Below are 56,922 nucleotides of genomic sequence, written 5' to 3' on the forward strand. Positions count from 1 at the left end.
CCTGAGTTTGACAGTTCATGGATACACGAAAAGGCTGTATCTATTGATAATAAAGCTTTTGCGGACATCGCCCAAAATCAGGCGTGAGTACTAGAGCTATACTTCTCGTTTGACCAGCTCTTTGAATTACTTAGATCTCGCGGAAAATTTAAACTCGTAGGCCTGAGGAAGGGGTACCCCTAACTTCTTGAAAATCCCTTTGCCCCGGGGTTCTATCTCCGTCCACCTGTAGACCTTCTCCTTTTGGTCTTCTCTCGTGTACTCAAGCTCCACCACGCAAATCCGCCCGAGCTTCCGCCTAATCCGCGAAAAACTCTCCCCAACCTTAAGCTCCACTAGCCTTCCCATAAGCAGCGCCAACCAGCAAAGCATCACGTGCCCCCTGATCCTCTCCTCTAATCGATGATACATCGGCCTTATATCAAAACGGTGCTTAAGCTCCCGAAAAGCTCTCTCCACCTCCTGCAGGTTCCGGTAACTAAGGGCCACTTCCTCCGCCGAAAGATCTTCCTCCGTAGTCGAAAGAAGATATTTCCCGTCAAGACGCTCCTCTCGCTTTACCTTCTCCCGCTCTATCTTCAAAGAATCCGCCGCCAAAAATCTCCTCAAGACCGGACTTCTCCTCAGCCGGCATTCCGCCCTCTGCCTCCGTAAACCTGAAAGCCCCTTGATCCTTTCAATCTCTTGCTCAAGAGCCTTTAAAATCTCTTCTCTTATGGCTTTGTCCCTTGCTGCCCGTTCAGGATTGTAAACCAGTACATACCTGCGCTCCTTGGTCCCGCGCTTCACACGAACCTCTTTCACCCAAAGATTGTCCCTGACCTCACGGTAGCGTCCTCCCGTAGCCAAAACCTCCTCTACCATCTCTGAGCCGCTTCGAAGACGCTCCCCTAAAATGTAGCCCCCTCCTGCCCTCTGAAACACCACCCTCGTCTCCTCGCTTACCATCCCTCGGTCGCAAACCCATATGATCCGCCCTACCGAAAATGATCTCAGCTCCTCCTGCACCCGAAAGGCCGCCTTCACATCCGGCGTGTCCCCTGGAAATACCCACGCCTTTACCGGTATCCCCTCTCGCGTCACCGCCAGCCCAACTACCACCTGCGGTAAATCAGGCCTCCTGTCCCGTGAATACCCTCGCTTCCTTAAGCTATCTTCTACTTCCGTCTCAAAATACACACTTGTGGTGTCAAAAAAGATCAAATCCACCCTCAGGTTAAATAAATTGGCCACTCGCTTGAAAATCTCCTTCTCAAGCCCTTCTCCCACCTCTACTAGAAAATCCATGGCCCGGTAAAAATGATGAAGCTCAAGCCCTTGCCCCTCAGTAAAGTAAACCTCCTCCTTGATCCACTGGTAGGTGGAAAGCTTTGAGTCTGGCGCAAGCGCCCTTCCGGCTACCATCGCAAAGATGGCCACCTCCACCGGTATCTCAAAACGCCTCTCTTTAAGCTTCTTCTCGAAAAATTCCTTAAGCCCGAAGGAGTTCCAGAGCTTGCGAAGAAAATAAATTCCACCTGCAGACTTGGCCCAATTGACCTTAAAGGGAAGACCTGAGGCCTCAATCATAGCTGTTATTTCTGCGGCTTCATTGGCAGGAAGAAGTTTTGAAAGCGCCCGGATCATGTCACGGATACGATCAAGATCCAGGCGGTCTTTGCGGCCGAGGTTGGCAATGACCTTGGGGCGAGGGCGTTTTTTTACAGGGTCCCAGTAGTTATGGGCGAGTTGTAGGTATTCGACGCGGGAGCCATCTTTGTTTTTTCTGGCGGTGGTGCGGATGTACATGATGCTATCATCATCGGCACAGAAAATTATATTTGTCAAGAGTTTTTTCTAAATCGTGTATCTATGTATTTTTAGAAAATAAACACCCTCCATCCTCTGAAACCCTTGAAAATAAAGGGAAGTTCTTTTCGAGAAGGGCAAATTTTACCTATTAACTGTCAAACTCGGGCTTAAAAACTTTGCAAAATTACCGGGATTAGCGTTGCACACAACCCTAAGAGATCTCTCTTTTTTTCCAGAACGAAAATGTGAACGGATTTCAGAACTGACCTTAAGGAAAGGAGCTTTCCAAAGATCTCATTTTATCACTAAGAGCGTAAAACAGGCGACACTTGAACAGTATCATTGCGAGCGAAGCGAAGCAATCCCATGATCTTGCCACGGCCACTACGTCGTCTCGCGATGACACCCTGTCGGATAAAGCATGCTCCCGTTAATCAGTACTCATTTAATTCTAAGGATGATGTCTTGCTATTTTACAAAAATTTTTGTTGATATAGTTGCAAAAAAATTAAAAAAATGCTACAAAACTCGCTTAATTTTAAAAGGGAGGTGAAAAGTAGGGAGTGGCCTAAGGAATTTTTGGGAACATTAGTTTTCCTGTTTTAAATAATAAGTCCGAAAAGGAGGGGGGAACATGAGTTTTGGTAAGCTAAGGTCTGTTTTATGTTTGTTAATCTTTTTTGTTTTATCTGGTTTTGCTGTGGTTTTTGCAGAAAGTGGTGATGATTCTTCTTCGGTAGATTTAGGAGATATCCTTGTTAAAGGAGAAGCTATTTCAACGCAATCTATCCCTGGAACAGTAAATGTTATTAAAGAAGGCGATATTGAAAAGCAGATTATACAACGTACTGATGAACTATTAGAACAAGTGCCGGGAATCGAGATTATAAACTATAATCAGGGTGGTGTTGCCAATGCTATAATGATGCGAGGCTTTAGAAGTGGTGCTCATGGTGGAGATATTGCTATATATGTTGATGGTATTCCTTTAAATGAAGGTGAATCTCATGCCGATGGTTATGCAGATATGAACGTTATTATTCCCTTAGAGTTAGAGAAAGTTGAAGTTTATAAGGGACCTATTTCTCCTCTTTTTGGTAATTTTGCCAGAGCTGGTGCCATTTCATTTATAACTAAGAAGGGGGGAGAATATAAAAAAATTAAGGCAAATTATGGTTCTTTTGATACTTTAGACGTAGAGTCTGCTTTAGGTTTTAAAATTCTTGACTCAATACAGACTAATATGGCTTTTCAGTTTTATAAAACTGATGGTTATCAGGATAATTCAGAATGGATTAAAGGTAATTTTGTCTCTCGATTTGGTTATAAATTTAGTGATAAGCTAGATGCTGGTTTAAGTTTAAGATTTCATGCTTCTGACTGGAATGCTCCTGGTTATCTTCCAGAATATCAGTTTCTTGATCGTGAAGCCTCTAAACATCAGGCTGTTAATGCTGAAAATGACGGAGGCAATAAAGAATTCTATTCACAGCGTATAGACTTAGGCTACAATCTAAAAGATAATGTTCGCCTTCTTTACTGGGTTTATGCCACCCAGCAAGATTTTACTCGTTTTGCCAAATTTGGTTATGATCCAGGAGGGCAAACAGAAAGAAATTACTTTCGGCATGTTTACGGAACCGGTGGAAGCCTAAACTTTGAGTCTCTTCTTAAGTCATATCCTGTGACCGGCGTTATAGGTTCTGAGTTTTATTATGAAAATACTGATTGGAAGCGCTGGGATACTTCTAATCGTGTAAGAATTACTCAAACCCAAGATAGGACTTTTATAATAAAAACCTTTTCTGTTTTTGCGCAGGCTAACTTGAAAATTTCGCGTTATTTTAGACCAGAACTCGGAATACGTTACGATACTTTTGGTGGCGAGTATGAAAACCGAGACCCAGGTACTTCGGGATTTCGTCATGATATGAATGACTTTGATGTCTTTAGCCCTAAAATAGGTTTTCGTTCACAGATTCTTGATCCTTTAGATTTTAGAGCAAGTTATTCTCAAGGTTTTGCCTTGCCCAAAGGGGAGGCTAAGTACGATCCCAATATCAATGTTGATCCGGTAAAAGTAGAACAGTATGAAATAGGATTTACTTTTACTCCTAATAAACATTTATTTTTCGATCTAGCTCTCTACATATTAGATACTACCAATGAAATACAAGAAAATCCTCCTGGGTCTGGCATTTATCAAAACGTTGGTAAAACCAGACGCAAAGGTCTGGAGGCAACTTTAGAGTTATATCCTTTAGAGTCACTAGAAATTTATGGAAACCTATCTTTAATTGATACTGAAATTTTAGATAATCCCGATCCTAATCTTGAAGGCAAAAAAGTGCCACGTGTGCCAAGTCCTATTTTTACTATAGGAGTGAAGTACCAATTTATACAGAACTTGGCTTCTGAGATTAAGTGGCGTCACGTTGGTAAATATTATATGGATAATTATAATCTTTATACTTATGATGGCTATGATGTTGTTGACTTTTATACCTCATATAATTGGAAATATGACAAAAATAAAAGTACAGAGATATTCTTTAGTATAAAGAATTTATTTGACGAACATTATGCCCAGAGTGCCTCTTATTTTCGTGACTCTAAAAACTATGCTGTTGCCTGGCCCAGGACTTTTTGGGTTGGTTTCTTGATTAATTACTAATATCCAGGGAGGTTTTTATGAAAAGGTTATTACTCTTTTGTTCTTGTTTTGTTTTCGCAATTCTTTTTGCCGGAGTATGTAGGGCTCATTTCCTATGGTTAGATGTAGATAATTACTCTCCCAAAAAGGGAGACACTGTGACCATTTCTATTGGTTGGGGGCATTCTTTTCCTCATTCTATTCAGGCTCAAGAGGCAGTACTAGAAAGCATAAAAGTATTTATGATTTCCCCAACAGGCAAAAAGACCGCGTTACCTTTTGAGGTTAAAGACGGAAAACCCTTGCCCATAAAATTTAGAGTCAAAGATAATGGCGTTTATGTGGTGGTAGCAATTGCCAAAAATTTTGGCGCCAAAACTACAGAGGGCTGGTTTTACAAGACAAGAGAGGAACTTAAAGGGAAGGAAATTCTTTATGCCAAATGGATATGTAATACCGCTATGGCCCTTATTAGTGTGGGGGGAAAGCAAGATCTCCCAGAGATTTTGATCCCTGAATCAAACTTTTATTTTGTGCCGCTTGCTAATCCTTCCCTCCTTAAAGAGGGGGATCTTTTTAAAGTGAAACTCCTTTTTAAGGGTAAGCCTTTGCGCAACTGGGTTTATGCCACCTATGCCGGGTTTAGCGATCTGAAAGAGACTTTCGCCTGGGCCACCAGGACAGACAAAGAAGGGGTTGCTCAGATAAAAATTTTAAAAAGAAAAGGCCCATGGCTTGTAAAAAGTGAGTACCAGACCCATTATCCTGATCCGAAAAAGGCGGACTATGCCAGCTATAAATGCACGCTAACCTTTGGATTTTAATTTTATGAAGTTTTGGCCTGAGATCGCTTTTGGCTGCCTCTTCCATATACGAGGCGATCTCAGGCTTTTTTGAAATTCTAGATATCTCTAAAGACTATGAAAATATTTTTGTGGTTAACGGGCATTATTTTTTGGTTTCCTGCTATGGCTTTTGCTCACGGGATGGAGGGTTCGGTTTCTTACCATAACGGCGTAGGGGTTGTTTCGGTTGCTTATGATGACGGAGAACCCGCCAGTTACGTGAAAGTAGTGATTCGCGCCTCAGGGAGTAAGTTTTCCTTTCAAAGGGGGCGCACCGATCGAAACGGACGCTTTGCCTTTTTGCCAGACGTCCCTGGCCTATGGGAAATTGTTGTCTCGGATAATATGGGACACAGGACCGAGCTAAAGCTTAATATAGAAAATATAGCAAATGAAACCCAATCTTCCATGTCAAAACCTCAAACAGGATTTATAGTGCCTCGCGAAGTTGCAGCTTTTATTGGTGTACTGATTATTTTGGGCATATTTGGCTGGATCCGGGAAATTTTAAGTTTCGCATCAAGGCGTAAATAATGAAGTTTGTCAATCATCACCAGGAGAGTTCAATGAATATCGCAAAAAGCTATTATTTTGTAGAGACTTTCAAAACACTTAAGCTCTGTTTTAAGATCCGTTCCCATTTTTTCGTTCCGAAAAATAGGAACGGATCTCTCGTCATTATGCTTCAACTCTGATCCTGGCAATTTTGTCTCTTTGTAATTTTAGGAGCAAAGATAAAACAATGCTGTGGTGAACTAGTTCTTAATCCCGAAATAGTAAAGCCTAAAATGGCTGCCGGGCTTCAAGGGCCCTTTTTAAGGTTAATTTATCCGCATATTTGACATCCATTCCCATAGGGACCCCGCACGCAAGACGCGTAATCTTTATGGGAAATTCCTTAAGCGCCTGAACCAGATAAGAAGCCGTGGCTTCGCCTGCCACGGTAGGAGATAAGGCGATGAGGATTTCGCTTATGTTTTCCTGCTCAATGCGCGAGAATAAAGCAGGAAGGCGCAATTCTTTAGGGCCTATACCATCTCTTGGGGAAAGTACCCCATGGAGCACGTGGTAAAGGCCCTGATAAACCCCTGCCTTTTCTATGGCAGACAAAGAAGCCGGATCTTCCACTACACAGAGAATAGAGCTATCCCTTTCTGGATCCTGACAAATAGGGCAGAGATCTTCTGCGGCAAAGTTAAAACATCGCCTACAGAGCCGCACCTTCTGGCTCATCTCTAAAAGGCTAAAGGCAAGTTCTTTTATTTCATCTCGAGGGCGGCTCAAAAGATAGAGTGCAAGCCTGGTGGCTGACTTTTCCCCAAGACCAGGTAATGCTGCTAGGTTTTTAATGACCCTTTTTAAAGGATCAGGAAACGCCATGGATTAAAAAAGCCCCGGGATTTTAAGCCCGCCTGTAATTTTAGCCATTTCCTGTTCAACCATTTCCTGAGAACGCCTAATGCCCTCGTTTACCGCAGCGACGATCAGGTCTTGAAGCATATCAATGTCTTCTGGATTAACTACTTCGGGGTCTATCTTGATGGCTACAAGCTCCTGGCGACCATTTACCACTGCGGTCACCATACCTCCTCCAGCAGAGGCTTCAACAGTCTTTTTGGCAAGCTCTTCTTGGAGTTCAGCTATCTTTTTTTGCATTTTCTGGACCTGGCGCATCAAGCTTTGCATGTTCTGCATGGTTTACTCCTTTTCATAGATTTTTACTTTGGCAATGCGTCCCCCAAAAATTTTAAGGGTGTCTTGAACAATTGGCTTTTCTACCAACTTTTGTCGCTTTGAGGAAGACTCTTCTTCGTGGTGTACCTGAATTTCAAGGGGCCTTTTCAACAATTCAAAGGCAAGTTCTTTTACACGTAAAAGGGCGTCTTTGTCCTCTAATAGAGGATGTTCTGGAGCCACTAAAACCAGTTTGTTCCCGTCCTGACTCGGCGGCGAAAGGGTTTCAAAAAGGGCCCCCAGGGTAGGTTTTTCTTCCTTAAGCTTGGTAACAAATTCTTCCCAAGAAACATCTTGAGCTTTTGTTTTTTGCGCTGAGGGTTCAGCCTTTTCAGACGAAATCTCTGAAGAAGGAACGAAGGCTTTGATCTCTGCTATTTTTTCAAAGAGTTTATCAAGGGCGACTACTTGTCCTATTTCACAGGCCTTAGCTAGCATCAGCTCAAGGGATAGTTTAGGAACAGGGCTTCTTCTAAGAGCCTCAAAACCAGCAAGGAGAGTCTGGAAAAGGATAAGAAGCTCCTGGGGTTCTACCTCCAGGGAGAGTTCTCTTAAAAGGGAAAGCTCACTTTCTGGAATATCGAGCACCACACGTCCAGAAGAGCTTCTTAACGCAAGGAGATTGCGAAAAAATTCAACTAAATCCTGGGCTAGAAAAGTCAAATCAAGACCTTGCTCATAGGCTTGATTTACAAGGCTAAAACAAGAAGCTAAATCCCGCGCAATTATAGCCCGAGCCAATTGCTCAAGAAGAAAATTATCTGCCAGTCCAAAGAGTTCGCGGGCATCTTCTGCCGTACGCACTCCTGAAGAAATTGCCTGGTCAAGTAGAGAAAGGGCATCTCGCACACTACCCTCGGCTTCACGGGCTATTATTTCCAAAGCGTTTTCTTCTATGGATACGTTTTCTTTATCACAAACTTGAGCAAGAAAAGAAACAAGCTTGGCAAAGGAGAGCCTGCGAAAATCATAGCGCTGACAGCGGGAGAGAATTGTTACTGGAATCTTATGAGGCTCTGTAGTGGCGAGGACAAATTTTACGTGAGGAGGTGGTTCTTCTAGGGTCTTAAGTAGGGCGTTAAAGGCCTCGCGGGTAAGCATGTGGGCTTCGTCGATAATATAAACCTTGGTGCGCAGGCGAGAAGGCGGAAACTTTACGTTTTCGCGGAGTTCGCGGATTTCGTCTATGCCACGGTTAGAAGCGGCGTCGATCTCCTGAACATCTACTGCGCGGCCTTCGGTTATTTCGCGACAGGCGCTACATTCATTGCAGGGTTCCTCAGCAGGCCCTTTATCGCAATTAAGGGCCTTGGCAAGAATGCGAGCTATGGTAGTCTTACCTACACCGCGGATGCCCGAAAAAAGCAGGGCATGCGCCACGCGGTTTTGGGATATGGCGTTTTTAAGGGTGCGCACGACATGTTCTTGGCCAACGACCTCGGCAAAAGTCTGGGGCCGATATTTCCGTGCTAAAACAAGATATCCCATAGCAGCCCTGATTTTAATGCAGGAAGAAGGTCTTTCCTAGTCTCCATGCCCCGCATTTTATTTGTGAAGAAAAAATTCCGCTTTCACGGCGGAGCAGAACAATATCTCAAAAGATTGTTAAACGCCTTAACAAAAGAGAATAGTTTTGATATTCATCTCTTATCTCAAACCTGGGATGAAAAAGTTACTCCAAATGTAGTAATTCACACGCTACCTAAAATTAAGGCCCCCTTATCAGACTTAGTTTTTGCTCTTCAAGTAAAGGGTTTTTTAAAAAAATATAAATTTGATTTGGTTTTTAGTTTTGACAGAATCCTTTCTGATTGTGTATATAGAGCGTCAGATGGTTGTCATCTTAAGTGGTTGGCACAAAAAGCAAAGTTTTCATCAAAAATAAAAGGGTTAGATATAAAATATAATATAAAACACAAGTCAATAGCTTGGTTAGAGAAACAGTGCCTTAAGAAGGCAAGAAAAATAATTGCTAACTCCCGGATGGTAAAAAATGACTTTAAAACCGTTTATAATAGAGAGATAGCTAAAAATATCGTAGTTATATACAACGGAATTGATGTTAACTACTTTGATCCGAATAAAATTGCTTTGTCTAAATGTGATATTAAAAGAAAAGATGAGATAATTCTTGGTTTTATAGGAAGCGATTTCTTTCGCAAGGGACTTGGGCTTCTTTTAAAGGCTTTATCAAATATGTCTTTAAAGGCCAGACTTGTTGTTATAGGAAGAGACAAGAAACAGAAACATTATCAGCGTTTAGTCAAAAAGCTCGGGTTGCAGGAAAGAATTCTTTTTCTAGGAGCACAAAAAGATATAAGGCCATATCTGAAAAATATTGATGTATTTGTTTTACCAACGCTTTATGATCCTTTTGCAAATACTTGTCTTGAATCGTTATCTTTTAATGTTCCCGTTGTAACTAGCACTTTTAACGGAGCTCACGAAATTATTGATGAAGGTGCAGATGGGATGATTGCTAGTTTAGATGTAAATGATCTGTCAAGAAAAATAGAGAAAGCTTGTAAAATAAAAAGTTTTTCTAGAGAAAAAATAATAAATCATTTTAAAATAGAAGATAAAACTAAAGAGATTGTAAAGTTAATAAAAGAAAATACTAGTTATGTTTCCTAAGAAAGTCACAAGTTTTTTTGTTCGTAGATATATTTCCGTTTTTAATAAAAAAAGAGTCATTCCTTTGGATGAGTTCCAAGGAGATATATACAGGATTTTAGTGATTTCTAATACAGCACTTGGTGATACTATTATGTCAACACCAGCTGTTAAAAGTATTAAAATGTCCTTTCCAAGGGCAAAAATCGTTTGTCTAATACATAGAAATTATGTGGATTTGTTTTCAAATATGTCTATTATAGACAAGATAATTCCTTATTATGGCGGATATAAGAGATTTTTTTCTACTATAACCCATATAAAAGAGGAAAAATATGATGCCTGCTTGATATTGCATGGAAACTCTCCTCAAGATATAGAAATTGCTTTACTAAGTGGAGCTAAGATAATTTTAAAAAGTAAGCCGAATAGAGATTCTATGGCATATTTGTCTTACGTTCAAAAAGAACTCCCCATACATGCTATAAGGAAAAGGCTTCTATTAGTAAAGTTAATGGGGGGGGAGAAATTTACAGAAAAAATGGAAATTGGAGAGCTGAATAATAAAACTTTTTTAAAAAGGGCAGAAAGATCTATCTCTAATAGAGAAGGGATTATTATAGGATTTCAGTTAGGAGCTTCTCATTGGAGCCGAGCATGGCCGCCAGAATATTTTAGTAATTTGGCAGAACTAATATCACAAAACTTTGAAAAGTTTAAAATTGTTTTGTTTGGGAACAAAAATGAACAAAAATTAGCCGATCTTTTTTTTAAACATGTCAAGAAATATTTTTGTGAAAAAATTATCGACTTAACAGGGAAGTTATCTATTGCAGAACTGCCATATTATCTCAAGCGATTAGATTTATTAGTTACTCCGGATACAGGTCCTCTTCATCTTGCCATTGCGTTAAAAGTGCCTACGGTATCTCTTTTCGCCTTAAGTAAGCCAGAAGATACAGGTCCCATTCAGGATCTTGAAATTCACAAGGTAATTTTTAAACCTGAAGGTCTAAAATATTTGAAAAAGAAAAGAAAGGACAACACTAATGAAGCCATGAAACTTATAACTCCTAAAGAAGTGATGTATGCAATAGAGGAAATAATACAACGAAGGGTGTCATGCGTATAGGAATTTATAACGTAACTACGGCAAATAAAACTGGTGGAATTGAAACATTTTGTTGGGAAGTTGCAAACGAACTAAATAGACAGAAAGTATATGCTGAAATAATCACTGGAATAGGGGAACATGTCAAATATCCCGAGCTCCCGATTAAAATGTTTTCTTATATTTCAAGAGAGAAAATACCAAACTTGGGAAATCGGTTCAAAAAATTTGGGGAAAGGCTAAGTTTTTTCTTGTTAGGAGGAAGAAAACATTTAGCCAATTTTGATTGTTTAATATTACTAAAACCTTTTGATTTTTTTGTGGCCTCTTATGTAAAGCGATTAAATCCTAATATAATTACTTTTTTTATTTCTGGTGGAGAGGATTTCTATTTTTTTGATCGTAGATTTTCCTCTAAAGTAGATATAATGGCTGCTGTTAGTAACGCTAATGCAGAGATAATTTCAAGTAGATACAAAAGAAAAGTTCATGTAGTTTATAATGGGGTTAATATAAACCAATTTAGATTCAATCTTAAGCATAGAGAACTATTGAGAAAAAAATATAATTTTAACCAAAAGAAGGTTCTTCTGAGCGTTGGTAGGATCGTAGGCTGGAAAGGCTATCAATTAGTTATAAAAGCACTCCCTAAGCTTAATGAGTACGTTTATGTTTTAATTGGGAAAGGGCCTTATTTGTCTGAATTACAAAAACTTTGTCAAGACGTTGGGGTTTCAGAGCAGGTATTTTTTCTCGGGGAACGGGAGCATAAAGATTTGCCAGCCTTTTATTCCATGGCCGATATCTTTGTCCAGCCCAGTATCGGTCATGAGGCATTTGGAATAACCGTAGTTGAAGCTATGAGCTGCGGGATACCGGTAGTCGGAAGTAACAACGGAGGAATTCGCGAGATCATCCGCGATGGCTATAATGGCTACCTTTTTAGGCCGAAGGATGTAAATGATCTAGTTGCTAAAATTGAAATGGCTGAAAAAAATTGGGAAAATCTCTCAAAAAATTGTGTAAAACATGTATCAGAAAATTTCACCTGGTCTAAAACTGCACAAAAAATTATAGAGCTTATAAGAGGACATATGAGATATGGTAATTAAATCTAAAGTTAATTTAGATTATATTTTAGCATTTTTTCTTTTCGCTGGCATATGGTCGAGTTTTAGTGAACATTTAACGACTATAAAAACTATTTCTGCTATCGCTGGATATGTTTTCATAGTTTATTTTCTAGCGGTTAAAAAGTATTTCCCTAGGTTTGATAAATCTATTTTTTTGTTAGTCCTAGCATTTTTTGTATCGCTTACTATTTCAGCCTTATTCTCTGCTGACCCTCTATATTCGTTTAAGTGGATAAAGAAGACTTATTGGGTTCCCCTGTCATTGGTAGGTATTTTCCTGTTCATTAGAGATAAAAACCTTAAAATCAAAACGGTTTTATTAGCTTTTATTTTTACTTTTTTTATAAATAATTTTTATTTTTTTTATAAAACTATTCAGGTGTCCCATACTGTTAATATTTTTTCTCCAAAGTTTATTCCAGATCGTAACTATTCTTTTTATGTCCCTATATTTTTGCCTTTTGCCCTGGCAGGGATTATTTATTTTTCAAATATGCTATTAAGAATAGTAATTCTAGTCGAAATTACTTTTGGTCTTATATTATTAGTGCTAACTGGGGCAAGAGGAGCTTACTTATCTTGTATGCTAGAAATAATTTTATTTATTTTATTTGTAGTTCACTTTCTTTATAAGAGATATTTTCTTAAATATGAGAGGCAAACAATTATCAAGTTGATAGCCATTCCTCTTCTTGTTATGTTGATTGGATTTGCTGCGTTGCTTAATCATCCTAAAGTCAAAGCCGCCTTTCATAGAGGATTGTCTCCCAACGGAAGAGACCAAATTATTGCCGACAGATTTCCTGTAATTTTCAAACATCATCCCATACTAGGACTTGGTTATGGAAGGCAGCTTTATTTTCGTTTTTTAGAAGAGCACAACGTTCCTAAAAGATTTGGTCATTACGATAAAAAAGAAGGACGCTATGTATATCATTCTGACGAGGGGATATATTTACAAACTATAATACGTCAGGGGCTTTTGGGATTTTTTGTTTTTATACCACTTTTTGTTTTAAGCCTAAAAAGATCTTTTGTTTTATCATTTAGAAAAAGCTATGATCTAAATATAAAGGTATTTTATTTTTCTTTATTTTTAGTTATGTTTTGTCATTATTTTCTTAGGGGATTTATTGAAACTTTAGATTTAGGAGGTTTTATCCTTTTTACGCTTTTTATTTCCGAGAAAATTTGGGACCATGGCTAAAAAAAGGTTAAAAGTAGCACTGATATATCCTGAACCTCTTCCTTCTCAAAAAGCAAGAAGTGTTTCTTTTGTCTATACTGCTGCCAGTCTTGCGAAAATGGACTTAGATGTAGATCTCTTTATCGAAAAAAGTGGCACCAGAGAAGAGATAGAAAAAATTTATAACGTAGATTTGTCTGGTGTGTGTATTAATCACATTTATCGTCGAATGCTTTGTTTTAAATCTAATGCTATATTCAATTTTTTTATAAAGCGTAAGATTGTATGCTATGATATATTATATTTAAGACATCTGAAAACAGCATATGCGGTAATAAAAAATAGAAAAAGGCGACAAAATTATAAAATTATTTACGAATGTCATGAGCTTTTTTCTGAAACAGTAAGGAGTCCTAAGTCGAAAGAAAGATTGCTAAATTATGAAAAATTTGTTTTAGAAAATGCAGATGTAGTTGCATTTGTTAATAACACTATTGCTAATAGTTGTTCTAAACAATTTAATATCAAAAATAAACATACCGTTTATAACGCTTCTCGATTTGATTTTGATTTTATGCCTAAGGACTTTTCGGAAATTTCTAGTGTTTATTATATTGGTAGTTTATATGACTGGAAAGGAATTGGAGAATTAGTCACGGCAATATATGCTATCAATAATAGATATGACCTTAAATTTCATATTATAGGCGGACCAGAAGAAAACCTTTTAAAAATGAAACAGGACTTAATTGTTAACAGACTAAATAAAAATATAAAATTAGTGTCGTTTAAAAATTTTACTGAAATAAAGGAAATACTAAAAAGACAAAAAGTATTTATAATTCCTAATAATCCAAATTATATAGAAAATAAATTTTCATTGCCTATAAAATTATTTGAGTACTTATCCTCGTCTAGTTTGGTAATTTGTTCTGCGACTCCCCCCATTAAGGAAATTGTCACGCATGGCTACAATGGTTTTCTATACGACCCTCGTGAGCCGGAATCTCTAATAAAGGTTTTCGAAGAAATATTTGCTATGAGCCCTGAAGAGAGGCAAAAAATCGCCTTTAATGCCTGGAAAAGTTCTCGAACTTTTGATGACAGAGCAAAGGAACTATACGAACTTTTCCATAATGTTGTAGAAAAAAATGCATAGGCAGCTAAAAATTTTACATACAGAAGCGTCATTAGGGTGGGGGGGGCAAGAGATCAGAGTTTTAAAGGAACTCGTTGCTTTTCAGGAAAGGGGTTATTCGGTTGCTTTGGCCGCGCCAGAAGAATCAAAAATAGCAAAAAAAGCTAAAAAACATAACATCAAAGTCTTTGAGATCCCTATACATCAAAGATCTCTCAAGATCACCTTAAATTTGAGGAATATCGTTCAAAAGCATAATATCGATATTATTCATACACATAGTAGTCGAGACAGTTGGCACGGTCTTTTCGTAAAGAAATTGACTAATAAAATATTGGTTAGGACTCGACATCTATCAACTCCTGTAAAAAGAAATTTCTTTAGTAAGATCCTTTATTCTTCAGCCGATTATTTAATTACCACAGGCCGACATATTAAAGAATATTTTATAACCGTTTTTCCAGAAATTTCTTCAAGGATAGAGTCCATTCCAACCGGTATTGATATCGAAAAATTCTGTCCTAATAGTGATCTTCCGTTTTTTAAAAAAGGGGAAGTAGTTTTAGGTTGTGTGTCTGTTTTGCGTAGCTGGAAAGGACATCGGTATCTAATTCCGGCCTTTAAAGAACTCGTTCAAAAAGTTTCAGATATAAAATTAATAATAGTTGGGGATGGTCCCCAAAGGAATAACTTAATTAATATGGTTAAGGAACTTGGATTGACGGAAAAAGTTGAATTTTTGGGGTATCAAGAAGATATTCCGGATATCTTGGCCGTAATTGACATTTTTATTCATCCTTCAACAGGACATGAAGGGGTCCCTCAAGCAGTCCTTCAGGCATTAGCAATGAAAAGGCCTGTAATAGCTACTAATGTAGGGGCAATTCCTGAAGTTATAATCCATAAACAAACCGGGATTTTAATTCCTCCAGCTAATCCAGGAGAGATAAAAAATGCTATTTTTTGGATGATGAAAAATCCTGATTTAGCTAAAAAACTTGGGGAAAACGGTCGCAAACTAGTAGAAGAAAAATATTCTCTTGATAAGATGGTTGATAAAATAGAAAAAATCTATCAAGAGCTAATTAGGTCTTAACATACTTCCAGAAAGTATATTGACTATAAAGTTTGGCAATTAGGTATCCGTGCCAGCCGTCTAAGAAGCCTCGCTGTAAGATGAATTTCTGAAAAAAAGTCCATTTGGGTGAAAAAATAGCCTTTAAGCGATTAGGTTTTCTGGCCAAACTTGAGTAGCGGTTTTGTTTTTCTATGAATTCATCTACACTTTCGTAAGCAAAATGAATCAAATAATTTTTAAATTTTCCTAAAGGGCCATCGTATAAAACTTTCTCATGAACCGCATCATCGCTAAATCTTGCAAATTTGCGATTAAACAGGCGGATAGTATAGTCAGGATAAAGGCCACAAGTTTTGATGGGTTTGCCAAAGAAATAATTTAGACGCGGGACCTTATAGGCCTTAAATTGTGGTTCAACTAAAACATCTAATATTTCGTGCTGTAATTCTTCAGGGATAATTTCATCGCTATCAAGCACAAAAACCCAGTCATTTCGGGCTTGCTCTACGGCAAATTGTTTCTGCCTACCAAAGCCAAGCCATTCATGGGGAATAAACCGCGCGCCAAATTCTCTCGCGATTTTTTCTGTGTTATCTGTGGAGCCGGAATCAACAATCACTATCTCCTGGGCAAATATACAGGACTTTAAAACTTTTGAAAGATAACGTTCGCTATTAAAAGTTATAAGCACTATCGAAAGATTTTTTTTCATTATTCTTGGAAACTGCTGTATAGTCTCTGGTAAAGCTCACTTTTTTGCAAAAGTTCATCGTGTTTGCCGGTAGCCACAATATTTCCTTTATCCATCACGGCTATTATATCGGCTTTGGTTATAGTAGAAAGCCGATGGGCAATGATGATGGTCGTCCTTCCCTGCATTAGCTTTTCCAGGGCCTCGTGTACCAATCGCTCAGAAACAGTATCAAGATGGCTGGTAGCCTCATCAAGAATAAGTACAGGGGGATCTTTTAAAATGGCCCGTGCTATGGCTATGCGCTGTTTCTGACCCCCAGAGAGATCAACGCCTTTTTCCCCCAGAATGGTATCGTATCCCTGGGGTAGCTCCTGGATAAACTCATGGGCGTGGGCCATCTTGGCCGCTCTGATAATTTCCTCTCTGGTAGCCCCGGGCTTGCCAAAGGCAATGTTTTCCGCCACGGAGACGTTAAACAGGATGATGTCCTGGGATACTATACCTATTAAACGCCTGAGAGAAGAAAGCTTAAGCTCGCGAAGGTCGGTGTCGTCAAGTGTAACACGACCAGAAGTTGGGTCATAAAAGCGGGGGAGGAGGGAAACAAGCGAAGTCTTCCCTGCACCACTAGGGCCTACCAGGGCCACGATCTTCCCTGCAGGAATAAAAAAGTTGACCCCGCGCAGGGCTGGCTCTTCGGTGTTGGGATAACAAAATGTTACCTTTTCATAGCGAAAGCCCTTTTTAACAGCATTAACTTCTTTTTGACCTTCTTTTTCTTGGGGAAGCTTTAATACTTCTTCGAGCCTTTCCACTGCGGCCAGGGCGTCATGGGCCTTGTTGTAGGCCGAAGAGAGTTTTTTTATGGGATTAAAAATCATAAGGATTGCGGTAAGTACCGAGAAAAAGTCTCCTGGGGTGATAACTTTGATAATAATGAGATGGCCGCCATAGGCAAAGACAAGCCCCCCTCCCACCCCGGCCAGGAGATTTACCACGAATTTTGTCCCTTCATTGTATTTAGTAAGCTTTAGCGAGAAACGATAAAAGGCCTCCACTGCTTGGTTGAAGCGTCTTTTCATATAATTTTCTTGTTGAAAAATTTTTACGTCTTTAAGCCCGGAGAGCCCCTCGGCCAGACAATTAGTGACGTTTGCCATTTCCTGTTGAGCCAGGTGCCGCACGCGGTGGGTCTTTTGGGCCAGCTTGCGCGAAGCAATGGCCACTAGAGGAAAGACCGTAAAGGCAAACAGGGTAAGATCCCACCTGCGCCAGAAAGCCACTCCCACCAGGATCAAAACCGTAAGGCCTTCGAGAAAGAAAGTGCGGAAGATGTCAGTTAGGGCCCCTTCAAGCAAAGAAGTATCATTTATTACGCGTGAGATAAGGCGCCCGGAAGTCTCTCTGGTGGCAAGTCCTACAGGCAAGTTTAGAATCTTCTCGTATATTTTTTGCCTGAGGTCATTTACAAGCCTCAGGGCAGCTATACGCATAAAATAGGCCTGTAGAAAGACTGCAAGCCCGCGCAAAAAATAGATTCCCACTATCCCCAGGGGGATGAGTTTGAGGTAAATATAATTTTTTTCAAGGAAAATGCGGTCAAGAACAGGCTTTACCAACCAGGCTATAGAGCCCGAAAAAATAGAAGCGATACTGCTAAAGAGAATGGAGACAAAAATGAGAGGCCAGTAAGGCCTTATTAAAAACCATAATTTTAAAATAGTTTTTTTCATTTTCCCATATTTAATGCAAAATTTTAAATTTTAGAAAAAGTATTTTATTATACAGGCCAAAATTAGAAAAGATGTTGAAAAAAACTTGATTCGTTTTAAAAGTTAAACTTGATTCAAGTTATGATAAATTCTGTAAGAGATGAAGTTTTTTTGTGTCTAAAGAGGTAGGGTTGTTCTATGCCTTTGTTTACAAAACAACTATCCAGAATAATTAAAAAGATTGATCAAGAGTTGCCTTATCCTTTATTTTATCCATTTTTGATGAAAAGGAAAGAGAAGTTGCTTTTTGATAAGCTTATAAAAGCTTCAAAACACTACTTGGAGTTTGGGCTCGGGGGTAGCACATTGCGAGCGCTCGCAAAGTCGAGATCAATTATATATACAGTTGAATCAAGTATGGAATGGATAGAATATATGAGGAAATATAGGATTGTTAAAAAGTTTGAAAATGAAAGATTGTTTATTTATTATGTAAATATCGGGCCAACTAAAGAAATGGGATTTCCAGTGTCGGATGCGTATAAAAATGTTTTTGAAAAATATTCTTCAAACATTTTTCATTTTATCAATCCTCAAAAGATAGATTTAGTACTTATTGACGGTAGATTTAGAGTAGCATGTGCTTTAAAGACTATCTTGAAATGTTACGGAAATGAAAATATAAAAATACTTATTCATGATTTTTGGAATCGGAATCAATATCACATTGTACTTAAATATTTAGAAGTCTTAGATAAAGTAGAAAAGCTGGGTCTTTTCTCAATTAAGAGAAATATAGATTTAAACTTGGTGAAAAAAGATTATGAAACTTATAAGACAGATCCGAGATAGACAAAATGGAAATAGAAAAATCTCCCTGTCTTCTTTAAAAGTCTTTTCCCGTGGTATAATTGACATTGAATCTCATTAAGATTAGCTTGTTGTTAAGAGCATTTTTAAGAAAAATGTCTCGGGATCCGTTCCCATTTTTCGTTCCGATAAAAATGGGGACGAATCCCTACAGTTTTTGTGCTCACAACACTGATATCGACATTTCGGAAAAGAGCTTATGGAAGAATATCGGGAATTTAAGTGTTTTGTGTGTGGACATGTTTGGCGAGTTCCTTTTGGGACTGGAAGGGTCCTCTGCTGTCCAAAATGTGGTAGCCTGAAAATCAGGCGCACTAATCCTGGCCCTCCCAAAAGAGGCGGTTGGCGTTGGCGACTAAGACGCAACAGATAAAAACCGAAGGGCAGGTTCTTGCCCGGGTAGCTGCCTTTGCAGCAATTTTTAATCTTTGCTTAGCAGCAAGCAAATATCTCCTGAGTAAATTTTCAGGAAGTCTTTCCCTGCAAGCAGATGCCATTCATTCTTTAACTGACGTTATTGGCTCGATATCTGTATTCCTTGGATTAAAATTTGCCGATCGCAAAAGCAAAGACTTTCCCTACGGCCTTTATAAATTGGAAAATCTCGCGTCACTGGTTACCTCCTTTTTTATTTTTGCCGCGGCATTTGAAATAATTCATTCGGTTATAAGCGAAGAAAGTGTGCTAGAGGCCCAGAGAGTTCCTGTTGCTGCCGGGGGGCTTTTGGCCATAACTATTGCACTTTGGCTTTTCTCGCGCTGGGAACTAAAGATCGCCAAAAAATCAGGCTCACCAAGCCTGGCTGCTGACGCGGAACACATGAAAACAGATCTTTTTAGCTCGGCTATTATACTGATTGGTCTCATTGGTGGAGCTATTGGGTTCCCCTGGTTAGATCATATAGCTGCGATAATTATTTCAATTTTCATTATTCACACCGGCTGGGAGATTATGATTGATTCTCTAAAAGTACTTCTGGATGCTGGTATTGAGCCTGAAGTTGCCGCTCGTATCGCCGAAATAATTAGGTCATTTCCGGAAGTTAAAGAAATTAAACGGCTAACAGGTAGGCGCTCGGGTAGATTTAGTTTTGTAGAAGCTGAAATAATACTTGACGTGCGCACCTTGGATGAAGCCCACGAAATCGTAACTATCATGGAAGAAGAAATCTATGACCAGTTTCCAGAAATAGACCGGGTAGTCATCCATTTTGAGCCCCCCAAAATAGAAAAACTGGTAATTGCTATCCCCCTTGACGAAAAAAAGAATTTTTCTGGGCATCTTGCCTGTGCGCCAGCTTTTCTTATCCTTGAAATCGATTGTTCTCAAAAACCTGGAGAAGTAAAAGGAGAATATGTGCTTGAAAATCCTTACTTCAAGGAAGACCGGCACCGGGGTGCCCTTGTAGCAGAATGGTTGAAAGAAAAAGGGGTAAATACATTTATTGTCCCTGTGAAGGAGCCGTCTTGTAAAGGGCTCCTTTATGCCCTTGATTCCCTTGGGATAAAAATTTATTTCAAACCAGAGATCTCATTAGAACAGCTAAAAAAAGATCCTCCTTGCCCAGAAACGTCACACTAATTTAAAAAAAGTTTTGTCTTTTAAGTATGATTATTTAAAAATTTTTGTTACACTTTTTAAAGATTGATTGCTTAAATCTCTGGTCGCGAGGGGAATCATGAATAAGCTAGCAAAAATTTTGGCTGCGGTTTTAGTTGTATTTTTGGTTGTTATTGTCGGGATTTATTTTGTTGCCAGTCGTTATCTCACTCCCGAACGAATAGAAGCCCTTATTGTGCCGCCCTTAGAAAAGGCCACCGGCCTTCAAGTCTCCATAGGAGAGATTAAACGCTCAGGGTTTTTCGGCATTAAAGTTAGTAAAATAGACTTTAAAGATCCCAAAACACATCAAAATATAATTGCTGCCGATGAATTGCGCCTGGCCCTTAAGCTTTCCCCCTTACTTCAGGGAAAGCTTGTTGTCTCTGAAGTAGCCTTTATCAGGCCCAGGGTATTAATCGTGCGCGAAAAAGACGGGACTATCAATCTGGTGAGATACTTTGGCCCCAAAGAAGCAGCAAAACCCGCCAAAGAAGTGCCGCCAAAAGAGGCGCCGCCTAAAGAACTAGCTCTAGTTTTCCAAAACCTCAAGATAGAAAAGGCCCTCATAGAATTCGTTGACCTTAAGAAAGAACTTCCCCCTGCCAAAGCAACCTTTTCTTTAGCCGGGGGCTTGAAAGTAAAAGGAACAAGCCTTGTTTTTAGTGGTGACGGAAGCTTTGATCTCCTGATGAATAATTATGCGCTGGTAAAAGGCTTGAGTTTTAAAGCACAGGCCACCGGACGCGAGACCAAATTTGTACTCAACGGAGGAAAAATCCTTTCAGGAACCATGAAAGGGGAAATCCTTCTTAGCGGGCAAAAGATAAAAGGAAATATCTCCTTGAATAAAGCAAGTTTCAAAGAGGCAGAAGAGCTTGCTAAGGCACTGAAACCCTATCTTTTTCCAGAGGCTGAACTTCCCAGGTTAGATGGTAATTTTGACGTGGAAATTGCTTTGGCGGGAACCACCCAAAACCCTCTTTATGCGCTAACCTTTTATCCCAAACCCCTTCTTCTTGAACAAAAACCCTACACCCTTCAGGCAGAAGGCCTAATCAGAGTTAATCCTGAAGAAGTGTCTCCCAAGCTCAAGGTGGCTGTAAACGGCGAAAAAATGGACATTTCAGGAAAAATATCTTTAAAGGGAACTCCACCCTACGCTAATCTCCTTATCACCGCCGAAAAATTCAATTTGAAATCCCTTTTACCTGAAGAGGAAAAGGCTAACCAAGAAGAGATCCCGTCAAACAAAGAACCGCAGAAGAACAAACCCCTTGTGCTCCCCATTGCAGGAAATATTCAATTTAAGGCTGGGGAAGTTTGTTATACTCTTTGTGCTGAAGACGTAAAAGCAAACATCAAGCTTGCCCAAGACCGCATTGACCTTAAAAACTTAAATTTTCTTTTTGCAGGGGCTATATCGCAAGTAAATGGAAATGTTTCTGAGCTTTCTAAAACACCCAAGCTCAAGTTTGCCTATTCCGTAGCAGGGGCGGATCTTCCCACCTTAGGCGAAAGTTTTTTCCCGGAGAGTAACTACTTTGTAAGTGGTAAGGTCTGGTCTGAGGGAGCTTTTTCTGCGCTGGGGCTAGGGTCCGATGCCATAAAAAAGACCCTCTCTGGCCAGGGAAACGCCAAGTTCTTGCAGGTTGGCCTAAAGGAAAATGCGATAACTACTCTTGCCGCACAACTCCTTCACGTGGACGAACTAAAAAACCTGATGTTCGAAAATGGTTCCCTGGGATATACCGTTAAAGATGGTCTCGTGAACTTAAAAGGGCATTTTGCGAAAGAGGGGCTTGCCCTTGATCTCTTAGGGCAAGTGGGCCTTGATGGGCGCTTAAACTTAAGTCCCAAACTTAAATTGTCTGGGAAGCTGGCCAAGGTTTTTGCCAAAAAATTTCCCGGAGCTTCCCTTTTTAAAACCAAAACTGGTTATGAAATCCCGCTTACCATTAAAGGCACCGTGGAAAAACCCAAGGTCTCTTTGGTAGGGGTCGAAGAAAAAGTAAAAGAAAAAATAGAAGAAAAGGCCGTTGAACAGATATTTAAGTTCTTGGGCAATTAGTCTTCTTTGCGGCGTTCCACGGTGATTACTGTGTGAACATTGCCGCGGGGATGAAAATCCCCAACTACCTTGAGATAACGCGGAGCCAAAGTTTGCCACAGGGCGTCAAATATTTCGTTGGTAGCAGCTTCGTGGGAAATATAGCGATTGCGAAATTTGTTAAGCCAGAGCTTTAAAGAACGCAGTTCGATTATCTGCTTGTCAGGGATATACTCTATCTTGATGATGGCAAAATCCGGATACCCTGAACGCGGGCACAAACATGTAAACTCTGGAAAAGTTATTTCGATAAGATAGTCCCTATCAGGATAAGGATTCGGCCAGGGTTCTAATTCAGCTTCAAGGATAGCTTTTTCGCCGTATTTCAATTCTTCTGACATGTTTGGTCTCCTACACGAGCCAAAGATAAAGCAAAGTAATGGACCATATCAACAACAAGATAGCAAAAAAATTCTTCTTAGGCACAAGGCCTTCAAACTCTTTACTATAAAAAACCCAGGATACATACGTGGCGCCTATGCCTCCCACAACCAAAACAAATTTTAAAAGAAAAACTATCAGCCATTCAGGGACAACAAAACCCCAGGAAGCAAAAGTTTGAATATGAAACTGCCGGCTCAAAATCGGAAAAAAGTTTCCCACTTCTTTTAAGAAATAGTCCAGACGATACACCAGCTCCCCGGTAAAAGCCATGGGGACCAGCACCGGAACCATAGGAGAAAATTTTCCAAAAAGTTCATCTTCATAAAAAGTAAATAGATGGGCACCCAAACGGATAATTCCCAGAAAAAGAACAAAACAAGCCGCCAAAACCAAACTATAGGAGATTATTTCAAGCCCGCCAAAAAATTCTTTAAACGATTGGTACCAGTAAGTTCTTTCCTGAATAAACCTTGATATCTGAGAAGCCATAAGAAAGGGGATAATGTAAGCACAGGTTAAGTAGCGGCCTTTGTTAAGGATGAGCTCTTTTAAAGGGTGACGCAAGAAAAGCCTTGGGGAATCCCTATCACAAAGAGGCACACAATGACCACACACCAAACAAATAAGATTGTTTTTTACGGCGTAAGCTCCCAAATAAACAGGACACCCGGGGATGCCATCTTTCCCTCTTTTGCACGCAAAAGTCTTGCATCCTCTGCATTTATCTAACAAGGGCCGGAATTCCAGAATAGACATCGTGGCCGCTGAGCCGATGATTTTTCCCATAGGGCAAAAATGGCGACACCAGGCCTGTCCTTTGTATAGGGCCGCAAAAATAGTTGCTCCCAACAGGATGGAAAGCAGCAAAAGCGCGGTGAGAAAAGGCGAATTTTTCATGTGGGTTACGGCCTCTACCCATAGAATAAGAGCAAGGAGCCCTGTTGCTCCGTAAGCACACCATTTTGCAAAGGTCTGAAGAGGCAGTTTTTTCCGGTAAAGCCCAAGGGCTTGAAGAATGCGACCCACCCCTGGGAAAGGACAAACACCGCACCACATGCGTCCTACAAAAAACCAGGAAAGAACAATGCTTGTCCACCATACACCCCAGGAAATAAAAAGCATGATATTAGAAGAGGGGTCTTGGGGGCCAAAAAGTCCCATCAGGATGAGGCAAGTAAAAATGATATCGCCAAACGTGCGCAAAATAGCAAAATTGCGCCTATTGGCGAAAAAACTTTTCAAGCGCGGAAAATGGGTAAAGAGGTCAAGGCGGGCCTCTGGGTCATAAACAAAAAGAACACGTAGTATTTCTTTTAGGAGTTTAAGGTTCAAATAATAATTTGCCTGTCATTTCCTTTGGGATTTCAAGCCCCATAAGATAAAGCCCTGTGGGCGCAATATCTGCCAGGATGCCTGGCGAAAGTCTTTTCCCAATAAATCTATCATCAATAAGATAAAATGGAACCGGATTACCGGTATGTGCGGTAAAAGGTCCACCAGTTTCAGGGTCAATCATCATCTCGCAATTGCCGTGGTCAGCGGTAACAATGGCCGGTGCGTTATTAGTGGCATCCCTCCAGGCGGCAAGGACTTTACCCACACATTCATCTACCACTTTCACCGCTTTTATGGCCGCTTCAAGCACCCCTGTGTGCCCTACCATATCCCCATTAGCATAATTCATCACAATAAAGTGATATTTCCTTGTTTTGATGCGACGGATTACTTCTTCGGTTACATCGTAAGCACTCATCTCAGGCTTTTTATCATAAGTGGGAATATCCCGTGGCGAAGGGATGAGTTTTCTCTCTTCTTTAGGGAAAGGTTTTTCTTCGCCGCCGTTAAAAAAGTAAGTAACGTGGGCATATTTTTCGGTCTCAGCAGTTCTGAATTGCCAAAGTCCGACTTTACTCACCACCTCGCCCCAGATGTTGACCAAATGCTCAGGAGGAAACGCCACTGGCAAATCAAAAGTTTCGTCGTAAAGGGTCATGCACACGTAGTAGGCAAGTTTGGGAAATTTTTTGCGGTCAAATTCCTTGAAATTTGGGTCTGTTAGGGCCCGGGTAAGTTCTCTGGCACGATCCGCACGAAAATTAAAAAATATTACTACGTCGCCATCTTCTATGAGAGCTACAGGGTGCCCCTGCTTAACAATTACAGTAGGCTTAATGAATTCGTCAGTCTCACCGCGTGCATAGGCTTTCTCTATTGCTTCTAAGGGATCTTCGGCGTAAATGCCTTCGCCAAGCACTAAGGCATAATAGGCTTTGGCTACTCTTTCCCAACGCTTATCCCGGTCCATGGCGTAGTACCGCCCAGAAAGAGAAGCTACTGCACCGCAGGAAAGTTCTTCTATTTTCTTTTGGACAGCGGCAAGGTAGGTTTTGGCACTTTGAGGCGGAGTGTCTCGGCCGTCAGTAAAAGCATGCACGTAAACTCTCTCGCATAGGCCTTCTTTTTTGGCAAACTCAAGCAGGGCAAAAAGGTGCTCAAGGCTGCTGTGCACCCCTCCATCTGATACAAGGCCCAGCAAATGTACCTTGCCACCGGTTTGTTTGGCTCGGGAAAAAGCTTCCTTGAGCACGGGATTTTCAAAAAAACTCCCGTTTTTTATTGCTAAATTAATGCGGGTAAGGTCTTGATAGACAATGCGGCCGGCTCCAATGTTCAAATGGCCCACTTCGGAGTTTCCCATCTGGCCAGGCGGGAGCCCTACCGCTTCCCCTGAACATTTAAGTAAAGTGAAAGGGTATCTTTTTTGTAAGGCATCAAGGTTAGGGGTTCCCGCCAGACGAATGGCGTTTCCTTCGGTTTCTTCACGAAAGCCCCAGCCATCAAGAATGATGAGCAAAAGTCTATTGATGTTCATTTTCTTCGGTAGGTTCTGGAAGGATAAGGCCCCAGTCTTCTGGCGCAATGCGTGGGGCATCCATCCAAAGGCCTTCTATGTCATAGAATTCTCTAACAGGCTCAAAGAAAAGATGAAAAACTACATCACCATAGTCCATCAGCACCCATTGACCTTCTGTTTTGCCCTCTGTACCCAAGGGGAAAATCCTTTCGCGGTAAAGCTCATCTTCAATATTATCAGCAATTCCCTGGACATGGCGTGCGGAACGTGCACTGGCCACAATAATAAAGTCTGCATAAGATGAACGGCCTCTTACATCGATGATAACCAAATCGTAGGCTTTTTTATCCAGGGCAAGTTGGGCCATACGGCGGGCGAGTTCTTCTGGGGAAAGTCTTGTCTTCTTTTCAGCTGCTGCTTCTTTTTTCACCCGGCTGTCCTTACCTCCTGTGTTTTTTAAAAACTATAACGCAGCAAGCTTAAGTATTAAACCGTTTTATTGGGGTAAATAGTCACGAAAAATGGTCTTTTTTAGGAAATTTAACCCCAAACGCAGAAGTTTTTCGTCATCCTTAAGGGCTGCAGCTATTTCATCCTGAGAAAAGCCTTCAAGGGATATGGCTTGAGAGGAAACGTATTCTTTAAATTTTTCCAGGCCATAGCAGGCTAGATAGATTAAGTCGAGTTCTTCTGCGGTGAGTGGGCGATCCATGTGCTGACGGGCAAAAACTATTTCGCCAAAAAGGTCATTGAATTCGTAATAAGGTTCAAGTCCCTGTTCTTTAATCCAGTCTCGCACAGAGATAGGCCGTTTTTCAAAATGGCCTTTGCAATGAGTCTCACGAATAATACGATAGATTTCAAAGGGCTTTCCTTCTTCATCGCGGCCCACAAAGCGCGCCAAAGGATAAGTGCGACAAGAGGCCGGCCTATCAGGATAAACAGAGCAGCCTTCTTCGCGTAGAAACGGGCATGAAAAATCATGGCTCTGCATCTTTACCGAAACCACCGGGAGCTGGGTAACGTCGCCGATATAAAAGTCGCAAAACCGATCGATAAATTCCCGGGAAGAAAGCCCTAAGTTTTTGCGTAAGCGTAAAAAATCATAAGGGCCCAGCACTAAAGTCACGTCAAAACAGCAGATATTAAAACAGGAAATTCCAGGATAACAAGCAAACTCAAAGACATCATCAAGGCCTAATTTGCGATGGTCAAAAACCGGTTGTTCCATTTGAGAACCTCCCCTTCTTTATTTCCAGAGCAAAGATAAGTAATGCTCGCCATTTTTGTAACGAATGCAAAATTGTTGAGATAATTGTTGCAAGCACATCCGTAATGGATCTGTTCCCTTTTTGTTCCGAAAATGGGGACGGATCCTAGCTTAACTCATACCAGTTTTGAGGGATACCTGCTAGTTAAAAGAAAGATCCGTTACGAAGGAATAGAATTTTCTTTTAGGTATTTTAAAACTTCATCGGAAAAAAAATCTTTTATTTGCTGCCACTCTTCAGGAGCAAGCTTACGTTCATCTAAAAAATAGACCTCTCCCTTTTCGGCGTCATAAAAATAAGAAAACCCTTTCAAAAGGAAGGCTATATTTTCTTGTTTTAAGTTAAACTTCTGGCGACAGAGATTTAAGATGTCTCGAAGATTCCAATTGTATTTGCGCATCAGGAAATATAGGTCAAAAAAATCCTTTTTACTGCCCCTTTGAGCAATAGCAATTGCCTTAGAAGCGACAATATCTTTGTCAGAAGCAATCAAAATTTCACCAGAGGAAAGATCCAATTTGTCAGGCTTTTCTAAAAGCGGATAAGGATAAGAAAAAAAAGACACCAGGATATTTTCAATTCGTAAATGTACAGTTTCCTTCTCTAATTCAATAATTTCAAAGTTTTTGTTTTTAAAAGTAAAAGAAGAAAACCTTTGCAAGGGGAAATTTTTTCCAGACGATTCAGGAAACGAAAAAAAGTCTAGGTCTTCGGAAAAACGATGGCCATATTTCAAGGCAAGTGCAGTCCCCCCTGTAAGATAAAAACCTTCAGTGAGGCCAGATTGAAAGAGTTTCTCTAAAACTTTTTTCTGTTGCTTGAGCAATTTCTTCATCAGAGACCCCTAGGGCAAGCTTCCAAAATGAGCGATTTTTCCTGCGAAATAGGTGAATATTTTTCAAAAATATTTTTTTCAATTCTTCTTTGGGGTGTTTCTTTAATATTGACACAGGATCACCATATAACATTTCCCGTATAAGAAGCAATTCTGGATCATCGCACCTATCCCAATTAAAGGGGTGTTGTTTATCAAGAAGTTTCTCCATTAAAATACCCCGCGCTTGCCAGGAGGTTGATCACTTCGTCTCGACTTAAGTCATACCAATTTTGATAGGCGTCTGCCACTGCAAAGAAGGCCCCGCTGCGAAGATTGGCTACGTAAAGCTCATCTACCAAAGGGGCTACTTTTTGCACTGCGCGTTCTGAAGCAGTGGGCACGGCCACTACTGTTTTAGCGGGATTTTTCCCTGTAACACTTTTTATCGCTGCCATCATGGTGTATCCCGAAGCAAGGCCGTCATCTACCAAAATGACTTTTTTGCCCTTGACTTCAGGAAAGGGCTTGCCTTTTCTGAAAATTCTTTCTCTTTCTTGAATGTCTCTTTTTTCTTTGGTGATTTGTGCGGCAATATCTTCTTCTGTAAGTCCGGCATAAGCTACGAGTTCTTCATTAAGGAGAATTTCGCCTGTTGAGGTAATAGCCCCAAAGCCTGCCTCAGGGTTATCAGGGAAATGGATCTTTCTCACTATGAGCAAATCAAAGGGTAGGCCCAGCTCTTTTGCAATGACCAAGCCTACCGGCACCCCTCCTGCAGGAATGGCAAGAACAAGCGTATCTTCTGACTTAGCGTAGGCAGGCCTTAACATTTCGGCAAGTACGTAACCTGCCTCAACTCTATCTCTGAAAACATAGACTTTGTTGGTTAATAAGGGATTGATCACAACTTTTCCCATGTCTTTCACCCCCTTCTTATAAGTTAGGTTTTTTCGAAGTTTTTATCGAGACCTTTGCAAAATCCAGGATCCGTTCCTATTTCTCGGAACGAAAAACGGGAACGGATCCTGAAGTCGATCTGTAATTGTTGAGGCTGTAAATGTTTTAGAGGCAAGGGGGATTAGTTTGGTGTGGGATGTAATTGCAAGGGCTGCGGGTTCGAAGCAAGCCCATGAGATCGCGCAGGCGGCGTTCTCTCCGCGTGACGAATGAGGCTACTTTATAAGCTCTTTTATTTTGGTAGCATGGACTCATGCGCATAAAAGTAAGGCCAGAAGATTTCGTGGTTTATGAAGTAGCTGACATCAAACCCGAGGGCAAAGGCGACTTTTCCCTTTATCGTCTCCAAAAACGCGGGGCTACCACCTGGGACGTGTTGGGAGACATCGCCCGTCGTCTGCGTTTTAGGACTTCTCGTATCCAGTACGGTGGCCTTAAAGACCGCCATGCCGTTTCTTATCAATATCTCACCATCCGCCACGGCCCTAAAAAAGACCTCCGCGGCAAAAATTACCTGCTGGAATACCTTGGGCAAACCTCAAAACCCATGTCCAAAGCAAGGCTTAAGGGTAATTTTTTCCGAATCCTGGTGCGAGATGTTTCAACCAAGGGCCTCGAAGAGGAGATAGAACTTATTTCGCGCTACGGGGTGGTGAATTATTTTGACGAACAGCGCTTTGGTTCAGTGCGCCACGGCAAAGGCTTTGCCATTAGAGAACTCATCCTGGGGAATTATGAACGTGCCCTTTACCTCATGCTGGCTGAGGGAAGCCAATATGAAATGAAGCGCACCGAAAATTTCCGTAAGTGCCTAAAAAAGTACTGGCCTGATGTCTCACGTTGCCTTGATTTAGCTCCAAGCCCCTGGGAGCGCTCCTTGCTTGAATTTCTAGCGAGTCACAGGCCCTCTAAACGCACGTTTAAAAGGGCCTTTGCCCTGATTGACCGCGAGTATCTCCTAATGCTTTGTCACGCTTATCAAGCCCATATATGGAACGAAACCGTAAAGCTTTACCTGAAAAAGCTTGGGCTAAGACTTTATCCTGTCCCTTACCTCTTGGGAGAGCTTCTTTTTTATCGGGATTTCCCTGAAGTTTTAAGGCCAGCTATTTTAGAGAAGAAAATTCCTCTTCCAAGCCCGCGTCTTAAGCTTGATAGCGAACTAAAGGCCATTATGGAAGAAGTGATTGAAAAAGAAGGCATCCCAGGCCTTGAAAAGTTCAGGACCCTTGCTAAAGGGGCTACTTTCAAAACATATCCCAGAGAAGTAGCCATCATTCCAGAAAAGATCAAATACGAAGAAGCAGGAGAAGACGCGGTGTGGGTCGAGTTTTTTCTCCCCAAAGGATCTTACGCCACTATCGTGCTAAAGCGTCTTTTTCTCCTGCCTAAAGAAAGCTAGCTTGCCAACACCTTTTCTTTTGGTTTGGCTCCTGGGCGTCCACAGCATTTTTTATATTTTTTGCCGCTGCCGCAAGGGCAGGGGTCGTTGCGGCCAATCTTTTTGCCACGCCTTATGGGCTGCTTTTTAGGTTTTTCTTCTTCCTGAGTCTCTTCACCACGGCTATAAACCAGACGCAGCCTTTGGCTTCTTTTTTCTTCTTCCATGCGTTCAACTTCTTCTTCTCTTGTTACCTGTACCCGATAAAGCAATGATAGCGTTTGCTCCTTGATGCGTTCGATGAGGTCGGAGAACATGGCAAAGGCTTCGCGCTTGTATTCCTGGAGCGGATTTTGCTGGGCATAGCCTCTCAGGCCGATTCCCTCACGCAAATGATCCATGGCCAGGAGGTGCTCTTTCCAGAGGCTGTCAATGGTGTGAAGGAGGAACATGCGCTCAAGGTGGCGCATAAGTTCTTCGCCAACTTCTCCTTCCTTGGCTTCATAGGCTTTTTGGGCTTCTTGAGTCAAAAATTCGCTAAGTTCTTTGGCGTTTAAAAGGTCATCCGGGATCTCTGGGCGGAACCCAAAGATTCCAAAGAAGCGTTCTTTTAAGGCTTCAAGATCCCATTCCTGAGGGGAGCCTTTTTCTTCACGGAATTCTTCTACAATCCCCTCACACACATCGCGGATCATGTCATCAATCCAGTCGCGGATGTTTTCACTGGCAAGAACTTCTTTGCGCTGCGAATAGATGACTTCGCGCTGTTTGTTCATTACGTCGTCATATTCCAGAAGGTGCTTACGAATTTCAAAGTGATGCGCTTCAACTTTCTTCTGGGCCTGTTCAATGGCTTTGGAAACAAAGGGATGTTCAATGGGCTCGCCTTCTTCTATGCCCAAGCGATCCATAATTCCTCGGAGTTTGTCTGAACCAAAGAGTCGAAGTAGTTCGTCTTCAAGGGAGAGGTAAAACCGCGAAGACCCTGGGTCTCCCTGGCGTCCGGCACGGCCTCGCAACTGGTTGTCAATGCGGCGAGACTCATGGCGTTCTGTGCCAATAATGTGGAGCCCCCCAAGGGCCTTAACACGTTCGTAATCTTCTTTACATTCTTTTACCTTCTCGTATAAAATTTCAGCCCACCGCTCAGGGTATTTCTTGGTAGGGTCTTCCCCTTGGCGGGCCATTTGCAAAGCTTCATTCCAGGCTGCCTGGTCAATGCTTTCTAGGTCAAAGCCTTCTTCCTGAAGGGCTTCTTTAGCAAGGCCCTCAGGGTTTCCACCAAGCAAGATATCAACTCCGCGGCCTGCCATGTTGGTGGCAATGGTTACCGCGCCGGAACGGCCTGCCTGAGCAATAATAGCGGCTTCTTTTTCGTGGTATTTGGCGTTCAAAACCTGATGCGGGATCTTTTTCTTGGTAAGAAGGCGCGAGAGGGTTTCGCTTTTTTCAATGCTTGTGGTGCCAACCAGGACCGGACGTCCCTGTTTGTGAAGCTCTACGATTTCTTCCACTACAGCGTTGAACTTTTCACGCTCAGTGCGGTAAACCACATCAGGGTGATCAACCCTTATCATGGGTTTGTGGGTGGGGATGACTACCACGTCGAGATTGTAAATTTCTTTGAACTCTGTGGCTTCAGTTTCAGCGGTTCCTGTCATGCCGGCGAGTTTTTCATACATGCGGAAGTAGTTCTGAAAAGTGATAGTGGCAAGGGTCTGGTTTTCTTTTTCTATTTTTACGCCTTCTTTGGCCTCAATGGCCTGGTGCAGACCATCACTCCAGCGCCTGCCAGGCATAAGCCTTCCGGTGAATTCATCGACGATAATGACCTTGCCGTCTTTTACGATGTAGTCCACATCACGGTGGAATAAGTGGTGCGCGCGCAAAGCCTGATTTATGTGGTGTACCAGGCTTATATGGCGCGGATCATAAAGATTATCCACCCCAAGGAGCCGCTCCATCTCCGCCACTCCTTCTTCGGTGAGCATGGCGGACTTGGTCTTCTCATCCAGGGTGAAGTGCACGTCTTTTTTGAGATGCCTTACAAGTTTGTCGATGTGATAGTACATTTCTGTTGATTCTTCTGAGGGACCCGAGATGATAAGAGGGGTTCGCGCTTCGTCAATCAAGATAGAGTCCACTTCGTCCACAATGGCGTAGTGGTGTTCTCGCTGGACCATGTCTTCTAGTGAAAACTTCATGTTATCCCTGAGATAATCAAAGCCAAACTCGTTATTTGTTCCGTAGGTAATGTCACAGGCATAGGCCTTTTTGCGCTCTTGTTCATCCATGCCAGAGACAATCACGCCTACCGAAAGGCCGAGAAAATTGTAAAGGGTTCCCATCCATTTAGCGTCGCGCTTGGCAAGATAGTCGTTAACTGTAACGATATGAACGCCTTTTCCCGTAAGGGCATTAAGATATGCTGGAAGGGTTGCCACCAAAGTTTTTCCTTCACCTGTTTTCATTTCTGCGATTTTCCCCTCATGGAGCACAATGCCGCCCATGAGCTGCACGTCAAAATGGCGCATCCCTAGCACCCGGCGGCTTGCCTCCCTCACCACGGCAAAGGCCTCTGGCAGAAGGGAGTCAAGGGTTTCGCCCCTTTCCAGACGTTCTTTAAACTCTTGAGTCTTGGCCTTAAGTTCGGCATCAGAGAGTTTTTTGACTTGTGGTTCAAGATCATTTATGCGAGCCACAATGGGCTTCAGGCGCTTTAGCTCGCGTTCGTTCTTGGTCCCAACGATTTTGGCTAAAATTTTGGTAAACATAAAAACCTCGCTAAAAATAATTCTTTTCTTATTGTTTCGTCTTCATTTAACTTCTTAATAAGCCCCCTTGCAAGGATTAAGCCAGAAAGTCACTGTTTCCTGACATTTTCAATCTTTTGGCTCGTTATGTTAAGAGCTGTCTTAAGAGTTCGCTTCGTTAGTTCTGCGGGCCTCTTCGCGTGACTGGTGAGGCCGAATGCCATGGCAATTATATTGCCTCGAGATGACCAGGTGGCCGTTTGGCTTGTCCGTTTATGCGTGAGCATTAAAATTCGCCTTGCGGTATAATCTGTTTAGTTCTGGAAGTCTCTTTTGGTCGACATTGCTTTCGGGATACGTTCCCTTTTTCATCCAGAATAGGGAACGGGTCTTTTTAGATGAGGAAATTTTTATGGAAAGAGATAGAAAATTCAGGAGGAGCAAGACAACTTCAGGTAAGTGTGAGGTGTGCGGGAGGGATATGCCCCTTTGTTACAGGTGCCAAAAATGTGGCTATTTGATCTGTCAGGAATGTATGGCTCAAGGCCCGAAAAGATTTTCATGTAATACCGTGACCTGGGTGTGCCCAAACTGCCTTAACTGGGAGACTCTCTAACCAGGATAAGGGTGCGTGGTTCTTTTGTGATTGGTAGTCTTAGCTCTTTTACTTCACACGTGATTTCTGGATGTTTTTCTTTTAATTTTGGAATTTCTTCGGGACCCTTGGGCCCTTTCATGGCCAAAAGTATTCCCTTCTCTGCCAAAAGCGGCCTCCCAAGTTCCCATAGGGAGGTAAGTTCTGTTACCGCTCGAGAAGTTACACAGGAAAAGTATTTACGGGGGAGCTTATCGTTTTTACCCACCGTGGCTTTAACGATTTTAATGTTTTTCAGGCCTAAAATTCCTACTACATAGGTTAAAAACGAAATTGGCCTTTTGCGGGAATCAACAAGCCAGACTTCTTTCTCAGGTCTTGCAATTTTTACCACCATACCGGGGAATCCTGCGCCTGTCCCCAAATCGAGAAGAGGCCCTTCTGGCAGGTGAGGCAAAATCGTCAAACTATCCAAAAAATGTTTTACGGCTATTTCTTTAGGATCTTTTAAAGCCGTAAGCCCAAGGGGTTCAGAGAATTCTTTGAGCAACGAAAAGTATCGTAAAAGTCCTGTAATGGCCTCGGCCTCTAGCCTTAAGCCGAGTTCTTTAAGTCCTTTGAGTAGTGTTTCCTTAAAAGTTAATTGCGACGCATTCATATGAAAGTTGAAATTTTTTTAGCAAAACTAAAAAAATATAGCTTTTTTCCGAAAAATTTCGAAGTTTTTTAGTTTTTTGAGAAAAATTGAATTTGTCAAGGAAAAAAATGACTTAAACAGATATAACAAACAAATACTTAGATTGGAACTTTCAGTTTTTTTTATAATTTGTCTTTCAGGAATTATGGATTCCTATATGGCAGTTTGACAAGCCAAAAAAATCTAAAAGGAGGGGGTTGTATGTTCAAAAGATTTCAAGTGTTTTTGGTAATTTGTTTTCTGATTTTGTGTGGCAGTGCTTTTGCCAGTGGTCATGGGTCAAGTGGTGATCCTTCTTCGGCTATGGAAAAATTGGCCGTAGGAAACAATCAGTTTGTTGTGTCCCATGATGCTAGCTATTTTGCCCCGTATCAAAAGTCCCAACATCCCTTTGCTACGGTTATAACCTGTTCCGATGCCCGTGTTCACATGAATGTTCTTTTGAATGATCCTATAGATAAGCTCTTTGTTATTAGAAACATTGGAAACCAGCTTATAGTAGCTAAAGGTTCTATTGACTATGGAATTCTACATCTCCATACCCCTGTTCTCCTCATTCTGGGGCATACTGGTTGTGGTGCCGTAAAAGCAGCTATGTCTGATTACAGCAAAGAGACCGAAGGCATTATACGCGAGTTGGATCATCTCCATATTCCACTGAGCAAGGATGACGGCCATGGTTCCTTCGCGGAAAGATGGCTCAAAAACGTAGAGCGCAATGTTGATTGGCAAGTAGCTCAGGCCTTGGAGTTTTATCCTGACTTAGTAAAAAGCGGCAAACTTGTTGTAGTAGGTGCGGTATATGATTTTATGAATGCTTACGGAAAGGGATACGGGAGAATGGTAGTTATTAATGTTAACGGTGAAACTTCCCCAGTCAAAATTAAAAAACATCCTGTTATGGAAAAACTTTCTGCCAATCTCTTAAATGTGGTCGTAGGTAGCCACCATTAAAAAACTTAGAGGAGAGCCTCTTGGCTCTCCTCTAAGCCTCCAAAAATCAAACTCCCCAAAAATAGGTCGGTCCGCTCACTTACAAGGGAATTTACAAAGATCCTGAAATAGGTGACGCTTCAAGAAGTCATTTCCAAGTGAAGCACAAACGATCGAAGAATTCCTATGGGTCCGTTCCTGTTTCCATTTTGGAAAAATAGGAACGGATCCTCGATGTCAGGTGTATCCTTTGAGTCCAAAGGATTCCATCCTTATATGAACAGCCAATAATTAACCGGCTTTTTATCAAAAAAACCTATTTGACTTATTGTTATCCTTTGAATAAAGATTTTTTCATTCCATTTTGGAGGGGGTTTTTATGAGGCGGAATATTTTCGCTGAGACCTATGGGATTGTCGCCGTAGGAGTTTTGATTGGGATTTTGGCGCCACTTCTTCAAAAACTTGGCAATCCAGGGAACATGGGGATCTGTGTAGCCTGTTTTTTAAGGGATATCGCGGGATCTCTGGGGCTTCACAGGGCAGCGGTGGTTCAGTATCTGAGGCCAGAGATTTTGTGTTTTGTATTGGGCTCTTCTCTTGCGGCTTTTCTTTTTGGGGAATTTAAGCCAAGAGGGGGGCTCAGCTCCTTTAATTCGTTTCTTCTTGGGCTTTTTCGCCATGATAGGGGCGCTTGTGTTTCTGGGGTGCCCCTGGCGGACCATTTTGCGCCTGGCCGGTGGCGATGCCAATGCTATCTTCGGTTTTTTAGGCCTTATTTGTGGCATAAGCATAGGCATATTTTTTATGAAACAGGGGTTTAGCTTAGGTCGAGTCCAGCGCCTTCCCTTTAGTGCCGGCTTAGTTTTTCCGGTGGTAATGGCATTTTTGCTCTTTTTACGCGTGGTTTTGCCACCTATTCCGGGAGAACCAAAACACGATGTGCTTTTTTTACAGCATCAAAGGTCCAGGTGCTATGCATGCACCTTTGTTTGTTTCCGTGGGGGTGGGTATTCTGGTCGGTTTTTTGGCCCAGCGCAGTCGATTTTGTACCATGGGAGCCTTTAGAGATCTAATCCTTTTTCGTCAGGGGCATCTTTTCTATGGCGTTTTTGCCTTTCTGGTCACAGCCCTGATAGTAAACGTGCTTTTGGGGCAAATTCACCCTGGTTTTAAAGGTCAGCCTGCGGCACACACCTTAGAGCTCTGGAATTTTCTAGGCATGGTTCTTGCCGGGCTTGCCTTTGCTTTGGCAGGAGGTTGCCCTGGGCGGCAGCTTTTTATGTCAGGCGAAGGGGACACCGACGCGGCGGTTTTTGTGCTCGGGATGCTCATAGGGGCTGCTTTTGCACACAACTTTGGCATGGGTGCCAGTCCCAAAGGCCTTGGCCCCCATAGCATCGAAGGGGTAATCATCGGTTTGATTTTCTGTGTGGTGGTTGGTCTTACCATGCGTCGCAAAACCGCTTAAGGAGGCTTGCTATGAAAACCATAGATGCAAGGGGGCTTTCCTGCCCTCAGCCTGTGCTTTTAACACTTGAGGCCATCAAAGAGGGAAGTGCTGATGAAATGGTTGTGCTGGTAGATAACGAAACAGCCAAAGAAAACGTGACGCGAGCGGTGACTTCTCAGGGATGGCAGGTGGCTGAAATCATTGAAGAAGGCGATGAATACAAAATAGTCATACGCAAATAGCATGTTTAATAGACTTTTCTCCCGTAAGAAAAAACAAAAAGAATTCGAGGCCATAGAAAGAGGTTTTTTGCTTTTCGACAACACCGGCGAAGTTATTCAGGCTGAGTCGCTTCTAAAAAACAAGGGCTTTCAGGTTGCGGTGAAAGCTCCGCCTACGGAGGTGCGCAAAGGTTGCGATATGGTAATTGAGTTTCCCCTGATGAATAAGCTTGAGATTTTACGGGTGCTTGAAGAAGCAGGCCTTCCTCCCCTTGATGTTGTGCCGGTTAGCAATCCTTTGCTTGAGCCTACGGATATGGTGCGCAAAAAGGATTTCGGTGATTACCTGATGATTCAAGTGGCCAATATGAAACTTACGGTAGATAAAAAAAGCCTTTGCATTGTAAATGTTTCCGGAGGAGGGTGCCCTGATGTTCCTTATCTTGCGGCCATACTTGTTGGTAAGCGCTTAGACGAAGCCAAGGAGCCACGTTCTTTGGGACACACCCTTTGTGGTTATACTCTTCAACTGGCCTTTGAGGAGGCGAAAAAGTGCTTGCTATAGTGGGAACAGTCCCAGCGCCTGATTTTCCGCTGGTAGCTGCAAAGGCCGTTCTTAAAAATGATCGTCTCGAAGTCGATACCCGTGAGATTCAGATAGTACGAGGGACTCCCGCGTTAATAGCAGCGGCCCTTTTGGTGTTAAAGCATTTTGATAAAGAGCCTCCTTTTGTTTATTTGGTGGGTGATACCGGAGAAGGCAAAGGTAGTAAGACACTCTACGATTTTCTGTGTTCGGATCTTCCAAAGCAAAAATTCAAAACCCTTGTTTTTCATTATCTTTTCCCTGATGTTGATGCGCAGGGAAAGGTCTTTATGGCCACCGAAAGGATGCCCAAGAGGCCTTTTTTAATAGCAGATGCAGGCTATATGTACGCAGCTAAGGCTGCTGGGCTTGCTCCTTCGTATGATATCTTTACTCCAGACCCGGGAGAACTTGCCTTTTTGGCGGATGAAGAGGCCCCTCATCCCCTTTATACACGCGGTTTTCTCTTTCCTGATGAGGGAAAAGTAAAAGAACTAATAGAGCGGGCTTATCGTCATGGTAACGCCGCCAAAATTTTGCTAGTCAAGGGCAGGGTAGATTTCGTTGTTAAAGACGGAAAGATTCTGGCCACAATAGATGATCCAGTAGTTGAAGCCCTTGAGCCAATCGGTGGCACAGGAGACGTCATTACTGGTGTTTTAGCTGCGCTGGTAACCGTAGGTTTTCCTCCTGAAGAAGCCGCTTATTTGGCGGCAAAGCTCAATCGCATAGGAGGAAAACTAGCGAATCCAACCCCTGCTACTCAGGTGCGAGAGATTATCGCCAAAATTCCGGAGGCTATTTCATGTCTCTTAAACCAGAAATGACAGTGCTTGAAGTGATTCAGCGCTACCCCTCAGCGCAAAAGTTTTTTCGTCGCCTAGGCGCTGAGGTGGGTGCCTGTATCTTGTGCCAAGATCTTTTCCTTTCCTTAGGAGAGTTGGCCGAAAAATATAAAATTTCCTGGGAAAATTTGAAGGAAACTTTAGAAATCTACTGTTCCGTTAATGAAGAAAAGTAGTTTTTTACTTTTACTTTTCAAAATTACTTTCTCCCCTGTTTACGTAAAGCCATTTAGCTTGAAATTTCAAAGCGTCGTCTTTGTGGTGAGTAATAAGACATAAAGTAGCTTTTGTTTTGCTTTGCCAGTCTTTGAGATAAGAAATGGCCAGCTCTTTGTTCTTTTCGTCAAGGGCAGAAAAGGGTTCGTCTAGTAAAAGCAAGCAGGGTTTCCTTGCCAGGGCCTGGCAAAAGGCTGCCCTTTGGCGTTCTCCCCCTGACACCTCAAATGGTTTTCTCTTTCTAAGCTCCCAGAGACCAAGCTTTTTCAAGCAATCTAAGCCAAGTGATTTTTCCTTAGCGGTAAAAGTGATGTTTTTTTCCAAACTAAAATGCGGGAAAAGTATTCCTTCTTGGAATACATAACCTAATTGCCGTTTGCGGGGAGGCAAAAAAATATTTTTGGCGGTGTCAACAAAAATTTCCTTATGGTAAGAAATGTAACCTTTGTCAGGTTTTTCAAGCCCTGCAAGCAGACGCAAAAGCGTTGTTTTTCCGGATCCTGAAGGCCCCCAAAGTATTAATATTTCGCCATTTTTTAAAGAAAAGTGTGCTCTAAGTGTAAAGCCTGGAAGTTTCTTTTCCACATTTACTAGAAGGCACATTTTTTCTGCCTCCTTTCTAAAACCATGGCAACACAAAGCACCACGTAGCTTAGCGCCAGTAAAATAAGCGAAAGCTGGGCCGCCTTATTGTACTCAAGGGCTTCTACATAGGTATAAATCGCAATAGAAGCCACCAATGTCTCTCCAGGAATACCACCGCCCACCATAAGAACCACGCCGAATTCTCCTAAAGTATGGGCAAAAACAAGTATCGCGGCCGCAAGGATCCCAGGCCAGATGTTTGGCAAAACTATTTGAAAAAAACTGCGCGTTGGGGAGATGCCACTGACTTCTGCTAGTTCCAGGATGCGTACGTCAAGTTTGGTCAAAGCTGCTTTTAGAGGTTGGATGGCAAAGGGTAGGCCGTGGATTAAACATGCGATAACCAAGCCAGAGAAATGAAAGGCAGGGGTATAACCAAAAATGCGTGCAAAACATTTTCCTAGGCTGCCATCTGGGCCTAATAAAACTAAAAGGGCAAACCCCAAAACCGTGGGGGGCAAAACCAAGGGTAGCAAAATTAGGCTTTCTGCAAAAATTTTCCCTTTGAAATTTTTAAAGGTAAGCCAGTAAGAAAGAGGGCAGGCTATGGCCACCAAGAGTACGGTGACCACAGCCGCCAATTTAAAAGATAAAAAAAGCGGAGAAAAAGTACCCATGTTTATTTTCTCCTTAAGGGTAAATATCCGTATTCAGAAAGTATTTCCTGCCCAGGTTTTGATAAGACAAACTGTAAAAATTTCTGTGCTTCTTCAACTTTTCCACGTTTTACAACGCAGGCTTTTTGTTTAATTGGGGGGGCTCCTGGGACTTTGAAAAAACAGCCCTTTTGCCCGCGAGGGGACATTGCCAGTGAAAGACTAACCAGGGCGCCGCAGGCGTTTCCGCTTTCTGCCCATTGAAAGGCCTGTGAAACGGTCATCGCTTTTCTTATTTTGTTTTTGAGGGAGTCCTTAAAGGAAGTTTTTGAAAGGGCAAAGACTGCGGCTTCACCATAAGGAGCAAGTTTGGGATCCGCGATCGCAAGAGAGTTTATCTTTTTGAGTACTTCTGGCCAGCCAGCCTTGCAAAGCTCTTTTTTCTTGCTCCAAAAGGCAAGTACTCCGTAAGTATAAACTTTCGGGGGCAGGCAAATGTCTTTTTGGGCAAGATATTCTGGACGTTTGGCGTCTGCAGAAAAGAAAATATCAAAGGGGGCCCCTTTGCTTATCAAGGCGGTTAGTTTTCCTGACGAGCTGAAGACTAAGTCTATTTTTGTCCCTGTTTGTTTTTCGTAAGTTTTGGCAATTTTTTGCATGGGAAAAAGCAGATTGGCCGCTGCGGCAACTTTTAAAACATCTTGGGCCTTGACGGAAAAAGGCAACAACAAACATGTCAAAAAAGCGATGAAAGATAACACTTTTCTCATGGCAATCCTCCTTTTTTAAGGTTTAGTCAAGGAACTGTTCCTTTTTCGGAACGAAAAATAGCAACATTTTCCTCACGAAAAGAGCAAAATATAGGCCAAAAATTAATGGGCGTTTTCTAGCCGCTCAAAGTCTTTTACATTACTGAGAGCATTAAAAACCCTGACATCGTTAAGGACCCGTTCCCATTTTTCAAAACGAAAAAACGAACAGATCCCAAGAGGCTATGTAGAATAAAATGCTCCCAACAATAGTCTGTGGCCCAATGAGTCTTATAAAGTTTACTTGACTTTTTCTTTATTGCGACGCAAGTTTAAGAAAAAATCATAGCAGGAGGTGTGGCCATGGCCAAGGTTTTAATTGTTGCTTGTGGGGCTTATGCTGATAGTTCTTATGATTGTCCTTCCGACTGGAAATGCATGACCGCTGCCGCCGAAAAGAGAGGACCTTTTGCAGAATACGATGAGGTCCAAGTAATCGGCTTTTTAAAATGTAAGTGCCCAGGGCGCGCGTTGATAAGCAATATTGCTGCTACCAAGAAGAAAGTAGATTTTGACGCCGTGCATCTTTCAAATTGTATGGTAAAAGCTGTGCCCATGTGTAAAAATCATGATATGGAAAATCTTCCCAAGCTTATCGAAGAAAAAGTTGGTGTGAAAGTTATCGCTGGAACCCATGACTTCGGCTAAACATGTTTAGCATTGCTACCTGGAATGTAAATTCAGTGCGCATGCGGCTTGAGCATCTTTTGCGCTGGCTCAAGCTGCGTGCGCCAGATATCCTTTGCCTTCAAGAAACCAAAGCAACTGATGCCGAATTCCCATTCAAAGAAATAAAAGAAGCGGGGTATTACGCGGTCCATGCCGGTGGTAAAGGGCGAAACGGAGTTGCTATTCTCAGCCGTGAGGAACCAAAAGACGTACTTATTGGTTTCCCTGAAGTTGATGACTCTCAAGCAAGAGAACGCCTTATAGCTGCAACTGTTCGCGGGGTGCGCGTGCATTCGGTCTATATCCCTAATGGTGGGAGTGTGGGTTCTGATTATTTCCTCTATAAGCTTGAATTTATTTACCGGCTGCGCGAGTATTTTGAAAATTTTTTTCATCCAGAAAACGATTTAGTAGCGCTCTGTGGCGATTTTAACGTGGCCCCTGAGGAAATAGACGTTTATGATCCTGAGCTTATGGCAGGGCAGATTTGTTTTCACGAACGAGAACGCACTGCTATTAAAATCCTCATGGAATGGGGCTTTGTGGATGCGTACCGTGCTTTGCATCCCAAAGAAAAAGGGGCCTATACCTGGTGGGATTATCAATTTGGTGCTTTTAAAGCAAACCGTGGCATGCGTCTTGATCATATTTGGGTATCAAAGGCACTTGTCCAAAAATTAAAAAAGGCCGAGATAGACCGCGAGCCGCGCTCATGGAAAAGACCTTCTGATCATGCTCCGGTGCTAGCTTACTTTGACCTATGAATTACGAACTTTTACAAAAATTGTGTGAAGCTCCGGGGGTTCCAGGGGCAGAGGCCCCGGTGAAAAAGGTTTTTGTTGAGGCCCTTGAGCCGTTAGTTGACGAAGTAAAAGAAGATTCCCTTGGTAATCTTTTGCTTTTAAAACGAGGAAGTGGCCCACGTGTGCTCCTTGACGCCCATCTTGATGAAGTTGGCTTTCTGGTTTCAGGGATTGAAGGAAGTTTTTTGCGCGTAATACCCCTTGGGGGCATGGACCCTAAAGTAGTCTATGGGCAGCGATTAGTGGTCTGGGGCCAAAGAAAGCTTTCTGCGGTAGTGGTTTCTTACCCCCCACATCTTGGCAAGGATAAAAAAGACCTTGCTATCGAAGAGATGTATCTTGATACTGGGCTTTTGCCAGAAAAACTAGGTGAACTTGTAGAGATAGGCTCGCCTGTTACTTTCCCGTCTTTTTTTGAAGAGACTGAAGACGCCATTATGGCTAAGGCCCTGGATGACCGGGTAGGGCTCTTTGTGATCGCTGAAGCCCTGGCTCAGGCCAATCCCAAGGTTGATCTTGTTGTCTCGGCATCTGTGCAAGAGGAAATAGGCCTTCGCGGAGCGCAGGCGTTGGCGCAGAAAATTAGTCCAGAAGTAGTAATTGTGCTTGAAGGCACATTTGCTGCTGACACCCCCGGGGTGCCTTCTTCTCTTAAGGCTACTCTTTGCGGTCAAGGTCCTGAGATAAGACTTTGCGATGCTCGTTTTGTGGCAGACCGCGATCTTTCCCTGGGTCTTGCTCAGCTTGCCAAAGAAAAAGACATTGCCCATCAGGTGATCGTAAAAAACCGTGGTGGCACCAATGCCTCTGCACTCCAGGTGGCTTCGGGTTCTGTGCGTACCGCGGCTATTTCTGTTCCGGTGCGCTATCTTCATGCTCCCGTAAGCATTGCCTTCAAAAAAGACATCGAAGCAACCGTGGCTTTGCTTAAAGCCTTTTTGGAAAACCCCCAGGATGCGCTTAGTTACCGTTGGTCTTACCCCTCATAGGCTTGAATTTTTGCCAGCAACCAAAGAATTGATGGCAGACCATGATGCCATCGTCCTTGAAGAGCCACCTGAGCCGGATTTCCAAGCGGTCCTCAAAGGTGAGATAAGTGTTGAGAAATATCTTGAAAACGTAGAAGCAGGTTTTCCTGAGTACACCAAAAAGAGCCTTGAACTTTTGAAGGCTTTTTACGCCGAGGGGAAACAGATTTGCCAGGTTGAGCCTTATTTAGAACGCTGGCTTATCATTAGGTCTATGCTTGATAGCGGCATCCCACGAGAAGAGGTTTGCACTATCCAGGACCTTTCGCCTGTATATGAAGCCGAGCATGAGACCTTTGGGAAGTTACTTGATTACTATGCCGCTATGCAGGGTGATTTCGATGTCTTGGTTCAAAAGATCAAGGCCTTTGCTAAAGCAGACGCCAGGCGTATTTCTTTGCGCGATAAAATGCGGGCAAAAGAACTCGTCTCTCTTGTGCGCAAGTTTTCTCCTCACGCCAAGATATACGTTGAAGCCGGCTATATCCACATAAAGCTGGTTTATTATCTCGCTGGTCAAAAAAAGAATTTGTTTCGGTTGCGGGTGGAAAATCTCTTGCTGCGTGCGGTTAAGGCCCATGGTTTACACGGAGTACTGCCGTCTCCTGGCGATGGCCTTACGTCTTATTATCTCTTTGGCGGAAGGCATCGGAAAATTCCAGAAGATCTCCTTGCCGCCCGAAGCATCGTTTATATCAAGCTGATCGAAAAAGAAGAGCTTAAGCCCACAGAAGAAGAACCCTTTCCGCATTTGCGCAATGAACTTTTCTGGCGGCTATTTGTAAGCAAGTTAAGCTACGAGGATTGTAAAAGTCTTGATAAATTTATTCGCATTCTGCCTACCAAAAAGGCCCGTGAAGTGGCTAAGAGACTTTTCCCTGAGGCCTATCAATATGCCAAGGTTCAACTTTCTACGGCTTTGGCTTCAGGCGGGTGGTAAGGCAATTCGATAATAAATTCTGCACCTTTTTCGTAGTTTCTGGCGTAGATTTTGCCACCATGAGCTTCGATTATTTTATGAGAGATGGAAAGTCCAAGGCCAGTGCCTTTTTTCTTGGTGGTGAAAAACGGCGTGAAAAGATGTTTTAATACTTGTTCTGGAATTCCAGGGCCTGTGTCTCTTACAATGAGGCGCACTTTTTCTTTTTCAGGAACAATTTCAACGGTTAATTCCCCCCCACCTTTGGTGGACATGGCCTCGATAGCATTTTGAAACAAGTTAAAAAGAACTTCCTTTATGCGACCCTCATCTAGCACAACTTTTATTTCGTCTTTAGGTGCGATGAGGTGTACTTTTACGCTATTTTCTTCAAAACGTGGTTCATAAAATTCAAGGGCTTCCTGGCACAAAGCTACGATGTTGGTTTCTGTAAGCTCAAGTTTAAGGGGTTTGGCAAATTCGCTGATATCAGAAAGGAGCTTTTCAAGGCACTTAATTTCACGCAGGATGAGCTCAAGTTTTTGGCGGCGCTCTTCTTTGGTTTCTTTTTTGAGAAGCGAAAGGACAAGCCCCCCTATGGCAATCAGAGGGTTTTTTATTTCGTGAACAATGCGCGAGGCAGCCATTCCTACAGCAGCAAGTTTTTCGCTTTCAAGTAGCCTTCTTTCCATTTCAAGTTCATGGGTCACGTCGCGCACAATAGCCGTGAATATCCAGTGGTTGTCTATCCTGGTGGCTGAACGTGAAATCTCAATGGGAAAGGTCTTACCGTTTTTACGTTTGGCAATTCCTTCCATTACCTTACCAAGCACAGGGGAATGCCCTGTCTTGAGGAATTCTTTTACGTATGAGAAATGTTTTTCTGCCACGTGTTCAGGCAAAAGAAGGGACAAATCCTGGCCAAGGGCTTCTTCTACTTTATAGCCAAAAAGCCTTTCGGCGGCGGGATTATAAAGGATGATACGGTGTCTTTCGTCTATAGCGACAATGGCATCAGTAGCACTTTCTATGATTCCGTTAAGCAATTCGTCGCTAGGGATGGCCGGGCTTTTCACCCAGTAAAGGTGGACTTTTGTCATCTAACACCCGCGCTCAAGTCGGTCCTGGTAGCGTTTTTTTATTCCTTCCACCACGCGATGAGCCGAATTAAACGCTGCCATAATGCTTCCTTTTTCAAAGACCAGGTCCCCTACCAGAAAAATTCCTGGGATATTTGTTTCGTAATATTCGTCAACTTTAGGCCTTCGCCCATTTACTTCAATGCCGATAGCCTTTAAAAAATTTTCTGGGGTTGCCCCGCCCAGGCAATAGTAAACCGCATCAAAGGCCATTTCCTGGCCGTCTTTGAATTTGACAAGAACTTTGCCTTGTTCATCCTTTGAAAGGCTTTCAATGTCTGTGTTCATGAGAAGTTTGATCTTGCCTTCTTTAACGCGCTTGTCTAACTCTTTCATGTTCTGTTCGTTGATGCGGAAAAACTTGGGCCGGCGGTAGGAGAGATAAACTTGAGTTTTTTCACAGAGAAAACAAGCAGTCTCAGCGGCTGAATCTCCTCCGCCGACCACCAGGATCTTTTTGGCCCCGGGTATGCACTCTGTCTGGGTGCCGAAAAAAACACGGTCCCTTACTTCTTTGGGGATACGATATTTGGGTCTTACAGGTTTGCCAAATATTCCGATAGCAATGACCACGATAGGTGCTTCAATCACGGTGTCTTGTCCGGCCCAGATTCGAAAACAGTCGTTTGTTTTTTCTATTTTGTGCACTTCCTGCCCAAGACGAATATCCAGGCCGTATTTTTTTATGTAGTCGTCCATTAATTGTAAAAATTCTTCTTTGGTGCAGGTTTCAAACCGGCAGATACCTTCAGGTTTGACTTCTATTCCTTGCCAGACAGCATCCACCCTTTTGCCTTTGTGGTAGTATTTGTGGATGGTTTCACAGGGCTTGTCTGATTTTTCGAGCACGATAACCGGAGCTATCCCTTGGGCTTGAGCTTCCACCGCCGTGGCTATGCCTGCTGGCCCTGCACCCACAACTACCATTTTGGCTTTTTCCATAGGCACCCCATTTTAAGTAAAATTTAACATTAACTTAAATCCTACTTTTTAACCCGAAAAGGATTAATTGTCATCACCGGACAGGGTGCCGTTTTAATAACACGTTCGGTGACACTGCCAAGGAGAATTTTTTCAAGGCCCTTGCGCCCGTGGGTAGCCATCACAATGAGATCGGCTTCTTTTTCTTCGGCTACTTTTACAATTTCTTCCGGGATATCACCCCTGCGGATCAAAGATTCTACCGGGAAGTCTTCGAAATGATCCTCAATAAAAGATTGCATTTTTTTCTCGGCAGATTCCATCAATTCTTTTTCGAGGTTATCCAGGGCACTGTGGGGAACGTAGAAATTAGCGTATTTGGAAAGCTCTTCCACCACAAAAAGAACAATAAGCTTGGCATCTAACTTTTCTGTCAGATAACGGGCGTAAGGTAAAACTTTTAAAGAAGCTTCGGTAAAATCAGTTGGGAACAAAATTGTTTTGATGTCAGCCATGATACCCTCCTTGCGTTAGAAAAATGATTAGTTATGCTACTATTTTCTAACGTTTTTAGTAACCAATAGTCAAGTTCTATTAGGAGAAATTTATGGCAGAAATGATAGACTTACACACCCATTCCACTGCTTCTGATGGCACCCTGTCTCCAGAAAAATTAGTAGCTGAAGCTAAAAAAGCAGGGCTTTTTGCCCTTGCCCTTACCGACCACGACACTATCGCAGGGATAAAAGAGGCCCGCAAGGCTGCCGAAGCCCTGGGCCTTGAATTTGTCTCTGGCGTAGAAATTAGCGTGAAATTCGAAGGCCCCGGGCATTGTCATCTCCTGGGCTATTTTGTCAACGAAGATAACGAAAAACTCGTCAAAACCCTTAAGTCTCTTCACGAGGCCCGCTCCCAAAGAAACATTTTAATGGTTGAAAAATTAAAAGCCCTAGGCATTGACATTACTCTTGAAGAACTTGAGGCCATTTCAGGCGGTGGCGAGATAGGGCGGCCTCACATGGCCAAAATCCTCGTGAAAAAAGGCGTTGTCAAGAATTTTGACGAAGCCTTTGATAGGTATCTTGCCAAGGGAAGGCCTGCTTACGTGCCTAAAGCCAGGCTTTCACCAGAAGAAGCCATAACGATTATCCAGGAAGCAGGTGGCCTGGTTTCTTTGGCCCATCCCCTTTATCTTGGTTATCCTCAGGAAAAAATCCGTGCTTATGTTTCCTCGCTTAAAGACTTGGGGCTTGATGCTATTGAGGCCTACTATACCGACCACGACGAGGCTTTTACCAATTTTTGTCTTGATTTGGCCAAAGAGTTTGCGCTTTTAGTCACCGGGGGAAGCGATTTTCACGGAGACAATAAGCCTGAGATCAAGCTTGGTGTGGGAAAGGGCGGCCTAAAGGTCCCTAAGGAAGTCTATTTTGAGCTTAAGAAGGCCTGGGAGTCTCGGTAATTTTCGCGGCGCGCTTAAGTGCCCTTAGCTCTTTGCCGCTTAAAGGCCTAATTTCGCCAGGGCGAAGGCCTTTAAGGGTTAAAGGCCCAAAAGCCACCCGTAGCAATTTTATGACGGGATGCCCGATAGAAGCAAAGATTTTTCTCACTTCCCTTTTGCGGCCTTCTCCTAACACCACTTCGTAGGTGGTGCTTCGGGGCCCTTGGCGTAAAAGTTTTATGCCTTTTGGAAAAACGCGCTTTCCTTCAACCTCAACTCCTTTTTTAAGGAGCTTGTCAATGGCCTCTTTCCTTGGATGCCCCTTTACCGTAGCGTGATAGACGCGTTTTATCTGATAACGGGGATGAAGCAGCCTGTTGGCAAGCTCGCCGTCATTGGTGAGAAGAATTAGTCCCTCTGTGGCAGCATCAAGCCTTCCCACGGGGAAAACACGGTAAGGAATTTTTTGCAAGAAAGAGGCGATGGTTTTGCGACCGTGTGGGTCAGAGAGGCTGGTCAAATACCCTGCGGGCTTATAAAAAAGATAATAAACAGGTTCTTCGGCTTTTATTTCCTTTCCGTCAACTTCGATTCTCTGTGTTTCTGGGTCTATTTTTACGCCTGGCTCTGAGACAACTTTTCCGTTGATTTTTACGCGGCCCTGGCTGATGAGCTCGTCTGCCTTGCGGCGTGAAGCAAAGCCAGCCTGCGCCAGAAACTTGTTAAGCCTGATTTCTGTCATAGCCCTAAAAATAACCAATTTTTTCAAAAATTGTTCAAAATTCTGGTCAAGGCAAAAATAATGCCTATCTTTCTAGCAGAAAATAGCAGAAGGAGGTGGGAATATGGCATGGATTTATGGTCCGGTCAACAGCGTTGAGGACATAAGGCGCATCAATTGTCTCATCAGGGACGAAATGCTCGCCGTGGAAACTCCCGAGCAACTTACAGACCTTAAGAAACGCTCTGATTACCTTTGCACTTTGACTTATAGCCCTTTTTGGCAGAAAAAATTCGGGCCGCGGGTGGAGAAGCTCCGCGAAGTAGCCCGTGAAGAAAACGTCGCCACGGTAAGGCTTGCCAATTACATTGCCCGCTACAAGGGCTGGGACAAGCATTATAATCCCTGGCGGGCTGACACAGCCAAAGAGATCGAACAAAAACTAGACGAAATAGACGACGCCCTTATCAAAGAAATCGAAGAAGCCAAACCCCTTGAGCTCATCGAGGCCATTCAAAAAGAGCTTGATGTTTTGCGACGGGAGTTTTGTCGTTTGCGTAAAGCTATGCTCTTTGTGGATGAGCCTGAAGAATTAACCGAACTCAAAAAGTATGCAGACTTTTTGGTAACCCTTACATATTCACGCGAACTGGAACGCCGTCTTGGCGAACACACGGCCAAGCTTCGCGAAATAGCTCATAAGGAAAACGAAAGAAGCGTTGAGCTGGCAAATATCATTGCCACGGTAAACAACTGGGACATTGTTTACGAGACCTGGAGTGAAGACGAACTTGTCCAGGAAGAAACGATAGAAGAATACCTCCAGCGTCTTTTTGAAGAAGAACAAAAGGCCGAAACTTATGTTCCCACAGAGGCGCGTTATCGGGCGGGCAAGGTTATGTGGTTGGTCTATGAAAGCCCGCACGAATACAAGGGCGGAAGAGTATATCCCAGGCTCAGGGTGAAAAGGGTTTATTTCCCAGGAGATGCCTTTGACATCAAAATGGAAGGCCCAGGAGAGTTCACCACCCGTTTTGGCCGCAAGGTGTTTGGCGTAAAGATTACCTATAAAACAAGGATCGCCCCCACGGTTATTCGCCGCAAAGGCCGGGTTATTGAGCTTCCCGAAAGGATTGTCACGCGGACCAAGATTATCCAATTAGACGAAGGGGCTATTAACGTAAGGTTGGTAGAAGAACGGCCTGAAAACGCTTATCCTGTAGCTTAAGCCTTGACCACAAAAGCGGGGCCTGCCAAGCTAAAGCTATGTGGCGGCAGGCCTCTTTGTTTGAAAAAGCCCCTGCAATAAAAATAGCCCCTGAGCTTAAAGAGCGCTTAAATCTTCTGGCGCAGGAATCACGCTTTGACCTTGCGGGCTCATGTGCCAAAGATCCTTTCGGCCGTGGGCGCAGGCGAGGGCCTCTTGGGCGCTGGCTTTACCCGGTGGTGCTACCCAATGGTCGGCGCATGACCCTTTTTCGCACGCTGCTTTCGAATAAATGCTTTAGTGATTGTGCCTATTGTCCCCTGCGGGCTGATAACGACCCCTTGCGCTTGAGCCTAAGCCCAGAAGAAATTGCCAAGGCTTTTATGGCTCTCTGGCAAAAACGAATAGTCCACGGGCTCTTTCTGAGTTCAGGTGTCTTTGCTGCCCCTGATACCGTGATGGAACATCTCATTCAGGTGGCCCGCATTCTGCGGGAAAAAGAAGGGTTTCAGGGCTACATTCACTTAAAAGTCATTCCCGGGGCAAGTGAGGCTGCCATAGCAGAAGCCGCCAAATTTGCCAATGCCCTTTCGGTAAACCTTGAGGCCCCCAGCGCCAGATATCTGTCTTCTCTTAGCAGGCGCAAGGATTTTGCCAAGGTGTTTGAAAATCTCAAAAAAATTTCTCTTATCAGGGAAAGAAGGGGATTTTCTTTTTCTCAGACAACGCAGTTTGTGGTAGGGGCCGCTGGCGAAAAAGACGCAGACATAATCTTTCAAACGGCCTTTCTTTATGAAAGGCTTAAGCTTAACCGGGTTTACTTTTCAGCCTATCAACCAGGCCTTGGGCGAAAGGATGTGCCTGGCGAAGCCCTGGCTTACAAGAGCAATTTTTTGCTGCGTGAGCACAGGCTTTATCAGGTGGATTTTATGCTTCGCAAATACGGCTTCAAAGCCGAAGAAATCCCTTTAAAAAATGGTTTCTTGTCACTTGAAAAAGACCCCAAAGAGGCCTGGGCAGCGGAGAATCAAGCCTTCTTTCCGGTAAATGTAAACCGCGCTTCTTACTGGAAACTTTTGCGTGTGCCAGGCATTGGCCCTACCATTGCCAAAAGAATAGTGGCCGCAAGAAAGCATGCCAGGCTAAGAGATATCGAGCCCTTTTTTCCCAATAAAAAACTCTTTGCCAAGGCTAAGCGCTATGTTTGCTACTAACCGCAAGGGGATCCGTTCCTATTTTTCGGAACGAAAAATAGGTACGGATCCAGGTGTTTGCAAAGGTATCATTTAGCGAGAATTTGTAAGCTAAAAAAGCTCTTTCAAAGAACTTTATCGTGTTATCTTTGACGTTATGCGTTGGCGAACTTTTTTCTTTTTGGCAGTGCTGGCCCTGGTAATAGTTGGAGCCATTTACTTTTACCTGTTTGAGAAACGCCGCGAGGCCCTTCCTCAGGGATTTGTCTTTGCTAACGGAAGGCTTGAGTCAGACACCATAACAGTTTCCACCAAAGTTTCTGGCAAACTAGAAAAAATATATTTTCGCGAGGGTGATACCGTTCAGGCCGGCACTCTCCTGGCAAGGCTTTCTGCCCGGGAACTTTCGGCGCGAAGTGATGCCGCCATGGCTGCCATAAAAGAAGCACAAGCGCGCTATCAGGAAGCCTTAATGCTTTTTGAAAACGCCGGTGCTGTTCTTGCCAAGCGCGAAAAAGATTTAGCACGTTTTAAGCGTCTTTATCAAAAGCAACTTATTGCCAAAAATCGCCTGGAAGAAGCCGAGCTTTTGTTTGAGCAGGCCAAAAATCAAAAAGAGGCACTTCGCGCCCGCCTTAAGGCTATTAAGCAGGAAATTGCCCGCCTTAAAGCCCAAAGGCAGGAGATCGAAGCAACTTTGCAAGATACCCTTATTAAAGCCCATGCCAGCGGCACCATTGTCCGCAAAGTGGCTAATCTTGGTGAGGTATTATCCCCTGGCAGCGTTATCGCCCTGATGGTTGATTTGGACAAACTTTATCTTAAGGCCTATATCCCGGAAGACAAAATAGGCCTGGTGGCCCTTGGCCAGGAAGCACGTATTTATGTTGATTCTTTTCCAAAGCGTTTTTTTACAGGAAAGGTGGGCTACATTGCTAAACAGGCAGAGTTTACTCCCAAAGAAGTCCAGACACGAGAGGCTAGAGTAACCCAGGTTTATGCGGTAAAGATTTTTCTCGAAGAAAATCCAGGCCATGTGCTTACTCCCGGGCTTCCTGCCGACGCCCTTATAAAGGTTGATGCTCATGCCCCCTGGGCTGAACACTTCTAGCTTGCAGAAAGTGCCTTTGGCCTTTGAGGTTAAAGGGCTAAAAAAGCGCTACAAAACAAAAGAAGCCTTAAAAGGCGTAAGTCTTAGTGTGCCCCAAGGGAGCCTTTTTGGCATCATCGGGCCTGATGGGGCAGGAAAAAGCACTCTTCTTAAAATAATCGCAGGCATTCTTACCTATGATGCTGGGGAAGTAATTGTCCTTTCAAAGCGCATTGTTAATGAAAAAACAGCAGAAGCCATTAAAAGTTCCATTTCTTTTATGCCCCAAGGGCTTGGCACCAGTCTTTATAAAGAACTTTCAGTGGAAGAAAACCTTGATTTCTTCGCGAAATTGCGCCTGATTCCGCCGAGCGTGCTCAAAGAACGCAAAGATGAACTCCTTGAGATAACCGGGCTTAAGCCTTTCGTGAAAAGAAAGGCTGGCCAGCTTTCAGGAGGAATGAAACAAAAGCTTGCGCTGATATGTTCTTTGCTCCATGAGCCACGTTTGCTCATCCTTGACGAACCCACCACCGGAGTTGATCCTATCTCGCGCGAAGAACTCTGGTCGTTACTTGCTTCACTGGTGGCTGAAAAGGGAATAACCGTGGTGGTTTCTACGGCCTATCTTGAGGAGGCAGAACGTTTCGAAAAAGTGGCCCTTTTGCACCAGGGTGAATTGATGGCCCAGGGGGGCCCTGAAGAGCTGAAGAAAAAAATTACGGGGTCGTGTTTTTTGATTCAGGCCGAAAACACTATCGAAATACTTAAATTTTTGGCCAAAGAGGGGCTAAGGCCTTTCCCGTACGTAGGGGGGCTTCGCGTTTTCGTGCCAGGCGAAAGATTAACCTGGTTTCTGGACAGCATGAAAGCCTTAAAGGCCTCGGTTGAAAATATTTCCTGCGAGCTTGAAGACCTTGTGTTTTCTCTTTCCTCAACCGATACCGGCCTAACCTTTGACATGACTCTTTCTTCTTCAAAAGGCCTTCTTAAAACGCAGGAGGTAGCCATTTTAGCCAGGGATCTTTGCAAAGAATTTGATGGTTTCTTGGCGGTGAATCAGGTAAACCTTGAAGTGCGACGTGGCGAGATTTTTGGTCTCCTGGGGCCAAACGGTGCGGGAAAGACCACCCTTATACGCATGTTGTGTGGGCTTCTTCCGCCTTCCAGAGGAGAAGGTTACGTAGCGGGCTACGATATGGCAAGGGCCCCTTACGAGATAAAAGAACACATCGGCTACGTTTCCCAGGCGTTTTCCCTTTATCTTGATCTTAAGGTTGAGGAAAACTTAAGCCTTATGGCTGGTATTTACGGGGTCATGGGTAAGAGGAAATCCCGTCGCATAAACGAGTTGCTTGCTCTTACCGGGCTTTCGCCTTACAAAAGAGAGCGTGCTACTGCGCTACCTCTAGGGCTTAGGCAAAGGCTTGCCCTCGCCTGTGCCCTGGTGCACGAACCTGAGATAGTCTTCTTGGATGAGCCTACTTCTGGCATGGATGTGGCAGGACGCCAGGTATTCTGGGCCCTTCTCTTACGTCTTTCCCGTGAAACAGGGCTTACTTGTCTGGTGACCACCCATTATCTCGCTGAAGCAGAATACTGCGATAGGCTTGCTCTTATGCACCAGGGTAAAATCATCGCCCAAGGTCCGCCCAAAAAACTTAAAGACCACGTGGCCAAAATTTTAGGAAGGCCATACATCTTGACTACGCGGGACACCCTTCAGGCTAAGAGGGCCTTGGCACGCGAAATGCCTGTTGTCATGCTAGGGAAAAGGCTCAAGATTTTTTATCCTAGCGGCCGGGAGGATCTTGGGGCATTTTTAAAAAGACAAGGTATTTTGGTTGATGATATTTCCCCGGGGCAAGTAACCATGGATGATGTATTTTTTTATTATGTTCTCAATCACGCGCGTTATGCGTCATCAAAAAGATGACAGCATTTTCTAATTCTGACAGTTTATTTTGAATTACGTCCCAAATAATTTCTTCATCAATTCCAAAATACTCATGAACCAAAATGTCTCTCAGACCAGCAATTTTCTTCCACTGGATAGGATAAATTTCTTTCTGTTCTAACGGGATATGTTTTACTGCTTCGCCAATATTTTCTAAGCATTTTAAAGTAGCATAAAATGCCATTTCGTTTTCTACAAATTCATCAACAGATTTAATGTTACCAGTGAATTTTTTTATGCGAGCTATTTCTTCAAGGATATCAGCTAATATTACCTCCAGGTTTCTCTTAGAAGACATGAATTAGATCTGCCTCTATATATGGTTGAATTCTTTTTTTAAGGGCTTTTTTGGTGACGAGATCTACTTTTAATCCTAGGATTTCTTCCAGGTAAAATTTTAGATCCATGTAGTTGTCAAAGGTTTTATAGCTAGGTTCAAATTCTACGAGAATGTCTATGTCGCTAACAGGGGTCTGTTCTTGTCTGGCAAAGGAACCAAAAATTCCTATTTCCTTTATCCCAAACTTTTTTTTAAGAAATTTTTGGTGCGTTTTTAAAAGCTGTTGGGCTTCTTTTAAGGTTGTAACTTTCATAAAAAATCGGCTAACGTCTTTTTTAAAAATGATACACTAAAAAAGATGAATTTCACACGCATAAGGGCAATAGTTGAAAAAGAGGCCCGTCAACTTATAAGAGATCCCTTATTCCTTACCATGGCCTTTTTTGTGCCGAGTTTTTTCATGTTGCTTTTTGGTTACGGGCTTTCTCTTGATGTAGAAAATCTTCCCTTTGCCATGGTTGATCACGACATGAGTGCGGAAAGCCGCAAGCTGGTCTATCATTTTGTCTCGTCCCGTTATTTTTCCCTTAAAGCGAGCAATTTTTCTGAAAAAGAGGCCTTAAAAGCCCTGATGGAGGGAAAAATTCGCCTGGTTATCATTGTGCCCCCTGATTACGAAAAGACCCTTGCCAAAGGTCGTGCTGCCAAGGTTCAGTTTCTTATTGACGGAACTTTTCCTTATCGGGCCCAGGTGGTGAAAAATTACGTAGAAGCCATTTTAGGGCGCCTTAATACCGAGCGTTTGAAAGACTATCTAAGGGCTCAAGGCTTTAGTGAGGCCAAGATCGACGCTTTTTCTGAACCTGTAAAGCTTGAGGTGCGCTATCTTTACAATGAAGAGGCCAAAAGCGTTTGGTCAATTGCTGCGGCGCTAATAGGGATGATCCTTCTCATGGTTCCGCCTATGCTTACTTCGGTTTCTATCTGTCGCGAAAAAGAAACAGGCTCAATCTACAATATTTACGTGTCTCCTGTTTCACGAGGGGAATTCCTTATAGGCAAAATAATCCCCTATTTTTTTATTTCTGCCATAAATATCTTTGTTCTTTTTCTCTGGGCAACAGCCCTTTTCGGTGCGCCTTTTCGTGGCAGTTTTTTGCTCTATGTTGTCTCGGCGGCAATTTACGTTTTGTGTTCCCTTTCCATAGGGCTTTGGGTCTCGTCCTTTGCCCGCACCCAAATTGCTGCCCTGATGATTTCAGTAGTCATAGCCATGATTCCTTCTTTTCTTTACTCAGGAATGCTTGTGCCTATTTCCTGTCTTGATGAAACCGGAAAGGTCACCGCCCATCTTTTTCCAGCCATGTATTTTGTGAATATTTTGTTTGGTCTCTTTTTAAAAGGATCAGGGTTTGCTGCCATAAAAACGAATCTTTTAGCCCTCTGTGTTTATACCTGCATCATTTTTTCTTTGGCATATAGGTCTTTTCATAAGCGGGTGAAGGGGTGAAGACTTTAAACCGCATAAAAGTCCTGCTAGTAAAAGAATTGCTCCAGCTCTTAAGAGATAAAGTGCTGGTTATTGCTACGATTTATCTCTTTACGGTTGATATTTTTTTGGCGGCCTCGGGCGTTAATCTTACTCTTAACCGGGTTTCCTTTAAAACCCTTGATTTTGATAAAACCAGTGTTTCGCGAGACCTTATAGATCGCTTTAGACCGCCTTATTTTGAATACCGTGGTGAAGTTCCCAGGCGTGTCCAGGCAGAGGAGCTTCTTGAGCAGGGAAAGATCCTTGCTTATCTGGAAATTCCCGATGGATTTGAGCAGTCTTTAAAGACCAACCAAAAAACGCAGGTGCTTCTTCTGGTTGATACCTCAAACGCTATCATGGGCTACCTGATAGCAGGCTACAGCGCAGGGATAGTGGCCGGGTTTTCTCAGGAAAAAAGCCTTGAAACCCTCGGGCTTATGCCAGAGATGATAGAACGGCTGCCTTTGGTGGAAGGGGCCTCACGTGTTCTTTTTAACCCTAATCAGGAAGAAACCTGGTTCAATGCTTTATCTGAGCTTTTAACCGTAATCACCTTGCTTACCATGTTGCTTCCGGCAGCGGCTCTGGTGCGCGAGAAAGAACGCGGCACCATTGAGCAACTTTTGGTTTCTCCGGCACGTCCCCTTGAAATACTTCTTGCCAAAATATTTGCCATGACGCTGGTCATTTTATTAGGGGTGTTGGCAGCCACTTCTTTCATCATAAAAGGCACCTTTCATATTCCTATGAGGGGCAGCCTTCCGGTGTTTTTGATGATCACCTGTTTTTATGTATTTACCTCTTCGGGATACGGGTTGCTCATCGGAGGGATAGCTAACAATCTGGCGCAGGTTGGGCTCTTAACAATCATAGCCATTGCCCCGATAGTCTTTCTTTCAGGCACCTGGACGCCTCCTGAGGCAATGCCCTTTTGGTTGAGTAGCATGATGTCTTTTTCACCGCTTTTTTATTTTATTCAGATGGCTTACGGGCTGTTTTTTAAAGGTGTTGGCTGGGATTTTCTCCTTCCCAAAATAGCAAAAATGCTAGCCCTTGGCTTTTTAGTGTTGTGGGGCTCTGCTTTTGCCTTCAAACGCAGGTTTTTTTGAGATTTTTACCTGTGTCTTGCGAGGTGCCTTTTGGTCACCGAGGCGATATATGTATTCGTTCCTATTTTTCGCCGAAAAATAGAATATAATGAAGCTACTAACCACTATAGGAGTTAAACATGCCTAGCGTTTTGGTCTTTTTCTTAGTTTTTTTATGGGCTTTTCAGGCTGCGGCAGAGGTAAAACAACTTGAAATTTATCAAAATGGCCTTTTTCTGACAGAAGAATTTGTCGTAAAACCAGGTGAAAATGTTCTTCCCCTGCTTTCAGCTGTCCCTTTAAAAGAAATAGAAATTTCAAGTGCTTCCCAGGGCTTGGTTCTCGGAGCGATTAGCACACGCACGGTTACCAGGAAAGAGCCCATTTACAAAACCCTGGCAGACTTAAAAACCAAAGAATCTCAGCTCAAAAAAGAAATTGCACGCCTTGATAAAGAGCTTTCCCTTCTTGAAGAAGTTTTAAAAGGCAAACGAGAGGTGCCTTCCCCTGAGGCCTTTCTCAAATATCAGGAAATCTTCAGAGACCTTACCCAGCAAAAAGACGCAAAAGAGCAGGAACTTGAAAAGACTAGTCAAAAAATAAAAGAAATTTCCCAAAAGATAGCTTTTCCTGAGGTTACCGCCCTTGAGATC

General features: G+C 42.9%; 55 protein-coding genes and 1 pseudogene (1 of these 56 only partly in view). 31 read left to right on the forward strand and 25 right to left on the reverse strand.

The window, feature by feature from the left end; all coding sequences use genetic code 11:
• Positions 1-126: 126 nt before the first annotated feature.
• Positions 127-1,827, reverse strand: a complete 1,701-nt coding sequence (locus H528_RS0101555; protein WP_157608069.1) for an IS1634 family transposase — start codon at positions 1,825-1,827, stop codon at positions 127-129.
• A 598-nt stretch (positions 1,828-2,425) separates the two neighbouring features.
• On the opposite strand from H528_RS0101555, the gene H528_RS0101565 reads away from it, so the two are divergent.
• From H528_RS0101565 to H528_RS13895, 3 genes are all read left to right on the forward strand, one after another.
• Complete coding sequence (locus H528_RS0101565; protein WP_022852598.1) at positions 2,426-4,465, forward strand: TonB-dependent receptor; 2,040 nt, start codon at positions 2,426-2,428, stop codon at positions 4,463-4,465.
• A gap of 17 nt (positions 4,466-4,482) precedes the next feature.
• Complete coding sequence (locus H528_RS0101570; protein ID WP_022852599.1) at positions 4,483-5,268, forward strand: DUF4198 domain-containing protein; 786 nt, start codon at positions 4,483-4,485, stop codon at positions 5,266-5,268.
• A 96-nt stretch (positions 5,269-5,364) separates the two neighbouring features.
• Positions 5,365-5,823, forward strand: coding sequence for a hypothetical protein (locus H528_RS13895; RefSeq protein WP_051132462.1), 459 nt, complete (start codon positions 5,365-5,367; stop codon positions 5,821-5,823).
• 249 nt (positions 5,824-6,072) lie between these two features.
• Here the strand turns inward: H528_RS13895 and recR are convergent, their stop codons facing one another.
• From recR to dnaX, 3 genes are read right to left on the reverse strand one after another with little or no spacing between them, the layout of a single operon-like run.
• Positions 6,073-6,669, reverse strand: a complete 597-nt coding sequence (gene recR, locus H528_RS0101585) for a recombination mediator RecR (RefSeq protein ID WP_022852601.1) — start codon at positions 6,667-6,669, stop codon at positions 6,073-6,075.
• A 3-nt stretch (positions 6,670-6,672) separates the two neighbouring features.
• Entirely contained in the window at positions 6,673-6,984 is a 312-nt protein-coding gene (locus H528_RS0101590) for a YbaB/EbfC family nucleoid-associated protein (RefSeq protein ID WP_022852602.1), read from the reverse strand.
• Positions 6,985-6,987: 3 nt separating this feature from the next.
• Positions 6,988-8,511, reverse strand: coding sequence for a DNA polymerase III subunit gamma/tau (dnaX, locus tag H528_RS0101595; protein WP_022852603.1), 1,524 nt, complete (start codon positions 8,509-8,511; stop codon positions 6,988-6,990).
• A 63-nt stretch (positions 8,512-8,574) separates the two neighbouring features.
• Here dnaX and H528_RS0101600 point away from each other — a divergent pair, with 63 nt between their 5' ends.
• From H528_RS0101600 to H528_RS0101625, 6 genes are read left to right on the forward strand one after another with little or no spacing between them, the layout of a single operon-like run.
• The gene (locus H528_RS0101600; protein ID WP_218969813.1) at positions 8,575-9,657 is read left to right on the forward strand and encodes a glycosyltransferase; all 1,083 of its coding nucleotides are present in this window, start codon (positions 8,575-8,577) and stop codon (positions 9,655-9,657) included.
• Entirely contained in the window at positions 9,647-10,768 is a 1,122-nt protein-coding gene (locus H528_RS0101605) for a glycosyltransferase family 9 protein (protein ID WP_022852605.1), read from the forward strand. The genes H528_RS0101600 and H528_RS0101605 overlap by 11 nt, the downstream gene beginning before the upstream one ends.
• Positions 10,759-11,859 (forward strand): glycosyltransferase family 4 protein, encoded by a 1,101-nt coding sequence (locus H528_RS14665; protein WP_022852606.1) that lies wholly within the window; start codon positions 10,759-10,761, stop codon positions 11,857-11,859. The genes H528_RS0101605 and H528_RS14665 overlap by 10 nt, the downstream gene beginning before the upstream one ends.
• Positions 11,849-13,087, forward strand: coding sequence for an O-antigen ligase family protein (locus H528_RS0101615; RefSeq protein WP_022852607.1), 1,239 nt, complete (start codon positions 11,849-11,851; stop codon positions 13,085-13,087). The genes H528_RS14665 and H528_RS0101615 overlap by 11 nt, the downstream gene beginning before the upstream one ends.
• Complete coding sequence (locus tag H528_RS0101620) at positions 13,080-14,225, forward strand: glycosyltransferase family 4 protein (RefSeq protein WP_022852608.1); 1,146 nt, start codon at positions 13,080-13,082, stop codon at positions 14,223-14,225. The genes H528_RS0101615 and H528_RS0101620 overlap by 8 nt, the downstream gene beginning before the upstream one ends.
• Positions 14,218-15,300, forward strand: coding sequence for a glycosyltransferase family 4 protein (locus H528_RS0101625; RefSeq protein ID WP_022852609.1), 1,083 nt, complete (start codon positions 14,218-14,220; stop codon positions 15,298-15,300). Before H528_RS0101620 ends, H528_RS0101625 begins: the two co-directional genes overlap by 8 nt.
• On the opposite strand, the gene H528_RS0101630 is transcribed toward H528_RS0101625, so the two are convergent.
• Entirely contained in the window at positions 15,290-15,994 is a 705-nt protein-coding gene (locus tag H528_RS0101630) for a glycosyltransferase family 2 protein (protein ID WP_022852610.1), read from the reverse strand. The genes H528_RS0101625 and H528_RS0101630 overlap by 11 nt on opposite strands.
• Entirely contained in the window at positions 15,994-17,709 is a 1,716-nt protein-coding gene (locus H528_RS0101635; protein WP_022852611.1) for an ABC transporter ATP-binding protein, read from the reverse strand. Before H528_RS0101635 ends, H528_RS0101630 begins: the two co-directional genes overlap by 1 nt.
• A gap of 177 nt (positions 17,710-17,886) precedes the next feature.
• On the opposite strand from H528_RS0101635, the gene H528_RS12190 reads away from it, so the two are divergent.
• From H528_RS12190 to H528_RS0101655, 3 genes are all read left to right on the forward strand, one after another.
• Positions 17,887-18,540, forward strand: a complete 654-nt coding sequence (locus tag H528_RS12190) for a hypothetical protein (protein WP_022852612.1) — start codon at positions 17,887-17,889, stop codon at positions 18,538-18,540.
• A gap of 366 nt (positions 18,541-18,906) precedes the next feature.
• Positions 18,907-20,139, forward strand: a complete 1,233-nt coding sequence (locus H528_RS12195) for a cation diffusion facilitator family transporter (protein ID WP_022852614.1) — start codon at positions 18,907-18,909, stop codon at positions 20,137-20,139.
• Between the two features lie 97 nt (positions 20,140-20,236).
• A complete protein-coding gene (locus H528_RS0101655) occupies positions 20,237-22,228 on the forward strand; it encodes a DUF748 domain-containing protein (protein WP_022852615.1) in 1,992 nt (663 codons plus the stop codon).
• Here H528_RS0101655 and queF read toward each other — a convergent pair.
• The 8 genes from queF to H528_RS0101690 form a co-directional block, all read right to left on the reverse strand.
• Positions 22,225-22,608, reverse strand: coding sequence for a preQ(1) synthase (gene queF / locus H528_RS0101660; protein ID WP_022852616.1), 384 nt, complete (start codon positions 22,606-22,608; stop codon positions 22,225-22,227). The genes H528_RS0101655 and queF overlap by 4 nt on opposite strands.
• Before the next feature lie 10 nt (positions 22,609-22,618).
• A complete protein-coding gene (locus tag H528_RS12200) occupies positions 22,619-23,983 on the reverse strand; it encodes a 4Fe-4S binding protein (RefSeq protein WP_022852617.1) in 1,365 nt (454 codons plus the stop codon).
• The gene (gpmI, locus tag H528_RS0101670) at positions 23,973-25,523 is read right to left on the reverse strand and encodes a 2,3-bisphosphoglycerate-independent phosphoglycerate mutase (protein WP_022852618.1); all 1,551 of its coding nucleotides are present in this window, start codon (positions 25,521-25,523) and stop codon (positions 23,973-23,975) included. Before gpmI ends, H528_RS12200 begins: the two co-directional genes overlap by 11 nt.
• Positions 25,510-25,935 (reverse strand): ribosome silencing factor, encoded by a 426-nt coding sequence (gene rsfS / locus H528_RS0101675; RefSeq protein WP_022852619.1) that lies wholly within the window; start codon positions 25,933-25,935, stop codon positions 25,510-25,512. The genes gpmI and rsfS overlap by 14 nt, the downstream gene beginning before the upstream one ends.
• A 66-nt stretch (positions 25,936-26,001) precedes the next feature.
• Positions 26,002-26,736 carry a YkgJ family cysteine cluster protein gene (locus H528_RS0101680; protein WP_022852620.1) on the reverse strand — a complete coding sequence of 245 codons (735 nt, stop codon included), beginning with the start codon at positions 26,734-26,736 and terminating at the stop codon, positions 26,002-26,004.
• A 200-nt stretch (positions 26,737-26,936) separates the two neighbouring features.
• Complete coding sequence (locus H528_RS0101685) at positions 26,937-27,611, reverse strand: nucleotidyl transferase AbiEii/AbiGii toxin family protein (RefSeq protein ID WP_022852621.1); 675 nt, start codon at positions 27,609-27,611, stop codon at positions 26,937-26,939.
• Positions 27,547-27,822 carry a hypothetical protein gene (locus H528_RS14510; RefSeq protein ID WP_084677620.1) on the reverse strand — a complete coding sequence of 92 codons (276 nt, stop codon included), beginning with the start codon at positions 27,820-27,822 and terminating at the stop codon, positions 27,547-27,549. The genes H528_RS0101685 and H528_RS14510 overlap by 65 nt, the downstream gene beginning before the upstream one ends.
• The gene (locus tag H528_RS0101690) at positions 27,806-28,510 is read right to left on the reverse strand and encodes a phosphoribosyltransferase (RefSeq protein ID WP_022852622.1); all 705 of its coding nucleotides are present in this window, start codon (positions 28,508-28,510) and stop codon (positions 27,806-27,808) included. Before H528_RS0101690 ends, H528_RS14510 begins: the two co-directional genes overlap by 17 nt.
• Before the next feature lie 293 nt (positions 28,511-28,803).
• Between H528_RS0101690 and truD the strand changes: the two genes are divergently transcribed.
• On the forward strand, positions 28,804-29,952 hold the full coding sequence (gene truD, locus H528_RS0101700; RefSeq protein WP_022852623.1) for a tRNA pseudouridine(13) synthase TruD: 1,149 nt from the start codon (positions 28,804-28,806) through the stop codon (positions 29,950-29,952).
• Here truD and secA read toward each other — a convergent pair.
• Positions 29,949-32,705, reverse strand: coding sequence for a preprotein translocase subunit SecA (secA, locus tag H528_RS0101705; RefSeq protein ID WP_022852624.1), 2,757 nt, complete (start codon positions 32,703-32,705; stop codon positions 29,949-29,951). The two genes, truD and secA, sit on opposite strands and share 4 nt — an antisense overlap.
• 575 nt (positions 32,706-33,280) lie before the next feature.
• Positions 33,281-33,937 (reverse strand): 16S rRNA (guanine(527)-N(7))-methyltransferase RsmG, encoded by a 657-nt coding sequence (gene rsmG / locus H528_RS0101710; protein ID WP_022852626.1) that lies wholly within the window; start codon positions 33,935-33,937, stop codon positions 33,281-33,283.
• A gap of 240 nt (positions 33,938-34,177) precedes the next feature.
• On the opposite strand from rsmG, the gene H528_RS12205 reads away from it, so the two are divergent.
• The 6 genes and pseudogenes from H528_RS12205 (at position 34,178) to H528_RS12215 (ending at position 38,189) form a co-directional block, all read left to right on the forward strand.
• Positions 34,178-34,930 (forward strand): carbonic anhydrase, encoded by a 753-nt coding sequence (locus H528_RS12205; protein ID WP_022852627.1) that lies wholly within the window; start codon positions 34,178-34,180, stop codon positions 34,928-34,930.
• A gap of 358 nt (positions 34,931-35,288) precedes the next feature.
• Positions 35,289-36,379, forward strand: a pseudogene (yedE, locus tag H528_RS14810) (YedE family putative selenium transporter).
• A gap of 11 nt (positions 36,380-36,390) precedes the next feature.
• A complete protein-coding gene (locus H528_RS0101725; RefSeq protein ID WP_022852628.1) occupies positions 36,391-36,603 on the forward strand; it encodes a sulfurtransferase TusA family protein in 213 nt (70 codons plus the stop codon).
• A 1-nt stretch (position 36,604) separates the two neighbouring features.
• On the forward strand, positions 36,605-37,147 hold the full coding sequence (locus H528_RS0101730) for a putative Se/S carrier protein (RefSeq protein WP_022852629.1): 543 nt from the start codon (positions 36,605-36,607) through the stop codon (positions 37,145-37,147).
• Positions 37,135-37,995, forward strand: a complete 861-nt coding sequence (locus tag H528_RS0101735; RefSeq protein WP_022852630.1) for an NAD(P)H-hydrate dehydratase — start codon at positions 37,135-37,137, stop codon at positions 37,993-37,995. The genes H528_RS0101730 and H528_RS0101735 overlap by 13 nt, the downstream gene beginning before the upstream one ends.
• Positions 37,974-38,189: a hypothetical protein gene (locus tag H528_RS12215; RefSeq protein ID WP_022852631.1), complete on the forward strand. Its 216-nt coding sequence runs from the start codon at positions 37,974-37,976 to the stop codon at positions 38,187-38,189. The genes H528_RS0101735 and H528_RS12215 overlap by 22 nt, the downstream gene beginning before the upstream one ends.
• Positions 38,190-38,199: 10 nt before the next feature.
• On the opposite strand, the gene H528_RS0101745 is transcribed toward H528_RS12215, so the two are convergent.
• The 3 genes from H528_RS0101745 to modA are packed head-to-tail and all read right to left on the reverse strand — an operon-like array spanning position 38,200 to position 40,240.
• Complete coding sequence (locus H528_RS0101745; RefSeq protein ID WP_022852632.1) at positions 38,200-38,832, reverse strand: ATP-binding cassette domain-containing protein; 633 nt, start codon at positions 38,830-38,832, stop codon at positions 38,200-38,202.
• Positions 38,820-39,491, reverse strand: a complete 672-nt coding sequence (gene modB, locus H528_RS0101750; RefSeq protein ID WP_022852633.1) for a molybdate ABC transporter permease subunit — start codon at positions 39,489-39,491, stop codon at positions 38,820-38,822. Before modB ends, H528_RS0101745 begins: the two co-directional genes overlap by 13 nt.
• Positions 39,492-39,493: 2 nt before the next feature.
• The gene (gene modA / locus H528_RS0101755) at positions 39,494-40,240 is read right to left on the reverse strand and encodes a molybdate ABC transporter substrate-binding protein (protein WP_022852634.1); all 747 of its coding nucleotides are present in this window, start codon (positions 40,238-40,240) and stop codon (positions 39,494-39,496) included.
• Positions 40,241-40,582: 342 nt separating this feature from the next.
• Here modA and H528_RS0101760 point away from each other — a divergent pair, with 342 nt between their 5' ends.
• The 4 genes from H528_RS0101760 to H528_RS0101775 are packed head-to-tail and all read left to right on the forward strand — an operon-like array spanning position 40,583 to position 43,719.
• On the forward strand, positions 40,583-40,927 hold the full coding sequence (locus tag H528_RS0101760; protein WP_022852635.1) for a CGGC domain-containing protein: 345 nt from the start codon (positions 40,583-40,585) through the stop codon (positions 40,925-40,927).
• A gap of 2 nt (positions 40,928-40,929) precedes the next feature.
• Positions 40,930-41,712, forward strand: coding sequence for an exodeoxyribonuclease III (gene xth / locus H528_RS0101765; RefSeq protein ID WP_022852636.1), 783 nt, complete (start codon positions 40,930-40,932; stop codon positions 41,710-41,712).
• Positions 41,709-42,740 carry a M42 family metallopeptidase gene (locus H528_RS12220; RefSeq protein WP_022852637.1) on the forward strand — a complete coding sequence of 344 codons (1,032 nt, stop codon included), beginning with the start codon at positions 41,709-41,711 and terminating at the stop codon, positions 42,738-42,740. Before xth ends, H528_RS12220 begins: the two co-directional genes overlap by 4 nt.
• Positions 42,706-43,719 (forward strand): hypothetical protein, encoded by a 1,014-nt coding sequence (locus H528_RS0101775; protein WP_022852638.1) that lies wholly within the window; start codon positions 42,706-42,708, stop codon positions 43,717-43,719. Before H528_RS12220 ends, H528_RS0101775 begins: the two co-directional genes overlap by 35 nt.
• On the opposite strand, the gene H528_RS0101780 is transcribed toward H528_RS0101775, so the two are convergent.
• From H528_RS0101780 to H528_RS0101790, 3 genes are read right to left on the reverse strand one after another with little or no spacing between them, the layout of a single operon-like run.
• A complete protein-coding gene (locus tag H528_RS0101780) occupies positions 43,683-44,798 on the reverse strand; it encodes a two-component system sensor histidine kinase NtrB (RefSeq protein ID WP_022852639.1) in 1,116 nt (371 codons plus the stop codon). The two genes, H528_RS0101775 and H528_RS0101780, sit on opposite strands and share 37 nt — an antisense overlap.
• The gene (locus tag H528_RS0101785) at positions 44,799-45,779 is read right to left on the reverse strand and encodes an NAD(P)-binding domain-containing protein (RefSeq protein WP_022852640.1); all 981 of its coding nucleotides are present in this window, start codon (positions 45,777-45,779) and stop codon (positions 44,799-44,801) included. It lies immediately after the preceding gene.
• Positions 45,780-45,820: 41 nt separating this feature from the next.
• A complete protein-coding gene (locus tag H528_RS0101790) occupies positions 45,821-46,273 on the reverse strand; it encodes a universal stress protein (RefSeq protein WP_022852641.1) in 453 nt (150 codons plus the stop codon).
• Between the two features lie 92 nt (positions 46,274-46,365).
• Here H528_RS0101790 and H528_RS0101795 point away from each other — a divergent pair, with 92 nt between their 5' ends.
• A complete protein-coding gene (locus tag H528_RS0101795; protein ID WP_022852642.1) occupies positions 46,366-47,220 on the forward strand; it encodes a PHP domain-containing protein in 855 nt (284 codons plus the stop codon).
• Here H528_RS0101795 and H528_RS0101800 read toward each other — a convergent pair.
• Positions 47,195-47,968, reverse strand: coding sequence for a pseudouridine synthase (locus H528_RS0101800; protein WP_022852643.1), 774 nt, complete (start codon positions 47,966-47,968; stop codon positions 47,195-47,197). The genes H528_RS0101795 and H528_RS0101800 overlap by 26 nt on opposite strands.
• Positions 47,969-48,044: 76 nt before the next feature.
• On the opposite strand from H528_RS0101800, the gene H528_RS0101805 reads away from it, so the two are divergent.
• The 4 genes from H528_RS0101805 to H528_RS0101820 all read left to right on the forward strand — a co-directional run bounded on the left by H528_RS0101805 (position 48,045) and on the right by H528_RS0101820 (position 53,346).
• A complete protein-coding gene (locus H528_RS0101805; RefSeq protein WP_022852644.1) occupies positions 48,045-49,148 on the forward strand; it encodes a kinetochore Spc7 family protein in 1,104 nt (367 codons plus the stop codon).
• Positions 49,149-49,186: 38 nt separating this feature from the next.
• Complete coding sequence (locus tag H528_RS12225) at positions 49,187-50,341, forward strand: radical SAM protein (protein ID WP_022852645.1); 1,155 nt, start codon at positions 49,187-49,189, stop codon at positions 50,339-50,341.
• A 136-nt stretch (positions 50,342-50,477) separates the two neighbouring features.
• Complete coding sequence (locus H528_RS0101815; RefSeq protein WP_022852646.1) at positions 50,478-51,431, forward strand: HlyD family secretion protein; 954 nt, start codon at positions 50,478-50,480, stop codon at positions 51,429-51,431.
• Positions 51,432-51,441: 10 nt separating this feature from the next.
• On the forward strand, positions 51,442-53,346 hold the full coding sequence (locus tag H528_RS0101820) for an ATP-binding cassette domain-containing protein (RefSeq protein ID WP_028845724.1): 1,905 nt from the start codon (positions 51,442-51,444) through the stop codon (positions 53,344-53,346).
• Here H528_RS0101820 and H528_RS0101825 read toward each other — a convergent pair.
• Both H528_RS0101825 and H528_RS0101830 read right to left on the reverse strand, forming a co-directional pair.
• Positions 53,312-53,665, reverse strand: a complete 354-nt coding sequence (locus tag H528_RS0101825) for a HepT-like ribonuclease domain-containing protein (RefSeq protein ID WP_022852648.1) — start codon at positions 53,663-53,665, stop codon at positions 53,312-53,314. The genes H528_RS0101820 and H528_RS0101825 overlap by 35 nt on opposite strands.
• Entirely contained in the window at positions 53,655-53,960 is a 306-nt protein-coding gene (locus H528_RS0101830) for a nucleotidyltransferase family protein (RefSeq protein WP_022852649.1), read from the reverse strand. The genes H528_RS0101825 and H528_RS0101830 overlap by 11 nt, the downstream gene beginning before the upstream one ends.
• Before the next feature lie 45 nt (positions 53,961-54,005).
• Here H528_RS0101830 and H528_RS0101835 point away from each other — a divergent pair, with 45 nt between their 5' ends.
• The 3 genes from H528_RS0101835 to H528_RS0101845 form a co-directional block, all read left to right on the forward strand.
• Positions 54,006-55,157, forward strand: a complete 1,152-nt coding sequence (locus tag H528_RS0101835) for an ABC transporter permease (RefSeq protein WP_022852650.1) — start codon at positions 54,006-54,008, stop codon at positions 55,155-55,157.
• Complete coding sequence (locus H528_RS0101840) at positions 55,154-56,290, forward strand: ABC transporter permease (RefSeq protein ID WP_022852651.1); 1,137 nt, start codon at positions 55,154-55,156, stop codon at positions 56,288-56,290. The genes H528_RS0101835 and H528_RS0101840 overlap by 4 nt, the downstream gene beginning before the upstream one ends.
• A 119-nt stretch (positions 56,291-56,409) precedes the next feature.
• A protein-coding gene (locus H528_RS0101845; RefSeq protein ID WP_022852652.1) for a DUF4139 domain-containing protein crosses the window boundary here: on the forward strand, positions 56,410-56,922 show its 5' portion. Its footprint extends 912 nt past the window's final position; only the first 513 of its 1,425 coding nucleotides appear in the window; the start codon lies at positions 56,410-56,412; its stop codon lies off the right edge, out of view.

Source organism: Thermodesulfatator atlanticus DSM 21156 (assembly GCF_000421585.1).
Classification (GTDB): domain Bacteria; phylum Desulfobacterota; class Thermodesulfobacteria; order Thermodesulfobacteriales; family Thermodesulfatatoraceae; genus Thermodesulfatator; species Thermodesulfatator atlanticus.

Excerpts from the sequence above, each read along its gene's own strand:
- H528_RS0101565 (WP_022852598.1), top strand. The coding sequence starts at position 2,426 with ATGAGTTTTGGTAAGCTAAGGTCTGTTTTATGTTTGTTAATCTTTTTT.
- H528_RS0101570 (WP_022852599.1), top strand. The coding sequence starts at position 4,483 with ATGAAAAGGTTATTACTCTTTTGTTCTTGTTTTGTTTTCGCAATTCTT.
- H528_RS13895 (WP_051132462.1), top strand. The coding sequence starts at position 5,365 with ATGAAAATATTTTTGTGGTTAACGGGCATTATTTTTTGGTTTCCTGCT.
- recR (WP_022852601.1), bottom strand. The coding sequence starts at position 6,669 with ATGGCGTTTCCTGATCCTTTAAAAAGGGTCATTAAAAACCTAGCAGCA.
- H528_RS0101590 (WP_022852602.1), bottom strand. The coding sequence starts at position 6,984 with ATGCAGAACATGCAAAGCTTGATGCGCCAGGTCCAGAAAATGCAAAAA.
- dnaX (WP_022852603.1), bottom strand. The coding sequence starts at position 8,511 with ATGGGATATCTTGTTTTAGCACGGAAATATCGGCCCCAGACTTTTGCC.
- H528_RS0101605 (WP_022852605.1), top strand. The coding sequence starts at position 9,647 with ATGTTTCCTAAGAAAGTCACAAGTTTTTTTGTTCGTAGATATATTTCC.
- H528_RS14665 (WP_022852606.1), top strand. The coding sequence starts at position 10,759 with ATGCGTATAGGAATTTATAACGTAACTACGGCAAATAAAACTGGTGGA.
- H528_RS0101615 (WP_022852607.1), top strand. The coding sequence starts at position 11,849 with ATGGTAATTAAATCTAAAGTTAATTTAGATTATATTTTAGCATTTTTT.
- H528_RS0101620 (WP_022852608.1), top strand. The coding sequence starts at position 13,080 with ATGGCTAAAAAAAGGTTAAAAGTAGCACTGATATATCCTGAACCTCTT.
- H528_RS0101625 (WP_022852609.1), top strand. The coding sequence starts at position 14,218 with ATGCATAGGCAGCTAAAAATTTTACATACAGAAGCGTCATTAGGGTGG.
- H528_RS0101630 (WP_022852610.1), bottom strand. The coding sequence starts at position 15,994 with ATGAAAAAAAATCTTTCGATAGTGCTTATAACTTTTAATAGCGAACGT.
- H528_RS0101635 (WP_022852611.1), bottom strand. The coding sequence starts at position 17,709 with ATGAAAAAAACTATTTTAAAATTATGGTTTTTAATAAGGCCTTACTGG.
- H528_RS12190 (WP_022852612.1), top strand. The coding sequence starts at position 17,887 with ATGCCTTTGTTTACAAAACAACTATCCAGAATAATTAAAAAGATTGAT.
- H528_RS0101655 (WP_022852615.1), top strand. The coding sequence starts at position 20,237 with ATGAATAAGCTAGCAAAAATTTTGGCTGCGGTTTTAGTTGTATTTTTG.
- queF (WP_022852616.1), bottom strand. The coding sequence starts at position 22,608 with ATGTCAGAAGAATTGAAATACGGCGAAAAAGCTATCCTTGAAGCTGAA.
- gpmI (WP_022852618.1), bottom strand. The coding sequence starts at position 25,523 with ATGAACATCAATAGACTTTTGCTCATCATTCTTGATGGCTGGGGCTTT.
- H528_RS0101680 (WP_022852620.1), bottom strand. The coding sequence starts at position 26,736 with ATGGAACAACCGGTTTTTGACCATCGCAAATTAGGCCTTGATGATGTC.
- H528_RS0101685 (WP_022852621.1), bottom strand. The coding sequence starts at position 27,611 with ATGAAGAAATTGCTCAAGCAACAGAAAAAAGTTTTAGAGAAACTCTTT.
- H528_RS14510 (WP_084677620.1), bottom strand. The coding sequence starts at position 27,822 with ATGGAGAAACTTCTTGATAAACAACACCCCTTTAATTGGGATAGGTGC.
- H528_RS0101690 (WP_022852622.1), bottom strand. The coding sequence starts at position 28,510 with ATGGGAAAAGTTGTGATCAATCCCTTATTAACCAACAAAGTCTATGTT.
- truD (WP_022852623.1), top strand. The coding sequence starts at position 28,804 with ATGCGCATAAAAGTAAGGCCAGAAGATTTCGTGGTTTATGAAGTAGCT.
- secA (WP_022852624.1), bottom strand. The coding sequence starts at position 32,705 with ATGTTTACCAAAATTTTAGCCAAAATCGTTGGGACCAAGAACGAACGC.
- rsmG (WP_022852626.1), bottom strand. The coding sequence starts at position 33,937 with ATGAATGCGTCGCAATTAACTTTTAAGGAAACACTACTCAAAGGACTT.
- H528_RS12205 (WP_022852627.1), top strand. The coding sequence starts at position 34,178 with ATGTTCAAAAGATTTCAAGTGTTTTTGGTAATTTGTTTTCTGATTTTG.
- H528_RS0101725 (WP_022852628.1), top strand. The coding sequence starts at position 36,391 with ATGAAAACCATAGATGCAAGGGGGCTTTCCTGCCCTCAGCCTGTGCTT.
- H528_RS0101730 (WP_022852629.1), top strand. The coding sequence starts at position 36,605 with ATGTTTAATAGACTTTTCTCCCGTAAGAAAAAACAAAAAGAATTCGAG.
- H528_RS12215 (WP_022852631.1), top strand. The coding sequence starts at position 37,974 with ATGTCTCTTAAACCAGAAATGACAGTGCTTGAAGTGATTCAGCGCTAC.
- H528_RS0101745 (WP_022852632.1), bottom strand. The coding sequence starts at position 38,832 with ATGTGCCTTCTAGTAAATGTGGAAAAGAAACTTCCAGGCTTTACACTT.
- modB (WP_022852633.1), bottom strand. The coding sequence starts at position 39,491 with ATGGGTACTTTTTCTCCGCTTTTTTTATCTTTTAAATTGGCGGCTGTG.
- modA (WP_022852634.1), bottom strand. The coding sequence starts at position 40,240 with ATGAGAAAAGTGTTATCTTTCATCGCTTTTTTGACATGTTTGTTGTTG.
- H528_RS0101760 (WP_022852635.1), top strand. The coding sequence starts at position 40,583 with ATGGCCAAGGTTTTAATTGTTGCTTGTGGGGCTTATGCTGATAGTTCT.
- xth (WP_022852636.1), top strand. The coding sequence starts at position 40,930 with ATGTTTAGCATTGCTACCTGGAATGTAAATTCAGTGCGCATGCGGCTT.
- H528_RS12220 (WP_022852637.1), top strand. The coding sequence starts at position 41,709 with ATGAATTACGAACTTTTACAAAAATTGTGTGAAGCTCCGGGGGTTCCA.
- H528_RS0101775 (WP_022852638.1), top strand. The coding sequence starts at position 42,706 with ATGCGCTTAGTTACCGTTGGTCTTACCCCTCATAGGCTTGAATTTTTG.
- H528_RS0101780 (WP_022852639.1), bottom strand. The coding sequence starts at position 44,798 with ATGACAAAAGTCCACCTTTACTGGGTGAAAAGCCCGGCCATCCCTAGC.
- H528_RS0101785 (WP_022852640.1), bottom strand. The coding sequence starts at position 45,779 with ATGGAAAAAGCCAAAATGGTAGTTGTGGGTGCAGGGCCAGCAGGCATA.
- H528_RS0101790 (WP_022852641.1), bottom strand. The coding sequence starts at position 46,273 with ATGGCTGACATCAAAACAATTTTGTTCCCAACTGATTTTACCGAAGCT.
- H528_RS0101795 (WP_022852642.1), top strand. The coding sequence starts at position 46,366 with ATGGCAGAAATGATAGACTTACACACCCATTCCACTGCTTCTGATGGC.
- H528_RS0101805 (WP_022852644.1), top strand. The coding sequence starts at position 48,045 with ATGGCATGGATTTATGGTCCGGTCAACAGCGTTGAGGACATAAGGCGC.
- H528_RS12225 (WP_022852645.1), top strand. The coding sequence starts at position 49,187 with ATGTGGCGGCAGGCCTCTTTGTTTGAAAAAGCCCCTGCAATAAAAATA.
- H528_RS0101815 (WP_022852646.1), top strand. The coding sequence starts at position 50,478 with ATGCGTTGGCGAACTTTTTTCTTTTTGGCAGTGCTGGCCCTGGTAATA.
- H528_RS0101825 (WP_022852648.1), bottom strand. The coding sequence starts at position 53,665 with ATGTCTTCTAAGAGAAACCTGGAGGTAATATTAGCTGATATCCTTGAA.
- H528_RS0101830 (WP_022852649.1), bottom strand. The coding sequence starts at position 53,960 with ATGAAAGTTACAACCTTAAAAGAAGCCCAACAGCTTTTAAAAACGCAC.
- H528_RS0101835 (WP_022852650.1), top strand. The coding sequence starts at position 54,006 with ATGAATTTCACACGCATAAGGGCAATAGTTGAAAAAGAGGCCCGTCAA.